Origin of the sequence: Pseudoalteromonas sp. SG44-5, from assembly GCF_014164175.1 — a bacterium.
Lineage (GTDB): Bacteria > Pseudomonadota > Gammaproteobacteria > Enterobacterales > Alteromonadaceae > Pseudoalteromonas > Pseudoalteromonas nigrifaciens.
Genome location: NZ_JACJES010000021.1, coordinates 1 through 54,090 on the forward strand (window position 1 = coordinate 1; position 54,090 = coordinate 54,090).

At 40.4% G+C, this 54,090-nt stretch carries 52 protein-coding genes; 29 read left to right on the forward strand and 23 right to left on the reverse strand.

What is annotated here, in order from left to right:
• Positions 1-577: 577 nt before the first annotated feature.
• Positions 578-1,117 (forward strand): gamma carbonic anhydrase family protein, encoded by a 540-nt coding sequence (locus H5079_RS15300; RefSeq protein ID WP_011326765.1) that lies wholly within the window; start codon positions 578-580, stop codon positions 1,115-1,117.
• 4 nt (positions 1,118-1,121) lie between these two features.
• Here the strand turns inward: H5079_RS15300 and H5079_RS15305 are convergent, their stop codons facing one another.
• Together H5079_RS15305 and aroE are read right to left on the reverse strand one after the other, a co-directional pair.
• Entirely contained in the window at positions 1,122-1,376 is a 255-nt protein-coding gene (locus H5079_RS15305) for a DUF1488 domain-containing protein (RefSeq protein WP_011326764.1), read from the reverse strand.
• Positions 1,373-2,197: a shikimate dehydrogenase gene (aroE, locus tag H5079_RS15310; RefSeq protein WP_011326763.1), complete on the reverse strand. Its 825-nt coding sequence runs from the start codon at positions 2,195-2,197 to the stop codon at positions 1,373-1,375. The genes H5079_RS15305 and aroE overlap by 4 nt, the downstream gene beginning before the upstream one ends.
• Positions 2,198-2,251: 54 nt before the next feature.
• Between aroE and H5079_RS15315 the strand changes: the two genes are divergently transcribed.
• On the forward strand, positions 2,252-2,689 hold the full coding sequence (locus tag H5079_RS15315) for a group II truncated hemoglobin (RefSeq protein WP_011326762.1): 438 nt from the start codon (positions 2,252-2,254) through the stop codon (positions 2,687-2,689).
• A gap of 61 nt (positions 2,690-2,750) precedes the next feature.
• On the opposite strand, the gene hemF is transcribed toward H5079_RS15315, so the two are convergent.
• The 6 genes from hemF to H5079_RS15345 all read right to left on the reverse strand — a co-directional run bounded on the left by hemF (position 2,751) and on the right by H5079_RS15345 (position 8,116).
• Positions 2,751-3,701, reverse strand: coding sequence for an oxygen-dependent coproporphyrinogen oxidase (hemF, locus tag H5079_RS15320; protein ID WP_179807574.1), 951 nt, complete (start codon positions 3,699-3,701; stop codon positions 2,751-2,753).
• A 1-nt stretch (position 3,702) separates the two neighbouring features.
• Positions 3,703-4,266, reverse strand: a complete 564-nt coding sequence (locus H5079_RS15325) for an L-threonylcarbamoyladenylate synthase (RefSeq protein WP_179807559.1) — start codon at positions 4,264-4,266, stop codon at positions 3,703-3,705.
• A gap of 24 nt (positions 4,267-4,290) precedes the next feature.
• A complete protein-coding gene (locus H5079_RS15330; RefSeq protein WP_011326759.1) occupies positions 4,291-4,866 on the reverse strand; it encodes a type I DNA topoisomerase in 576 nt (191 codons plus the stop codon).
• A 248-nt stretch (positions 4,867-5,114) separates the two neighbouring features.
• Positions 5,115-5,588: a DUF494 family protein gene (locus tag H5079_RS15335; protein ID WP_182684421.1), complete on the reverse strand. Its 474-nt coding sequence runs from the start codon at positions 5,586-5,588 to the stop codon at positions 5,115-5,117.
• A 289-nt stretch (positions 5,589-5,877) separates the two neighbouring features.
• Complete coding sequence (dprA, locus tag H5079_RS15340; RefSeq protein WP_089367527.1) at positions 5,878-6,966, reverse strand: DNA-processing protein DprA; 1,089 nt, start codon at positions 6,964-6,966, stop codon at positions 5,878-5,880.
• Positions 6,967-6,994: 28 nt separating this feature from the next.
• The gene (locus H5079_RS15345) at positions 6,995-8,116 is read right to left on the reverse strand and encodes a LysM peptidoglycan-binding domain-containing protein (protein ID WP_011326756.1); all 1,122 of its coding nucleotides are present in this window, start codon (positions 8,114-8,116) and stop codon (positions 6,995-6,997) included.
• A 118-nt stretch (positions 8,117-8,234) separates the two neighbouring features.
• Here H5079_RS15345 and def point away from each other — a divergent pair, with 118 nt between their 5' ends.
• The 4 genes from def to trkA all read left to right on the forward strand — a co-directional run bounded on the left by def (position 8,235) and on the right by trkA (position 12,492).
• A complete protein-coding gene (gene def, locus H5079_RS15350; protein ID WP_011326755.1) occupies positions 8,235-8,738 on the forward strand; it encodes a peptide deformylase in 504 nt (167 codons plus the stop codon).
• 36 nt (positions 8,739-8,774) lie between these two features.
• On the forward strand, positions 8,775-9,740 hold the full coding sequence (fmt, locus tag H5079_RS15355) for a methionyl-tRNA formyltransferase (protein WP_089367526.1): 966 nt from the start codon (positions 8,775-8,777) through the stop codon (positions 9,738-9,740).
• On the forward strand, positions 9,733-11,028 hold the full coding sequence (gene rsmB, locus H5079_RS15360) for a 16S rRNA (cytosine(967)-C(5))-methyltransferase RsmB (RefSeq protein ID WP_011326753.1): 1,296 nt from the start codon (positions 9,733-9,735) through the stop codon (positions 11,026-11,028). Before fmt ends, rsmB begins: the two co-directional genes overlap by 8 nt.
• A gap of 87 nt (positions 11,029-11,115) precedes the next feature.
• Positions 11,116-12,492 carry a Trk system potassium transporter TrkA gene (gene trkA, locus H5079_RS15365; protein WP_011326752.1) on the forward strand — a complete coding sequence of 459 codons (1,377 nt, stop codon included), beginning with the start codon at positions 11,116-11,118 and terminating at the stop codon, positions 12,490-12,492.
• Between the two features lie 75 nt (positions 12,493-12,567).
• On the opposite strand, the gene H5079_RS15370 is transcribed toward trkA, so the two are convergent.
• The 8 genes from H5079_RS15370 to H5079_RS15405 all read right to left on the reverse strand — a co-directional run bounded on the left by H5079_RS15370 (position 12,568) and on the right by H5079_RS15405 (position 20,127).
• On the reverse strand, positions 12,568-12,783 hold the full coding sequence (locus tag H5079_RS15370; RefSeq protein ID WP_086996434.1) for an EF-hand domain-containing protein: 216 nt from the start codon (positions 12,781-12,783) through the stop codon (positions 12,568-12,570).
• 68 nt (positions 12,784-12,851) lie between these two features.
• Entirely contained in the window at positions 12,852-13,064 is a 213-nt protein-coding gene (locus H5079_RS15375; RefSeq protein ID WP_011326750.1) for a calmodulin, read from the reverse strand.
• 149 nt (positions 13,065-13,213) lie between these two features.
• The gene (locus tag H5079_RS15380; RefSeq protein WP_058372236.1) at positions 13,214-13,426 is read right to left on the reverse strand and encodes an EF-hand domain-containing protein; all 213 of its coding nucleotides are present in this window, start codon (positions 13,424-13,426) and stop codon (positions 13,214-13,216) included.
• 468 nt (positions 13,427-13,894) lie between these two features.
• Positions 13,895-14,566 (reverse strand): flagellar brake protein, encoded by a 672-nt coding sequence (locus H5079_RS15385; RefSeq protein WP_089367525.1) that lies wholly within the window; start codon positions 14,564-14,566, stop codon positions 13,895-13,897.
• 39 nt (positions 14,567-14,605) lie between these two features.
• Entirely contained in the window at positions 14,606-16,057 is a 1,452-nt protein-coding gene (locus H5079_RS15390) for a TrkH family potassium uptake protein (RefSeq protein WP_011326747.1), read from the reverse strand.
• 49 nt (positions 16,058-16,106) lie between these two features.
• Entirely contained in the window at positions 16,107-16,721 is a 615-nt protein-coding gene (locus H5079_RS15395; protein WP_041454304.1) for a YigZ family protein, read from the reverse strand.
• A gap of 78 nt (positions 16,722-16,799) precedes the next feature.
• A complete protein-coding gene (gene pepQ / locus H5079_RS15400) occupies positions 16,800-18,122 on the reverse strand; it encodes a Xaa-Pro dipeptidase (RefSeq protein WP_182684422.1) in 1,323 nt (440 codons plus the stop codon).
• Between the two features lie 118 nt (positions 18,123-18,240).
• Entirely contained in the window at positions 18,241-20,127 is a 1,887-nt protein-coding gene (locus tag H5079_RS15405) for a transglycosylase SLT domain-containing protein (RefSeq protein ID WP_011326744.1), read from the reverse strand.
• 192 nt (positions 20,128-20,319) lie between these two features.
• Here H5079_RS15405 and fadB point away from each other — a divergent pair, with 192 nt between their 5' ends.
• The 3 genes from fadB to tusA all read left to right on the forward strand — a co-directional run bounded on the left by fadB (position 20,320) and on the right by tusA (position 24,200).
• Positions 20,320-22,479, forward strand: a complete 2,160-nt coding sequence (fadB, locus tag H5079_RS15410; protein ID WP_182684423.1) for a fatty acid oxidation complex subunit alpha FadB — start codon at positions 20,320-20,322, stop codon at positions 22,477-22,479.
• A gap of 4 nt (positions 22,480-22,483) precedes the next feature.
• Positions 22,484-23,653 carry an acetyl-CoA C-acyltransferase FadA gene (gene fadA, locus H5079_RS15415; RefSeq protein WP_011326742.1) on the forward strand — a complete coding sequence of 390 codons (1,170 nt, stop codon included), beginning with the start codon at positions 22,484-22,486 and terminating at the stop codon, positions 23,651-23,653.
• Positions 23,654-23,960: 307 nt separating this feature from the next.
• A complete protein-coding gene (gene tusA, locus H5079_RS15420) occupies positions 23,961-24,200 on the forward strand; it encodes a sulfurtransferase TusA (RefSeq protein ID WP_086996459.1) in 240 nt (79 codons plus the stop codon).
• Positions 24,201-24,248: 48 nt separating this feature from the next.
• Here the strand turns inward: tusA and H5079_RS15425 are convergent, their stop codons facing one another.
• The 7 genes from H5079_RS15425 to dnaA all read right to left on the reverse strand — a co-directional run bounded on the left by H5079_RS15425 (position 24,249) and on the right by dnaA (position 33,960).
• Positions 24,249-24,701, reverse strand: a complete 453-nt coding sequence (locus tag H5079_RS15425; RefSeq protein ID WP_011326739.1) for a hypothetical protein — start codon at positions 24,699-24,701, stop codon at positions 24,249-24,251.
• Between the two features lie 95 nt (positions 24,702-24,796).
• The gene (gene glyS, locus H5079_RS15430; protein ID WP_011326738.1) at positions 24,797-26,866 is read right to left on the reverse strand and encodes a glycine--tRNA ligase subunit beta; all 2,070 of its coding nucleotides are present in this window, start codon (positions 26,864-26,866) and stop codon (positions 24,797-24,799) included.
• 2 nt (positions 26,867-26,868) lie between these two features.
• On the reverse strand, positions 26,869-27,771 hold the full coding sequence (gene glyQ, locus H5079_RS15435; protein ID WP_011326737.1) for a glycine--tRNA ligase subunit alpha: 903 nt from the start codon (positions 27,769-27,771) through the stop codon (positions 26,869-26,871).
• 140 nt (positions 27,772-27,911) lie between these two features.
• Positions 27,912-30,338, reverse strand: coding sequence for a DNA topoisomerase (ATP-hydrolyzing) subunit B (gyrB, locus tag H5079_RS15440; protein ID WP_182684425.1), 2,427 nt, complete (start codon positions 30,336-30,338; stop codon positions 27,912-27,914).
• Positions 30,339-30,350: 12 nt separating this feature from the next.
• On the reverse strand, positions 30,351-31,445 hold the full coding sequence (recF, locus tag H5079_RS15445) for a DNA replication/repair protein RecF (RefSeq protein WP_011326735.1): 1,095 nt from the start codon (positions 31,443-31,445) through the stop codon (positions 30,351-30,353).
• Positions 31,446-31,460: 15 nt separating this feature from the next.
• On the reverse strand, positions 31,461-32,564 hold the full coding sequence (dnaN, locus tag H5079_RS15450) for a DNA polymerase III subunit beta (RefSeq protein WP_011326734.1): 1,104 nt from the start codon (positions 32,562-32,564) through the stop codon (positions 31,461-31,463).
• A gap of 13 nt (positions 32,565-32,577) precedes the next feature.
• The gene (gene dnaA / locus H5079_RS15455; protein ID WP_041454303.1) at positions 32,578-33,960 is read right to left on the reverse strand and encodes a chromosomal replication initiator protein DnaA; all 1,383 of its coding nucleotides are present in this window, start codon (positions 33,958-33,960) and stop codon (positions 32,578-32,580) included.
• A gap of 517 nt (positions 33,961-34,477) precedes the next feature.
• On the opposite strand from dnaA, the gene rpmH reads away from it, so the two are divergent.
• The 20 genes from rpmH to glmU all read left to right on the forward strand — a co-directional run bounded on the left by rpmH (position 34,478) and on the right by glmU (position 53,512).
• A complete protein-coding gene (rpmH, locus tag H5079_RS15460; RefSeq protein ID WP_004335215.1) occupies positions 34,478-34,612 on the forward strand; it encodes a 50S ribosomal protein L34 in 135 nt (44 codons plus the stop codon).
• 7 nt (positions 34,613-34,619) lie between these two features.
• Positions 34,620-35,042, forward strand: coding sequence for a ribonuclease P protein component (gene rnpA, locus H5079_RS15465; RefSeq protein ID WP_011329643.1), 423 nt, complete (start codon positions 34,620-34,622; stop codon positions 35,040-35,042).
• 128 nt (positions 35,043-35,170) lie between these two features.
• The gene (yidD, locus tag H5079_RS15470; protein ID WP_011329641.1) at positions 35,171-35,446 is read left to right on the forward strand and encodes a membrane protein insertion efficiency factor YidD; all 276 of its coding nucleotides are present in this window, start codon (positions 35,171-35,173) and stop codon (positions 35,444-35,446) included.
• An 8-nt stretch (positions 35,447-35,454) separates the two neighbouring features.
• A complete protein-coding gene (gene yidC, locus H5079_RS15475; RefSeq protein ID WP_011329640.1) occupies positions 35,455-37,089 on the forward strand; it encodes a membrane protein insertase YidC in 1,635 nt (544 codons plus the stop codon).
• Positions 37,090-37,224: 135 nt separating this feature from the next.
• Positions 37,225-38,589, forward strand: a complete 1,365-nt coding sequence (mnmE, locus tag H5079_RS15480; RefSeq protein WP_086996465.1) for a tRNA uridine-5-carboxymethylaminomethyl(34) synthesis GTPase MnmE — start codon at positions 37,225-37,227, stop codon at positions 38,587-38,589.
• 1,035 nt (positions 38,590-39,624) lie between these two features.
• Positions 39,625-40,074 (forward strand): FMN-binding protein MioC, encoded by a 450-nt coding sequence (gene mioC / locus H5079_RS15485; RefSeq protein WP_182684426.1) that lies wholly within the window; start codon positions 39,625-39,627, stop codon positions 40,072-40,074.
• Positions 40,075-40,500: 426 nt separating this feature from the next.
• Positions 40,501-42,390 carry a tRNA uridine-5-carboxymethylaminomethyl(34) synthesis enzyme MnmG gene (mnmG, locus tag H5079_RS15490; protein ID WP_011329637.1) on the forward strand — a complete coding sequence of 630 codons (1,890 nt, stop codon included), beginning with the start codon at positions 40,501-40,503 and terminating at the stop codon, positions 42,388-42,390.
• Positions 42,391-42,405: 15 nt separating this feature from the next.
• Positions 42,406-43,026, forward strand: a complete 621-nt coding sequence (gene rsmG / locus H5079_RS15495) for a 16S rRNA (guanine(527)-N(7))-methyltransferase RsmG (RefSeq protein ID WP_011329636.1) — start codon at positions 42,406-42,408, stop codon at positions 43,024-43,026.
• A 14-nt stretch (positions 43,027-43,040) separates the two neighbouring features.
• Positions 43,041-43,826, forward strand: coding sequence for a ParA family protein (locus tag H5079_RS15500; RefSeq protein ID WP_011329635.1), 786 nt, complete (start codon positions 43,041-43,043; stop codon positions 43,824-43,826).
• A 20-nt stretch (positions 43,827-43,846) separates the two neighbouring features.
• Positions 43,847-44,773, forward strand: coding sequence for a ParB/RepB/Spo0J family partition protein (locus H5079_RS15505; RefSeq protein ID WP_086996472.1), 927 nt, complete (start codon positions 43,847-43,849; stop codon positions 44,771-44,773).
• Positions 44,774-44,915: 142 nt separating this feature from the next.
• The gene (locus H5079_RS15510) at positions 44,916-45,296 is read left to right on the forward strand and encodes an ATP synthase subunit I (protein ID WP_011329633.1); all 381 of its coding nucleotides are present in this window, start codon (positions 44,916-44,918) and stop codon (positions 45,294-45,296) included.
• 14 nt (positions 45,297-45,310) lie between these two features.
• Positions 45,311-46,168, forward strand: a complete 858-nt coding sequence (gene atpB / locus H5079_RS15515; protein ID WP_011329632.1) for a F0F1 ATP synthase subunit A — start codon at positions 45,311-45,313, stop codon at positions 46,166-46,168.
• Between the two features lie 59 nt (positions 46,169-46,227).
• The gene (atpE, locus tag H5079_RS15520; protein WP_011329631.1) at positions 46,228-46,461 is read left to right on the forward strand and encodes a F0F1 ATP synthase subunit C; all 234 of its coding nucleotides are present in this window, start codon (positions 46,228-46,230) and stop codon (positions 46,459-46,461) included.
• A 41-nt stretch (positions 46,462-46,502) separates the two neighbouring features.
• Positions 46,503-46,973, forward strand: coding sequence for a F0F1 ATP synthase subunit B (gene atpF, locus H5079_RS15525; RefSeq protein ID WP_011329630.1), 471 nt, complete (start codon positions 46,503-46,505; stop codon positions 46,971-46,973).
• Positions 46,974-46,989: 16 nt separating this feature from the next.
• Positions 46,990-47,523: a F0F1 ATP synthase subunit delta gene (gene atpH / locus H5079_RS15530; protein ID WP_011329629.1), complete on the forward strand. Its 534-nt coding sequence runs from the start codon at positions 46,990-46,992 to the stop codon at positions 47,521-47,523.
• Between the two features lie 14 nt (positions 47,524-47,537).
• On the forward strand, positions 47,538-49,079 hold the full coding sequence (gene atpA / locus H5079_RS15535) for a F0F1 ATP synthase subunit alpha (RefSeq protein WP_011329628.1): 1,542 nt from the start codon (positions 47,538-47,540) through the stop codon (positions 49,077-49,079).
• A 60-nt stretch (positions 49,080-49,139) separates the two neighbouring features.
• Entirely contained in the window at positions 49,140-50,000 is an 861-nt protein-coding gene (gene atpG, locus H5079_RS15540) for a F0F1 ATP synthase subunit gamma (RefSeq protein WP_011329627.1), read from the forward strand.
• Positions 50,001-50,033: 33 nt separating this feature from the next.
• Entirely contained in the window at positions 50,034-51,419 is a 1,386-nt protein-coding gene (atpD, locus tag H5079_RS15545) for a F0F1 ATP synthase subunit beta (RefSeq protein ID WP_011329626.1), read from the forward strand.
• 14 nt (positions 51,420-51,433) lie between these two features.
• Positions 51,434-51,856: a F0F1 ATP synthase subunit epsilon gene (locus H5079_RS15550; RefSeq protein ID WP_011329625.1), complete on the forward strand. Its 423-nt coding sequence runs from the start codon at positions 51,434-51,436 to the stop codon at positions 51,854-51,856.
• 297 nt (positions 51,857-52,153) lie between these two features.
• Positions 52,154-53,512 carry a bifunctional UDP-N-acetylglucosamine diphosphorylase/glucosamine-1-phosphate N-acetyltransferase GlmU gene (glmU, locus tag H5079_RS15555; RefSeq protein ID WP_086996480.1) on the forward strand — a complete coding sequence of 453 codons (1,359 nt, stop codon included), beginning with the start codon at positions 52,154-52,156 and terminating at the stop codon, positions 53,510-53,512.
• Positions 53,513-54,090: the final 578 nt, after the last annotated feature.

The following is a 54,090-nucleotide window of genomic DNA, read 5'->3' on the forward strand; positions in this document are numbered from 1 at the left end:
TCTTTCGACAGCTCAATGAATTCTGAATTTATTTTAATATCTTTCGATATTGAATTGACTGTGCCGAATAATTACCGAAATAACTATTCTGTTGGTCACTCAGTTTTCAATTGAGACTCTAATTTATTTGCCTTACTTAGCGAACTAAGCTTGGCTGTTAGAACTCAATCTGTACGAGTGCCCACACAGATGATTGCTTTATATTGTTAAAGAACGTCTTGAGTCGCTTTAGCGTCTCAAGGGATGCGTATAATACATCCTTTATTTTTCGAGTCAATACTTTGTTTTAAACTTTCTTTCGACAATTTAAAACCGAAGTTTTATTTAACTCTCTGAGTAGTTCGTGTCTCGCTAGGCGTTGACGTTTCCCGTCTCAGTGGGGTCGCATTATAGGGAGATCCGAAAACAGATCAAGCATTTTTTACTGAAAAACTAAAAAAAAACGACGTTCGCTCAGTAACTGAGCTAAAGCGCCTAAAACTGATAGTTTTATAAACAATTACTGCTTTTGTGGCACTTAAATAAGCTCTGCTGTTACACTCTTAATTTAATATAACTGTTAGTTAAAGGTGCAGATATGACAATCCGTTCTTATAAAGGTGTTATCCCTTCATTTAATGCGTCTGTTTATATAGATGAATCATCGGTATTGGTTGGCGATATTACTTTGGGTGATGATAGCAGCGTGTGGCCGTTAGTTGCTGCCCGTGGTGATGTAAACTATATACGCATTGGTGAGCGTACTAATATACAAGATGGTAGCGTGCTGCATTTATCGCGAGCAACCAAAAGTAACCCCGAAGGTTATCCGCTTATAATTGGTGATGATGTAACGGTTGGGCACAAAGTTATGTTACATGGTTGTCAGTTAGGTAATCGTATATTGGTGGGAATGGGTGCAATTATTATGGACAATGCCATTGTTGAAGATAATGTGATTATTGGCGGGGGTTCATTGGTGCCACCAAATAAGCGTTTAGAGTCTGGTTACTTATATGTAGGCAGTCCAGTTAAGCAAGCTCGAGCGCTTACCGAGCAAGAGCTTACATTTTTAAAAGTATCTGCGGATAACTATGTACTGCTTAAAAATGAGTACTTAAGTGACGACGTTATATAAGCACTTAGCTAATTAAGCTGACTTCTATTTGGCCTGCCGAGTTGTAACTTTCATCTTCGATAAGTTGCTCGGCGCGCTCTTCGTAATCAAAACGATTTTTTTCAAAATAACTTGTTGCATGACTTTCATCGGTCAAACCTAAACTACTTACCGCAATAACACATTCCACCAGCATGCCATTTACTTGTGCAAAAAAGACTAATTGGTGCGCTGGCTCTCTAAATTCTAACCTATCTATAAATTGTATTGCTTGGTTCATGTAAGTGCTCCCTGTTTTAGTGCATTAACGACAGGTAGTATTGCAGGCATTTTATTACGCCATACATAATATGCCTGGGCAGCCTGACCAACTAGCATGCCGCTGCCATCCAACAATTTAGTCTTACTATTATACTGCGCTACCCAATTCATAAAAATGGTATTTTGCAGTGAATAAAACATGTCATACGCTACTTCACAGTTAGTAATATGTTTTTGATCAAGTGCTGGAAGCTCGTCATTCATACTGCTAGAGGTAGAGTTTATGATAAGCGCATAATCGTTTTCTGGTAGATTGTTAAAACCATAACCCGATACATTCCCATGTTGAGCAAACAACTTTGCTAAATTTTGTGCTTTTTCGGCGGTACGATTAACAATAACAACTTCCTGTGGCTGATGATCCAGCAAGGGTAAAACAACCCCCCTTGCAGCCCCGCCTGCGCCTATTATTAAAATACGTTTACCGGTAATACTGACATTATTAGCCAGCAGATCGCTTACAAAGCCGATGCCGTCGGTGTTATCGCCTAGTAACGTGCCGTCTGCTTGCTTTTTTAAGGTATTTACTGCACCGACAATTTTAGCTAATGGTGTGAGCTCATCTGCCATTGCAAAAGCCTGCTCTTTAAAGGGCATAGTTACATTAGCTCCCTTACCGCCTTGAGCAAAAAAATTCGATACTGTTTTTTCAAAGTTATCGATAGGTGCTAAGATTGCGCGATAGTCGATTTGCTCACCTAAAGAGATAGCAAATTGTTTATGTATCGCGGGGGATTTTGAATGTTTTATTGGATTTCCAAAAACCGCATATTTGTCCATTTTAAAGCAACCTCTTTGCAGTAGTAATACTGCCTATTAACGATGATAAATAATATGATTAAACGACTTTTTTCAAAATCTAAGCCCGCCACAATAGAGCAAACACCCACACCTGAAAAAACACCTTATGAAATACTAGGTGGAGAAGCAGGCGCACTTGCTATTGCAAATAGATTCTACGATATTATGGCTACAGATGAATACGCTAAACCATTATATGATATGCATCCTCTGCCATTAGATAGAATTCGCCAAGTGTTTTTTGAATTTTTATCTGGCTGGTTAGGCGGCCCAGACCTATTTGTAGCAAAACATGGCCATCCTATGCTGCGTAAACGCCATATGCCTTTTACCATTGATCAAGACTTGCGCGACCAATGGATGTACTGCATGAATAAAACATTAGACCTTGAAGTAGATAATCCATTACTACGAGAAGGCCTTAAGCAATCGTTTGGACAGCTAGCGAGCCATATGATTAACCAGCATTAACGCATAACGCTAAATACAAAAAAGGCGCTATGTAGCGCCTTTTATATTTACACGAGAAGCCTTAAAGCTGGCACTCTCTAGCAATTAAATCATTTGGTTGTGTACTCAACCATTGCTGAGGGCGTAAGTAATACTGGTATAACTTAGCCTCAGCACTCTCTGCGTCTGGAGTGTAGTTATACTCCCAACGCGCTAACGGTGGCATAGACATTAATATAGATTCGGTGCGACCACCCGTTTGCAAACCAAACAGAGTACCTCTATCCCAGACTAAATTAAACTCTACGTAGCGGCCACGACGATAAAGCTGGAAGTCGCGTTGCTGCGCTGTGTATTCATCTTTTTTACGACGCTCTATAATAGGTAAGTAAGCCTCTAAAAAGCCATTACCTACTGCTTGCGTAAAGGCAAAGCTTTGCTCAAAACCCAGTTCATTTAGGTCGTCAAAAAATAACCCACCTACACCGCGTGTTTCATCGCGATGCTTTAAATAAAAATATTCATCGCACCAGGTTTTGTACTTTGGATACAACTCATCGCCAAATGGTGCACATAAGTCATGTGCTACTTGATGCCAATGTACTACATCATCAAGTACAGGATAAAAAGGGGTTAAGTCAAAGCCACCACCAAACCACCATATTGGTTGTTCGCCTTCTTTTTCGGCAATAAAAAAACGCACATTGGCATGACTGGTTGGTATATGTGGATTTTTTGGATGAATAACCAATGACACACCGCAAGCATGAAAGCTTCGCCCTGCAAGTTCGGGTCTGTGTGCGGTTGCAGATGCGGGCATAGAGGCACCAAATACATGCGAGTAGTTAACACCGCCTTGCTCAATAATATTACCATTAGTGATAACGCGTGTACGTCCGCCGCCGCCTTCGCTACGCTGCCAGTTATCTTCTATAAACTTAGCTTTACCATCGGCTGCTTCAAGGCCTTGGCTAATAGTGTCTTGCAAAGCCATAAAGTAGGCTTTTACTTGCTCTAATAATTTACTTTGCATATTAACCTCTAAATACTTTGCCATTCATGGCATCTTTAATTGTACTTGGTTGCGTATTACCACCGAGTGGCTCATCAACATAATAACCTACCTGCTCAGTAAACTGGCTTTTAGCCTCGGCAATGCTTAATACTGTATTTTGACCGCTTAAATTAGCGCTAGTTGATACCAGTGGCTTACCAAACTCTTGGCATAAGCGCTTTACGGTTGGATGGTTAGTCACCCTAACTGCAATAGTGTCATACTGCCCAGTTAACCACTTTGGGGTGTTTTTAGCTGCGGGCATAACCCAAGTAATCGCATTTGGCCAACTTGAAAAAATGTCGGCACGTTTATCCATTGGGATTTTGGCATCATCTACATATTTTAATAACTGCCCGTAGTTATCGGCAATTAAAATAAGGCCTTTTTCGACCGGGCGCTGTTTAATAGCCAGTAGTCGCTCAACTGCTTGTTGATTATCTGGATCGCAACCTAAGCCATATACAGCTTCTGTAGGGTATAAAATCACTTCGCCTTGCGCTAAACATGTTATAGCAGCAGCTATAGTAGATTGATCTGACAAAATCGTCTCCAGGAGTTTTAAACGTTATTCAGTGGCTGCAAGTTTATGCATACAACTTTTTTGCGGGCATTGTAACACAGTGCTATTAGCCATTTTTCTCTCAATCAGCAGTGGCCAGTTACATTCTGGGCACGATTGCTCAACCGGTTTATTATTCAGCGTATATTTACAGCTTGGGTAGCAATCGCATGAATAAAATATTTTACCAAATTTATTACTACGTGAAACTAAACGGCCTTTTTTACATTTAGGGCAACTAGGTAATGGCTCTTCATTTTGCTTTGCCTCGTTTTCATTGGCAATGTAATGACACTCTGGATACCCTGTACAACCAATAAACATACCGTAGCGGCCATTTTTTACCACCAGCTGCTTACTACATTGTGGACATGCGGAATCTTCTAGCACTTTTATTTCACTGCTATCGTGATGCGCCAACGGGCGAATAAAATCGCACTTGGGGTAGCTGGCACAACCTAAAAATGGGCCTGATTTACTATTGCGGATCACTAACTCTGAACCACATTGTGGGCATATCTCATATTCTTTTTCTAGGGCGTGCTTATTCGCCGAGAAAAGCGAATGGTCGATTTTACTCATGGTGATCCTAAAGGTTGGTGAATTTTCGCCTAATATACCCAAAACACTTAAAGATACAATAGCTATACCCATTACATTAAATTAGCGGCCAATTATAGCGTAAAAAGTACGGTGCAATAATAAGGCAAAGATTATGGCATATACTTGCTATATAAATTACTTTTTCGAAAGTACTTAAGCAATTTAATTTACTCGTATGCTCATATTTTGTATTAAATAGGTATTAATAGGTATCTTGAATTTAGGTATTAGTGAAGTAAGTCGCCGGGCTGGTCAAATATAAGATCTTCCATTTGCTCACAAGCCACTTCTGCTCCGGGTATATTAAATAGCACCATTAACACCACCCACTTTAAATCGTCTAACCCTATAAAAGATTTATCTAGCGCTGCTAAGCGGTCCATTACCATTTCACGGGTAATACCATTAGTAACGCCAATGCGTTCAACAAACATTAAAAAATTACGGCACTGCACATCCAGCATTTTGCATTCGTGGTCGGTAAATATTCTCATTGTTTGTGGCGAGTCAGTGATTAAATATGGTGATGTGTCACTATGCTGTAATTCGGCTAGCTGCTCTAGCCAATCTAGTGCTTTAAATATTTCGGCTTGATTAAAACCAGCTCGTAATAATTCATCGGTCAATTCGTTAGGTTCAATGAAGAGCCCAGCGTCGCTGTGAATATAGTTTTCAAAAAGATACATAAGCACTTCAAACATATCACCACCTCGCATTTAGCTTAAGTACTTAGTTTAGGGTCTGTTAATCTTTCAAGGTTAAATTTGCAGCAGCCTGTTTGGTATTTAGGCAAGGCAGAGCCTATGTGGTGTGGTTATTCCCCATAAATTGGCGATAACGCAGCATTAATGCCAAACAGGCGCTACCCGAAGGGTTCTGCCTAGGGGCAATTAACTCTTTGTTGCTCGGTTTTTACTTAGCCCACTAGGTTACAAACCTCGCGCCGCGATTTAATTGCCTCCAGTTTGAACAAATATTAACCCGCAAAGCTCAACAGACCCTGATGTAACCATCTAAAACTCGCTCTATTTGATCATCTAGCTCCAAGTCCAGCAATCTGGCTTGCACTTTATCAATTGGCCACTGAGCACGGCGAACAATGTCATCAACACTGGTTACCTCAAAGCCAATACTATTTAACACCTCACACTGGGAGTCTTTATTGGTTTGGGTTGACTGCTCTGGAGTTAAAAAACCACTTTGATAAGCAAAGCTCACCTCATCAAGAATATCACTTACATTCTCCACGAGCTTAGCACCTTGCTTAATTAAAAAATGACTCGCTTGGGCAAGTGGGTTTTTAATCGATCCGGGAACAGCAAATACTTCTTTATTTTGCTCCAGCGCATAGCGTACGGTAATGAGCGAACCGCTTTTAATTTCAGCTTCAACAATAAGTACCCCCAGCGACAACCCCGATATAATACGATTACGACGCGGAAAATTATGCGCATTCGCGGCAGTACCAGGTAAAAACTCACTTACAAGCAAGCCCTGCTCTAATACTTGATTTGTAAGTAGCTTATGCTGCTTAGGGTAGTAAATATCAACACCGGTACCCAGCACGGCAATGGTTTTTCCGCTGCCAGCTAAGGCCCCTTTATGCGCAGCTCCGTCTATACCGCGGGCCATGCCTGAAGTAATAGTGATTCCAGCTAAGGTAAGTTGATATGCAAACTCAGCAGCTATTTCCAGCCCGGTGGGAGTGGCGTTACGGCTCCCAACTATGGCTATTTGTGGGCTAGTTAATAACGACACATCGCCTTTGCAAAAAAGCAATAAAGGCGCACTGGCTATTTGTTTTAAATCTTCGGGGTAAGCGGCATCAAAAATACTAATAACCGTTATATTATTGTGTAGGATTAACTGTTCATAATGCGTAATTTGCTGCCAATTAGTGTGCAACAAATTAGTAGCTTGATTAGCACTTAGTCCTAATTGCAGTAATTGCTGATGAGATAAGCCAAACAATGACTCAAGGGAATGGTTTTTAGATAGTGCTAAAAGGGTTTTAATACCCAACCCTTTACACATATAAAAGGCAAGCCAGTGGGCTAGCTTGCCAGATGACTGATCCATGCTCTCTCCTAGAGCACCGACTCGCTACTTAATGAATAACTGCAATATCTCCAACGCGAATTGGGTGCTGATTTTTAGTTATTAGCGCATAACTTACGTTGTCATACACCTTAAATACAATTAACTCACCTACTTTTTCTTTCGGCATTTTCCAAACCGTACTTCCATCATCGGGTTCAGCACCAAAAAACTCGTTAGCATTTGAAATTAACTTCTCAAAGCGACTTGAGTCCTCGGTGTAGCGAGGACCACGAGGACCATCTATAACGCTTGGTGATTGGCGTTCAATATCAAGTACATGACCCACTTCTACTTGCTGCTCTGATCCTAAGTTTAGCACCACTACATCCATAGTGCTAAATTCTCTAGAATCGCTTGGCGAAGCAATAACATAACCCAATACAGCCTGGGTAGGACGATGCATATTAAAATACGCTGGTAGCATTTGCCCTTCCATTGCTGGAAGTAAAAAGTCGCCTTGTTTTATTTCGCGCTTCACCGACTCAACTCTGACCGATGCAGGCTCACCATTAGCGGCATCACCTTTTCTAAAGGCGCGAGCCATACCAACATAAGCAGCACGATTAGCAAGTACCCTTCCAGTTTCTGGGTCTAAATATGGCTTACCTTTATGATAAATTGCATAAGCTTGGTGTAACTTTAAATCGCCTTTAACGTATAAAATATGCCCTAACGTTTGTGTTTTCGTGTTCTCGTTTGCCCCTAAAATATAAGGTTTAGCTTTTATATCGTCGCTATTTATAGCTTGCTCATAAGTTATATAAGGTCTGATCATTTCTAGTGGCAAGGTGGTAATTGCATTTTTGCCTTTAGGGGTAATTCGCCCCTGAGGAGACAGCTTTCGGTACGCTTTATTTATCACTAAACGTGGATTTCCCTGCGCATCGTAGATTAATGCTAAGGCATCGCCGGGATAAATAAGGTGAGGGTTATTAATTTGCGGGTTCAATTGCCACAACTCAGGCCATAGCCAAGGTTCGTTTAAATAAACCCCAGAAATATCCCAAAGTGTATCGCCTTTTTTCACAACATACTGTTTAGGTGCATCTTTTTTTATTTTTAGCACATCAGCATAAGTAGAAAATGCAGCACCTAATGCAACGATAATTGCAATTAATGGAGATTTCATTGGGCTTCCTTGTATTGTTTTTTCATTATTATTGACCAAAACCTGTTAAAGGGGAACGCGAATGGCTAAAATAAGAGCATACAATACCCTAAATTAAGCATAAGTGTAAAAGGTAACTATGGCTACGTTAGAAGTTTTAAGATTCCCAGATGAACGTTTACGTACAATAGCACAAGAAGTTGCACATGTTGACGACCAAGTCCGTGTGATTATAAAAGACATGCTAGAAACTATGTATGATGAAAATGGCATTGGTCTTGCTGCCACACAAGTTAATATTCATCAACGCATTGTAGTGATTGACGTATCAGAAGAGCGCAACGAACCACTGGTATTAATTAATCCACAAATCATTAAAAAAGACGGTACAACCGTAAGCGAAGAAGGCTGCCTTTCTGTGCCTAACTCTTACGCAAAAGTTGATCGCGCAGAAACGGTTACTGTTGCCGCGCTTAACGAGCAAGGCGAAGAATTTGTACTAGATGCAGATGAACTACTGGCTATTTGTATTCAACACGAACTAGATCACCTTCAAGGTAAGCTTTTCATTGATTACTTATCGCCATTAAAGCGCCAACGTATTCGTAAAAAGCTTGAAAAAGAAGCCAAATTTGCAGAATAGTAATAAGCACCGTAACAAGCACCTTAGGAAAACTCAGTGACTCAACCATTACGCATTATATTTGCCGGTACGCCGGACTTTGCCGCACGTCATTTACAAGCGCTGATACAAAGCGAACACCAAATAGTGGGTGTGTATAGCCAGCCAGACCGCCCGGCAGGTCGTGGTAAAAAATTAAAAGCCAGTGAAGTCAAAGAGCTCGCACTTGAGCACAACTTACCGGTTTTTCAGCCACAATCACTAAAAACAGAAGACGCCTTAAATGAGCTTACGAGCCTTAATGCCGACATCATGATTGTAGTGGCTTATGGCTTAATTTTACCTAAAGCCATTTTAGATGCGCCGCGATTAGGCTGTTTAAATGTGCATGGTTCTATTTTACCACGCTGGCGTGGTGCTGCCCCGATTCAACGTGCTATTTGGGCAGGTGATGAACAAACCGGCGTCACCATAATGCAAATGGATGAAGGGCTAGATACTGGCGACATGTTACATATAAGCCGCTGCCCTATTAGTGCCACCGAAACCAGTGCCAGTTTATATACTAAATTAGCTGATCTTGGCCCTGGTGCACTTATTGACACTATTAACAACTTAGCGAATGGTAAAATAACCCCTGAGCCACAAAATGATGCCGCGGCTAATTACGCTAAAAAGCTCTCAAAAGACGAAGCCAATATTGACTGGTCTATGAGCGCGGCGCAAATTGAGCGTAACATTCGCGCGTTTAATCCGTGGCCGGTATGCTTCACCCAAATGGGAGGGCAGCCAGTAAAAATTTATCAAGCACATGTTGTAGAGCAATCAAGCAACCAGCCTGATAATAACGGGCGCGTTCTGTCGAGCGACAAAAATGGCGTTATTGTAGGTTGTGGCGAACATGCTTTATGTATTACGCAATTACAACCGCAAGGTAAAAAACCAATGGCAATTAACGACTTTTTAAATGGTCGTAGTGACTGGGTTACTCCTGGCACAATATTAGGCGAAAATAATGAGTAATGTTCCAAACGTACGAGCGCTTGCCGCTGAAACTTTATATAACGTAGTTGATAAAGGCGCTTCGCTTAATCAAGAACTACCATTTGCCAGCCAAGGCTTGCCACCTAAAGATAAAGCCCTGCTACAACAAATTTGCTATGGCGTTTTACGCTATTTACCAAGCCTTGAAAACTACTGCCAACATTTAGTTGAGGAGCCGTTAAAAGGTAAGCGTAGAATATTTCAGTTTTTATTGTATGTGGGCATTTACCAACTACAACACATGCGTGTTCCACCACATGCGGCAATTTCAGAAACTGTAAATGCACTACAACAATTGCGTGCTTTGGGTTTAAAAGGACTTATTAACGCTATTCTACGTAGTTTTCAGCGCCAACAACTTGAGCTTGAAGAAAAAGCCAAACTTATTCCGGTGTGTTTATACAATCATCCAAACTGGTTTATCAAACAAGTTAAAGAAGCTTATCCTGATAGTTGGGAAGATCTGCTTGCAGAAAACCAACAGCAAGCGCCTATGTGGCTGCGTGTAAATCAAGCGCAATACAGCACGCAAGAATACAGCGATATGCTAACAGCTAACGATATTGAGCATACACTTAACCCTGATTTTATAGATGGGATAAAGTTAGCTAAACCACGAGATGTATTTTCATTACCCGAGTTTGATACCGGTGCTTGTTCTGTACAAGATGCTGCTGCACAGTTAGCTGCGCGCTTTTTAGAGCCTAAAGATGACGACACTATTTTAGATGCCTGCGCCGCGCCGGGTGGCAAAACCTGTCATATTTTAGAATTGGCCGATGCTGAGGTACTTGCCCTTGATAGCGATGCAACTCGCCTAGAGCGTGTTAAGCAAAACTTAACTCGTATAGGCTTAGGTGCCGACCTACAATGTGGTGATGCATCACAACCACACACTTGGTGGGATGAAAAACAGTTTGATCGTATTTTACTCGACGTACCTTGCTCGGCTACCGGTGTTATTCGCCGCCACCCCGATATAAAGTGGTTGCGTCGTGCATCAGACATTGCCGATTTAGCAGCATTACAAGGCGATATACTCGATAGTATTTGGCCGCTTCTAAAGCCAGGTGGCACCTTGGTATACGCTACTTGTTCAGTACTCCCTCAAGAAAACCAACAACAAGTTGCTAAGTTTTTAGCTAATAACAATGATGTTGAGCATATTCCTCTACATGATAAAGACACGCCCACCACACCTGGTTTACAGTTACTTCCTGGTGAAAGCGATGGCTTTTATTACGCTAAACTAGTTAAAAAAATATAACCTATACAGCACACAACAATTAGCTATCTATCTTATTTTAGATAGCTAATACTTCATAGCAATAGGTACTTATAACACTGGTAAATAATGAAAATAATCATACTCGGAGCTGGCCAAGTAGGCGGCACACTAGCTGAAAATTTAGTTGGTGAACAAAACGAAATAACGGTCGTTGATATTGACGGCAACCGCTTACGCGAGCTTCAAGATAAGTATGACCTACAAGGCGTTGCTGGTCACGGCGCTCACCCAGATGTACTTCGCAGAGCCGGTGCGGAAGACGCCGATATGATTATCGCGGTAACCAGTTCAGATGAAGTAAACATGGTTGCCTGCCAAGTTGCGTATAGTATTTTTAATACCCCGACTAAAATAGCCCGAATTCGTTCTGAGCAATATTTAAAGTATCGAGAAAAGCTGTTTCATAACGATGACTTGCCGGTCGATCACTATATTGCTCCTGAGGCATTAGTAACTAAGTACATTCGCCGCTTAATAGACTACCCAGGCGCATTGCAAGTGCTGCAGTTTGCCGATGGCATGCTCTCTTTGGTTGCTGTAAAAGCTTACTATGGCGGTTTATTAGTAGGTTATGCGCTATCTACGCTTAAACAGCATATTCCCAATGTGGAAACTCGTGTAGCCGCTATTTATCGCCAAGGAAAAGCGATAAAACCTCTAGGCACAACAATTATTGAAGCCGATGATGAAGTGTTTTTTATAGCAGCCACTAAACACATCCGCGCCGTTATGAACGAACTCCAAAGGTTAGAGCGTTCATATAAAAACATTATGATTGCTGGTGGCGGTAATATAGGCGCAGGCCTAGCGCGCTCACTGGAAAAAAATCACAGTGTAAAATTAATTGAGCGCAGCAAAGAGCGCGCCGAGCAACTCTCTGAAATGCTCGACAACACGATTGTTTTTTGCGGAGATGCGTCAGACCAAGAGCTATTGTCAGAAGAGCATATAGATCAGGTTGATGTGTTTATTGCTGTAACCAACGATGATGAAGTAAATATAATGTCGGCCATGCTAGCAAAACGTATGGGCGCACAAAAAACCATGGTACTTATTCAACGCAGTGCATACGTTGACTTAGTACAAGGCGGCGATATTGATATTGCAATTTCACCACAAGAAGCCACTATTTCGGCATTACTTACTCATGTTCGCCGCGGCGATATTGTTAACGTATATTCACTACGCAAAGGTGCAGCTGAAGCTATTGAAGCTGTTGCCCATGGTGATGAAAATACATCTAAAGTAGTTGGCCGAACTGTAAGGGATATAAAACTCCCAGCAGGTACTACTATTGGTGCTGTAGTACGTAACGACGACGTGCTTATTGCCCACGACGATACCATTATTATGTCGGGCGACCATGTCATCATGTTCTTAATTGATAAAAAGCACATTAATATTGTAGAAAAACTATTTCAGGTGAGCGCCATATTTTTATAGCAGTACATTGTGGGTATTTTAAACACAAAAAAGCAGCTTAGTTAAGCTGCTTTTTTAATATAGGGTACTAAAGCTTTATTGTACTTTGGCAAACTCTTCTTTAGAAAGTTCGCCATTACCGTCAGTATCTAGCTGATCAAATATTTTTACTAACTGTGTATTTGCCGCAGCTTCTTGCTGAGAAATAACACCATCGCCGTTGGTATCAAAAGAGGCAAAATCCACTGCTGCATAGGCTGCTGCTGAAGACGCTAAAACTAAAATCGCAAGTGATGTATTTAATACTTTCATAATAATCTCCTAAAAATGAGAGGTCCTTCTCAGAAATCCCTGGCTGTGAAAAATAACCGAAAAAGTAATTAGTAGTTAGCAAACTCTGCTTTAGAAAGCTCACCGTTACCATCTGTATCTAACTCTGCAAATTGTGCGATTAAATCGGAATCTACCGACGCTTCACTTTGGCTAATTGCGCCATTACCATCTACATCAAGGGTATCAAAATCACTTGCTGCAAAAGCGGCTGATGACGATGCTAGAGCGATAAGTGCGAGTGCTTTATTTAACTGTTTCATAATTTAATCCTTTACTATGTTATTCAATGCTTTATCAAAAAATTAGATATACTAAGGTTTATACTTTCCTTGTTATTCTTTTTCATAAGCTCCCTTGCTTACTTAGGTTGTCTTTGGCAACACAGAATTTTATCAACCTTGCATTTTGCTTATGCTTTAGAAAATTCTTCTTTTGATAACTCACCGTTTTGGTCAGTATCAAGCTCTGAGAAAATACTCATTAACTCTGCATCAACAGCAGCTTCGCTTTGACTAATTGCGCCATTACCATCTACATCAAGGGTATCAAAATCACTTGCTGCAAAAGCGGCTGATGACGATGCTAGAGCGATAAGTGCTAACGTTTTATTTAATGTTTTCATAATCAATCTTCCTTCAAAGTTTATGTTAACTGCGATTAAGTGCTTCACTTTAAATCACGTTTAATGCAATACAGCTTAACTATTACAACTTCGATGCCAACATTTAAAACATCAATAACTTCAATTAGTTAAAGGTAACATGCACTTAAAGGTGATAATTAACTGTCTATTTTTGTTGCCTTTTTGCAACACACTTTAAGCCCAAACAATAAGTTCGAACAAATTCAATGCCTTACAAAAAGCAAAAAACGCCACAGATTATAAATACACACTGTAAGGAGACTGTTTAGCTGGGGTATTCAACTCGGTTACAGCTGAATAATTTTTGAAATGAAAATAACCAATAGCTTTTATTTTTATAAATAATTGTTTTTTATCGATTATTTTATTTTTATCAATGCAGGTATGCGTTATTTAAAATTAAATTTAATAAATCGCTATTTTGTTGCAAAATAGCGAAATGTACAGTTACTCGGTTTCTGATTGGAGTATTGAAGGGTCAATAAAGTGATCCCCCATAAAGCTTTTCATTTCTTCTTCGCTGGCTAATAGCTTTATTCCACAGTAAGCACCTTGAACGTGTTCTTTCACGCTACAAATTTCTCCCTGAAAGTCTTTAACTTGCTTATTACTGCTATCGAGGATGATTGAGCATTGCATCCCTTTAATGTTTTCGGCCTGGGCTTTGTCTTTAAGATCAAACTTTACGCCCGTTAGCGAAATATCTTTAATTACCCCGTCGAGTATCCTGTCATCACTAAGTTTTAGCTTGGCCGATAATAAGGTAGGTATACGAGTTTGCGAGCGTAAATCGAATAACTGCACTTGCTTTGGGTAATTAATAAAAAGTAAGCGTGCGGGATGAGATGCAACTGACATTATTTGCTGACGAAAAGCGATAACCTGCCCACCACTTCCCTCTATTAGTGCTCTTACTACCACCATTACCCCATCGTGCAGGTAGTCGCTTGCTGTAGGCAGGCGCTTTGAGCTCGGATAGTTTAAAATAATAAATCGATTTTCGAGCAAACCTATAAACTCTGTTTTTACACGCTTGCTGGCTGTTGGTGTTAAAATTTCAAGATCAACCATGGCACCAGACATTATTTGGTGTAACTTTTCTAGGTTAGTTGTTGGCATATCCTTTTCCCTAATACTCTTTATAAACTAACAATTAAATTATCCGCGCCAAAATGTAGGCGTAAACAGCACTAATAAAGTAAATATTTCTAAACGGCCAAATACCATAGCAATGGTAAGCAACCATTTAGCACCATCACTAATAGACCCATAGTGCGATGCAACATCTCCTAAGCCCGGGCCAAGGTTATTTAAACACGCTGCAGTAGCAGAAAATGCTGTAATGTTATCCATACCGGTTCCCATCAGCGCTAGCATAATAATTATAAACACCAATGCGTACGCTGAGAAAAACCCCCATACAGCTTCTACTACTTTGTCTGGCAACGCTTTGCTGCCTAACTTGATAGAATATATAGCCCGAGGATGCACTAGCCTATTAAGCTCTCGCACGCCTTGTAAGTATAGTAAGAATACGCGCACCACTTTCATACCGCCACCGGTAGAGCCCGCACAGCCACCTATAAAGCTCGAAAATATAAGCAGTATTGGTAAAAATAATGGCCAAGCCGAAAAGTTATCGGTGGCAAATCCTGCCGTACTGCTAATTGAAACAGCATGAAATAGCGCTTGGTCGAGTGTTTCATCGCCATTGGCATACACTTCATGAGACGAAAGCACGGTAAAGCAAATAACCACCAGCGCTAACTGAATACATAAAAACACTTTAAACTCAGGGTCGCGAATATAAACACTGATATTTCTACTTGCTACCGCAGCGTAATGCAGTGAAAAGTTAATGGCTGCAATAATTAAAAAGAACACACAAATAAAGTTAATTACTGGGCTATCAAAATGCCCCATAGAGGCATCATAAGTAGAAAACCCACCAATGGCGACCGTTGAGAACGCATGGCTTATTGCGTCAAACCAATCCATACCTGCAATCCAATATGCCAAGGTACACGCAAGCGTAATTGACACATATATATACCAAAGGTGCTTTGCGGTGTCGGCAATTCGCGGGGTCATTTTAGAGTCTTTTACTGGCCCTGGTATTTCGGCGCGATATAGCTGCATACCACCAACCCCTAGCATAGGTAAAATAGCAACCGCCAATACAATGATCCCCATACCGCCAAACCACTGTAGTTGTTGGCGATAAAATAATACCGATTTAGGCAAGTACTCTATACCGGTTAGTACCGTTGCTCCGGTGGTGGTTAACCCCGAAAACGCTTCAAATACCGCATCAGCCAGTGATAGGTTTGGCTCTTGTAAAAATATCAGCGGTAAGGATGCAAACGCGCCAAGTACCAACCAAAACAACACAACAATTAAAAACCCTTCCCGCGCTTTTAAATCGCCATCTTCGTGGCGGTTAGGGTAATAAGCCATTAAGCCAATAGTGACACTAAAAATAAAAGCCAAAACAAAAGGAACACCACCACCGTCTTTATAAATTAAAGACACGATTGCCGGAGGCACCATGGTAATACTAAACAGTGCAACAAGTTGCCCAAGGATTTTTATAATGGTACGAAATTGCATTTAACGTATCGCTTTTATTATTAGTAAGTTTAACGAGTAAGATATTGTCTTACTCTTTAATGGTTAACTCAACCGCGCCGTGGCTTAAATCAAAAATATCTTTAATTGCTTGCGTCGCTTGGCGGCTATCAATAGTAATAACCCATTCAATATTAGCAGTAAATTGCTTATCGATGTTAAGCACTTGATACTTCGTTTTTAATAGTTGCTCAATAACGCCTTGCATACTGTATTCACTACTACCAATTAGCTCAATACTTGGCACTTTATTTATCGTTGATAAGTTAGCTAATGCATTATTTAATGTGCCTCCATAAGCACGTACTAAACCGCCTGTACCTAGCTTTATACCACCAAAATAACGCGTAACCACAGCGGTAACTTCACCAAGCCCTGAGCCCATAAGCACATTTAACATAGGTTTACCGGCGGTGCCATTTGGCTCACCATCATCCGAAAACCCATACACATGGCTTCCTCCTGGTTTACCCGCTACGTGAGCCCAGCAATTATGCCGTGCATCGGCATACTTAGTTTCAATACTTTTTATAAACGCTTTAGCTGAACTTAAATCTGGGGTATGTGCAATATGCACAATAAAGGTGCTTTTTTTAATCTCTTCTTGATGAAAAACATCTGCTGCTGGGTATTTATATTCTGACATTCGTTGATGAACCAAGTTATAAACCAAAAAATGGGGCCAACAGGCCCCTCTTTATAATACAGCTAGTCTAACGCGTGATTAATCTAGCGCTAAATTTCGTGTCATATTCTCAAGGCTATCTTCGTGTACTATGATGTTATCTTCAATACGAATACCACCATAAGGCTTAAACGACTCTACCTTTTGCCAATTAATAAACTGTTTATTATCGGTTTGTGCTAAATCGCCTAGCAAAGAGTCGATAAAGTATAGCCCAGGCTCAATAGTAAACACTTGGTTTTTTTCAATTATGCGAGTACAACGCAAAAATGGATGTCCCTCTGGAGCTGCTTGTTGTGCGCCCATTTCATCAGCCATAAAACCACCCATGTCGTGCACTTGTAAACCTAGGTGATGCCCTAAACCATGTGGGAAGAAGGTAGAGGTAATTTTACGTTCAACTATTTCCTCAGCCGGTAGCTTAACAATATCAAAGTCGCTAAGTATTTGTGCAACGCTATTGTGACACTCAACATGTAAATCACCATAAAGCATGCCGGGTTTTAACCCCGTACCTAACTCTATTTGCGCTGCAGTCATTGCTTGCACTAGCTCTGCAAATTCGCCTTGTTTTTTAAAGTCATACGTACGGGTAATATCTGCCGCATAGCCATTAAAATTAGCGCCTGCATCTATTAAAAATGAGTTGTGTTGCTGCGGTGCTTTTGCCTCAAAGTGCGTGTAGTGCAAAATGGCGCAGTTTTCGTTTAGCGCCACAATGTTGCCATAAGGCATTTCGTTTTCACTTTGGCGAGTTGCCATTAAGTAAGCTTGCTGAATATCAAACTCACTGCCACCATTAAAAAAGGTATCGCGGGCAGCTTTGTGGCCATCTACTGCAATACGGTTGGCGTTGCGTAAACATTCAAGCTCATATTGGGTTTTATAAGCGCGGTGGTAATGAAAGTAATTTAGTACCGGCTCAGGATTCATAACACTAAAGCCTAGTGCTTGTGCTACTTCTAAGTATTCGCCCACATAAGCGTAGTTAGCTTTGTCGTAGGGCAATAGTTTTTCAACCTGATCGGGCTGTAATAACAATTCAATGTCAAAATACTCAGCCCAAAAATCGCGCGGCTCATCTGGCACTTTATGCCAAAAATCAACCGGACGATAAAAAATAAGTTTAGGCTTGTCGCTACCATTTACCACAATCCAGCAATGTGGATTGTCTAGTACTGGTAACCAAGCTTTAAAGTGTGGATTAACTTTAAACGGATAATACATATCATCTAAAAACTGACGCTTAGCTTGGCCCGAGTGAATAACTAATCCCTCTAACCCTTCACGTTCACAAATTGTACGAGTACGTTGTTGCAGTGTTGCAATATGTTCGGCGTATAAAACGGCTAATTTATCCATAATAAACCCATCTGTTGTATTTAACTTGCTTTGAGTCTACCACACACACAATCCATACCCAAAGCGCTCAAAATAAGGGGAACATCTAACCTTATTAGCATCCCCTTACCTTTATTAATTATCCGCCCATTTTCATTTCGAGTAGCGGCGCCAGTATATTTCCCTCGCGGTGTAAACGCGTATGATAAACCTGCCTGTAGGCAAATACGTTTTTAACATAATCGCGAGTTTCTCTATACGGGATCAATTCAATCCATAGCTCTGCTGGAATAGCTTCATCTGGTAACCAGCGTTTAATACGATGATACCCTGCGTTATATGAAGCTGTTGCCAATATTTCATTGCCGTGGTTTTTCTTTTTTAAATACTGCAAATAGCGCGTACCTAATCTTATATTTGTTTGTGGTTGATATAAGCGGCGGCTCGACACACTGCCTTTATTTACGTAATCGGCAGTACTGGGCAATAACTGCATTAACCCTCGCGCATTTGCTGATGAACGTGCATCGGGGGCAAATGAGCTTTCACGGCGCGCAATGGCAATACTCCACGCCACGTCTATTTTACTGCGCTTACTGTAGCGCTCAAATACATCTTGAAACGCAAACGGAAAACGCTGCTCTACGTTATCCCACGCTTTTATTTTTGCCAGTGTAAAAATAGTGCTGTCATGCCAACCCAGCTCTGTGGAGAGTATTGAAGCAGCTAACTTTTCTTCGTCACTCGAGGTGTTTGTTAGGTAATTCCATTCGCGACGTGCCGAGGTAAAGCGCTCAAGCTCATAAAAAGCTTTCGCACGCTTGTAGCCCGGGGCATTTTTTACTTTATTAACAAGCGCCTGATCAACAACTAAAGGTTGGTTATTTAAATCAACCGGTAACCCTAATCGTGCCGCGGCTAAAAAACCATAATAATCGCGATTAGCTGCTACTGTTTTCCAAATAGCGTCTGCTTTTTGTTGCTCACCACGTTTTGCGTAGCTGTACGCTAACCAGTATTGCTGGCCAAGACTTAAGTTATCTTTACCAGTAAAAAAGGCTGCAATACCCTCCCAATCTTGGGTTTTAAGCATATTACCGAGTTGCCACTGAATTAGTTTGCTGTCTTGGCGATCTTTTGGCACTTTGTTTAGCCAAAAGCTTGCTTGTTTATGTCCGCTGGAAGCAAGCGACAGTGCAAAGGTATAATACACATCTGCTTTAGCTGCATCGCTGTAAGTAAATATTTGCTCTAGCTTTTCCCATGCTTTTAAAGCAAGCTCTTTATCGCGCCAAATTAAACGCTTTACACCATAAAGAGCTATTTGCCCTTCTTTAACCGACTTATTTTTGTATCTGTATAATCCGGCTGCAGCACTTGGATCGCGGCGTACTTTTAAGTATAAATCAGCTAAGTAACCTTCATTACTGGGTAGTAATGTTTTTAAATAAGGTAATAGGCTTTGAGTACCGCCTTCTGCCGCCATAGTCACCCGCTGCCAAACAGCTTCTTTACTCATATAGCCTTTTTTACGCCATAACGAAAAAAGCCCATCGCACGCTTTAGGTTGCGACTTGCCTACCGTCCATAAATCAGTTACTTGGTTAAATATCGCTTTTTCTGGCGCACCTAAATCAAGTTGATAATCTAAATATGTACAAGTCAGTTCAGTATCAGAGGTTTTACGGTAATTGCGAATATACGCTGCTTTTTTATTATGCTTTTCTAAATAGCTTAACCATGCTTTACGCACTGGCCACTCTAGCGGCGTATGCTGATAAATAGTGAGGTAATCCTCTATTTCTGCTTGGTGTTTTATATCGGGATGTCGTTGCCAATATACTTTTTCAACATAAGGCTTTAATGGATGATCAAGATTACTTATAGCCATTTTAAAGTCTTGGTAATCACCATAGCGAACTTTTTTTTCAGCGTCTAAAAATGCATCGTTATCGATGTTTGCCTCAACGCAGTGAAGAGGGAAAATAAAAACCGCTGCCATAGCATTTAATAAATATTTTTTCATAATGCCTTCATAATAAAATTAAAATAATAAGCAAAAACTTTTGTTCCACCATAGCACCAAACAAGCTATATTTTAACCAACTGTTTTGTAACCAAGTTAAATTTTTCGTTGCATTTTTAATTCAAAGCAAGCACACTGATTAAATCGCAACTCATCGTACCAGTCTTAGTTCGTCAACTAGGGAGAATAATAATGTTATATAAAAGCGATTCCTTTGAAGTTAGCTTCATAAAGGAAAACATCGCCGAGTTTAAGTTTTGTGCTACAGCTTCTGTAAACACACTATCTCAGCAAACCCTTTCAGATTGCGCAACAGCATTAAAACAATTAGCTGCAAATACTGATATAAAAGGCATGATTTTTACCAGTGATAAAGAACACTTTATTATTGGTGCCGACGTATTCGAATTTTTACCTATATTTACTAGATCTGAAGCAGAACTAGTAACTTGGATAAAAGAAGCCACTGACGTTTTTGACGCTATCGAAGACTTACCATTCCCAACTCTAAGCGCTGTAAATGGCTTAGCACTTGGCGGTGGCTGTGAGTGGGTACTTGCTACCGATTATCGTGTAGCAAGCGAAACTGCACAAATGGGTCTTCCAGAAGTAACCCTTGGCATAATGCCTGGTTTTGGTGGCACAGTACGCTTACCGCGCATTATTGGTGCCGATAACGCCATGATGTGGATTACCTCAGGTTCTACTAACCGCGCAGCAGATGCCCTTAAAGTAGGTGCTTTTGACGCAGTAGTTAGTGCTGACAAACTTATAGAGTCAAGTGTATCAACACTTGAATTAGCAATTGCTGGCAAGCTCGATTGGCAAGCAAAACGCAATGTAAAGCTACAACCACTTAAATTAAATCGTGTTGAGCAAGGCATGAGCTTTGCAATGGCTGAAGGCATGGTAATGGCTAAAACTAAAGGCCACTATCCTGCACCTGTAATGGCTTTAAAAACCATTAAAGCAGCTGCTAACTGTACTCGTGATGAAGCAATGGCAATCGAAAATGCCAACTTTGCTAAATTAGCAGGCACGCCAGAAGTTGCCGCGCAAATTGGTATATTTCTAGCCGACCAGTACATTAAAGGTAAATCACGTAAACTTGCTAAACAAAGCGATGTAGAAATTAAACAAGCTGCAGTGTTAGGTGCTGGCATTATGGGCGGCGGTATTGCATACCAGTCTGCTTATAAAGGTACACCTATTATAATGAAAGACATCCAACAGGATGCACTTGACTTAGGTATGGGCGAAGCCTCTAAGTTACTTGGCCAAAAAGTTAAACGTGGCCATATGTCGATGGAAAAAATGCTTGGTACGCTAAGCAAAATTAAACCGACCCTTAATGATTCTGATCTACAAAGTGCCGATATTATTGTTGAAGCCGTAGTAGAGAACCCTAAAGTTAAGCAAGCAGTACTTGCAGAGCTTGAGAAAACCATGCCAGAGGGCACGGTACTTACCTCAAACACTTCAACTATTTGTATTGATTTACTTGCAGAAGCGTTAGATAAACCAGAAAACTTCTGTGGTATGCACTTTTTTAACCCAGTACCAAAAATGCCGTTAGTAGAAATTATCCGTGGTGCAAAAACCTCTGATAAAACCATTAACGCCGTAGTTGATTACGCGCTTAAATTAGGCAAGTCTCCTATTGTTGTTAACGATTGCCCTGGCTTTTTTGTAAACCGTGTTTTATTCCCTTACTTTGCAGGTTTTAGCAAATTAGTAGTTGAAGGTGCTAACTTTGCAAAAGTAGATAAAGTAATGGAAAACGTATTTGGCTGGCCTATGGGTCCGGCTTACTTACTTGATGTTGTAGGTATTGATACCGCTTTTCATTGTACTGGCGTAATGGCCGATGGTTTCCCTGAGCGCATGGCGCGTGCAGATAAAGACCCAGTGACTATTTTTGCTAACGAAAAGCGTTTTGGCCAAAAGAACAAAGCTGGTTTTTATAAGTACGAAACAGATCGTCGCGGTCGTCTTAAAAAATCGCATGACGAAACTGCAATTGAGCTGCTTAAGCCAATTACTGAAGCAGAAAAAGCATTCGATAAACAAGAAATCATTGACCGTTGTATGATCCCAATGCTTAACGAAGTACTACTTTGTTTACAAGAAGGCATTGTTGCATCACCACAAGAAGCTGATATGGCACTTGTTTACGGTGTTGGTTTCCCTCCATTTAGAGGCGGCGCGTTCCGTTACTTAGATCAAACAGGTTTAGCTAACTTTGTGGCAACTGCCGACAAATATGCTCACTTAGGTGCGATTTATCAAGTATCAGAGCAAACTCGTCAATGGGCCGAAGAAGGTCGTGTTTTCTATAAGGTGGAAGGTTAATATCATGAATAATCCAGTAATTGTAGATTGTATCCGCACACCTATGGGTCGTTCTAAAGGTGGCGTATTCAAAAATAAACGTGCCGAAGACTTAAGCGCACATTTAATGAAAGGCTTACTCGATCGCAACCCAGCAGTTGATCCAGCATCAATTGACGATATTTATTGGGGTTGTGTACAGCAAACATTAGAGCAAGGCTTTAACGTTGCACGTAACGCTGCATTACTTGCCGGTATTCCGCATAGCGTACCAGCAGTAACAGTTAACCGTTTATGTGGCTCGTCAATGCAAGCATTGCATGACGCAGCACGCGCAATAATGACTGGCGCTGGCGACACTTACCTAATTGGTGGTGTTGAGCACATGGGCCACGTACCTATGACTCACGGTAACGACTTTCACCCAGGTTTAGCAACAAGCATTGCACAAGCTGCTGGCTCTATGGGCTTAACAGCTGAATACCTAGCAACACTGCATGGCATTAGCCGTGAGCAGCAAGATGAATTTGCGTACCGCTCACATCAACGTGCTCAAGCTGCAACTGTTGAGGGACGTTTTCGCCGCGAAATTTTAGCAATGGAAGGTCACGCAGCAGATGGTTCTCTTATCTTAGTTGAAGACGACGAAGTAATTCGTCCAGAAACAACGGTAGAAGGCCTATCAAAGCTGCGCCCAGTGTTTAATCCTGCATCGGGTACGGTAACAGCCGGAACTTCTTCTGCACTTTCTGACGGCGCATCTGCAATGTTAGTAATGAGCGAAGCAAAAGCAAAAGAACTTGGCTTACCAATTCGCGCACGCATTAAAGCAATGGCAGTAGCGGGTTGCGATCCATCAATCATGGGTTACGGCCCAGTACCAGCAAGCAAAAAAGCACTTGCACAAGCCGGTATTACAATTGATGACTTAGGCGTAGTTGAGCTTAACGAAGCCTTTGCAGCACAATCATTACCTGTAATGAAAGATTTAGGGTTAATGGATGTAGTTGACGAAAAAGTGAATTTAAACGGCGGCGCAATCGCACTTGGACACCCACTAGGCTGTTCGGGTTCGCGTATTAGCACCTCGCTTATTCACTTAATGGAAGACAAAAATGTACGATACGGTTTAGCAACTATGTGTATTGGTTTAGGCCAAGGCATTGCCACTGTATTTGAACGTGTTCAAGACTAATTAGTTTAAACATGTAAAACCATCTTGGTGATTAAAAAGGCGAACTGATTTTATGCAGTTCGCCTTTTTTATTGGTTTATTTTTAGTTGTTTTATATGGTTATATTGAAAAACTGGAATACTGTGATCGGGTGTATTATTTGTTATTGCCAAGCTCTATTGATTAAGTCCTTTAATTAAATAAGGTGTGTAATTTAGATATGAGTAAAATAGTTAAATAACGCTTTAAATTGCGCTAAACTCTACAACTTATAAAATGTAAAACCCTAATGTGCAGCAATCGCTTTAACTAAACAGGCAAATTTATTATGAGCTTTAATAACCCCGATCACCAATTAGATGCCATAGGCCTTCGCTGCCCAGAGCCAGTGATGATGGTACGCGCTGCTATTCGTAAAATGAATGATGGTGAAACGTTATTAATAACCGCTGATGACCCATCAACAACTCGCGACATTCCGAGCTTTTGTACGTTTATGGATCACACGCTGGTGGCTAAAGATGCAGAAGCAGCACCGTATAGATATGTAGTTAAGAAAGGGCTTTGAACTGGCGTAGGTTGGGTTTCGTTTCACTCAACCCAACCTACAGAAAATCTACTTCTTCGTTATCGTCACTTGTGGCTTGTCGTAATTACTGTAATCAATACTTACTATGTAGGTGCCTTTTATTGCGGGCGTATAGCTAAAGTAATTATAAATAGTATTACAGTCGGCAACTGCAGGTTGGCCTAGTGTTAGTTTTTGCCCTGCTGGCTGAGTATCGCTGTAGCCACAGTTGTAACCTTCACTAAAGTCGGCATCGGCAATTTTAAATTCGTATACTTTACCAGGCGTTGAAAATTTAACTTCTGCTTGATACAGCGATCGCGCTACTTGGGTAAATTGGTACTGTGGCTCTGCATCCCATAAGGTAAAGTCGCCCCTTAAATACACGGTACGATCTAATTTTTGTTGTGGTAATACATCATCAAGCGTTATTTGCGTAGAACAAGCAGTTAAAAAACTAACAAGTGCTAAGGTTAAAATACGTTTTATTGGGCTTTTCATTCGAGATCCTTACTTTATATATGCAGGTTAATAATACACCAAAATTAAAACTAAAAAGCCAGCAAAACGCTGGCTTTTTACATTATCGAATAATGTTATTTTTGTAGTACAGAAATGTCTGCAATACCTAAAAACAATCCGCTTAACTGACTTAAAAGCGCCAGACGATTTTGCTTAACTGCTTCGTCGTCGGCCATAACCATCACGTTATCAAAAAAGCTATCAACACTTTGACGAATACCAGCCAATTGGCTTAATGCTTCTTGGTAATTACCACTGGCGTAAAGTGGTGCAAGTTCAGTAGCAAATTTTGCTACTTGTGCCGCAAGTACTTTTTCAGCGTCGTCGGTTAGTAAACTTTCATCTACATTACCTTCGCTGGTAATGTCATTTTTAGCAAGTATATTACTTACGCGCTTATTAGCGGCTGCAAGCGCTTCTGCTGCGTCTAATGTGCGAAAATGGCTTACGGCTTTAACACGGCGATCAAAATCAACAGGTTTAGTCGGACGACGTGCAAGCACAGCTTGAATCACATCTACTTCTATTCCTTCGTCTTGATACCAAGCACGGAAACGCCCTAGCATAAACTCAAACACATCGGTTGATACATTAAGATTAGTTAGCTTATCGCCAAACAAGGTTTGCGATTTAGCAACTAGGTCTAAAATATCAAGCGGTAGCTCTTTTTCTACCATGATGCGCAATGCGCCAATAGCAGCACGGCGTAAAGCAAATGGGTCTTTGTCGCCTTTTGGCGCTTGGCCTATGCCAAAGATACCCACTAAGGTATCAAACTTATCGGCAATCGCTACTGCGCAACTAATTAAGTTGGTAGGTAAGCTGTCGCCTGCAAAGCGTGGCATATATTGCTCATTCTGCGCTAGTGCTACATCTTCAGCTTCGCCGTCAAAACGTGCGTAATGCATTCCCATAACACCTTGGATGTCGGTAAATTCCATCACCATTTCGGTCATTAAGTCAGTTTTACTCAATAAACCAGCACGTTGTGCTAGCTCTTTATCTGCACCAAGTTGCTGGGCAATATAACCGGCAAGCTCGCTAATACGCGCAGACTTGTCTTTAAGTGTACCTAACTGTTTTTGGAACAATACGCTATCGAGAGATTCTAAACGGCTTTCTAGTGTTTTCTTTTTATCGCTTTCAAAAAAGAATTGCGCATCGGCTAATCGAGGACGCACTACTTTTTCGTTACCCGAAATCACTACGCTAGGATCTTTACTTTCTATGTTAGACACAAACAAAAACTTATTTAAAAGTTTGCCGTTTTGATCTAAAAGCGGAAAGTATTTTTGATCATCTTTCATCGTGTAAATAAGCGCTTCGGCCGGTACTGCCAAAAACTCTTCTTCAAATGTAGCCGTTAATGTTACTGGCCATTCTACCAGTGATGTTACTTCTTCAAGTAAATCTTCATCCATGGCTACAACCGCATTTATTGCTTTTGCTGCAGCTTCTATTTGCGCTCGAATTTGCGCTTTACGCTGCTCGTAATCGGCAATAACGTAGGCTGATTTTAAAACATCAAAAATATCATCAGCATGGTTAATGGTAATTTTTTCAGGATGATGAAAGCGATGTCCTTGAAGCTGGTTACTTACCTGCTTACCCAGCACTTCACCTGTTACTAACTCATCACCCAATAAAATAGTTACCGTATGCACTGGACGAATAAATTGTGTTTTATTCGCGCCCCAACGCATTGGCTTAGGAATAGGTAATTTAGCCAGCGCTTTATTAATAACGTCAACCATCAGCGTTTTAGTTTCTTGCCCTGCTACTTTAGCAAGGTGCAGCAACCACGCGCCTTTGTCGGTTTCAAGTGTTTGCGCATCTTTTACTTCAATACCACAACCACGTGCCCAACCCATTGCAGCTTTAGTAGGATTGCCATCTGCATCAAACGCTGCCTTAATTGCTGGGCCGCGTTTTTCTACTTCTTTATCTTGTTGTTTTGCATCAAGCGCTATTACGCGAAGGCCTAAACGACGTGGTGATGCATACCAGCTTACGCCTTGATGCGCTAATTCTAATGTCTCTAGTTCTGCAGTTAAGTTTGCAGCAAATGCTTCTGCTAATTTACGCAGCGCTTTTGGTGGCAACTCTTCGGTGCCAATTTCTACTAATAAGTTTTGTGCTGACATGCCTACTTATCCTTACACAGCGGGAAACCAAGCGCTTCACGTTTATCATAATAACTTTGTGCACACGCTTTTGATAAAGCACGAACGCGTAGTATGTAACGTTGGCGTTCGGTTACCGAAATTGCGTGGCGCGCGTCTAATAAGTTAAATGCATGCGATGCCTTCATTACTTGCTCATAAGCCGGTAACGGTAAATTTGCTTCAATTAACTTTTGGCTCTCTGCTTCACATTTATCAAACTGAGCAAATAGATCTTCTACGTTGGCGTGCTCAAAGTTATAAGTAGATTGTTCTACTTCATTTTGATGAAACACATCGCCGTAAGTTACTCGCCCAAGCGGGCCATCAGCCCAAACTAGGTCGTAAATACTGTCTACGCCCTGAATATACATGGCTAAACGCTCTAGGCCGTAAGTGATTTCGCCAGTTACCGGTGAGCACTCAATGCCGCCCACTTGTTGAAAGTAGGTAAACTGGGTTACTTCCATGCCGTTTAACCAAATTTCCCAACCTAGGCCCCACGCACCTAAGGTAGGTGATTCCCAGTTGTCTTCAACAAAGCGCACTTCGTCTGTTAAGGTATCTATGCCTACGGCCGCTAAAGAGCCTAAATAAAGCTCTTGAATATTATCTGGCGAAGGCTTTAGCACAACCTGAAACTGGTAATAATGCTGTAAGCGGTTTGGGTTTTCGCCGTAACGGCCATCGGTAGGTCGTCGACACGGTTGTACGTATGCACTCGACATTGGCTCTGGGCCAATCGATTTTAAAAATGTTTGCGGGTGGAATGTCCCAGCGCCCACTTCCATATCAAGTGGTTGAATAATAACGCAGCCTTGCTGCGCCCAATAATCCTGTAAAGCCAGGATCAAACCTTGAAAGGTTTTAACGTCATATTTTTGCATATTTGGCTTTTTACTATCTGAGAAGTAGCGTGAAAATTACCCTCAGTATACCTTGTGCACACGCAGGTTTTAAGCAGTTTGTGCAATTGAAAAAATAAAAAAGGAGCCATTGGCTCCTTTTTTGTGAGTAGTATTACTAATTATACGTCTAGGTTAACTACGCGTAGCGCGTTCTGTTCTATAAACTCGCGACGAGGTTCTACTTGGTCACCCATTAGCGTTGCAAATAACTGATCAGCAGCTACTGCATCTTCAACGGTTACTTGTAGCATACGACGTGCATCGGGATCCATTGTAGTTTCCCACAGCTGACTTGGGTTCATTTCGCCCAACCCTTTATAGCGCTGTATATAGAGGCCACGCTTAGATTCAGCAATTAGCCAGTCTAAAGCATCCACAAAGTTATCAACAGGTTGTGTTTTCTCACCGCGTTGAATATAAGCGCCTTCAGTAATGATATTTGCAATGTTTACACCAGTAACAGCAATGCGCTGATAATCGCGTGAAGCTATAAAATCATAATGAAGTACGTGCGCTTTATCTACACCGTGCTGACGAATTTTCACTACTGGGTAGTATAAATTGCGCTCAGTATCGTGCTCTGTTGCAGCTTGGAAAATAGTAGCATCTTCATCACGATCAATTAAGTCATCAACTAATTCTTTAGTCCATGCTATTACTTTAGCTTCATCTGAAAGATCTTCTTTTTTCAGTTCACTTTGGTAAATAAGACGGTTCATTACAGTATTAGGAAACTTACGTTTTAGACGCTCAATTACCTTAACGGTATTTTGATAATCGTGAACAATTTTTTCTAGTGCTTCGCCTTCAATACCGCTTGCATCTGTACTGGTGTACAAAGTTGCATTATTTAAAGCAAGTGTTGTTAGGTATTCAACTAGTGCTGGATCATCTTTAATATAACGCTCTTGCTTACCTTTTTTCACTTTATAAAGTGGTGGTTGTGCAATATAAATATATCCGCGCTCAACAATTTCAGGCATTTGGCGATAAAAGAACGTAAGTAATAAGGTACGAATGTGCGAACCATCCACGTCAGCATCCGTCATGATAATGATACGGTGATAGCGCAGTTTTTCAGGATTATATTCATCACGACCAATACCACAACCTAATGCCGTAATGAGTGTTGCTACTTCTTGTGATGAAAGCATTTTATCAAAACGTGCTTTTTCTACGTTTAATATTTTACCTTTAAGCGGAAGAATAGCTTGGTTTTTACGGTTACGTCCCTGCTTGGCTGATCCGCCAGCAGAGTCTCCTTCCACTATGTATAGTTCTGATTGTGCTGGATCTTTTTCTTGGCAATCGGCTAACTTACCAGGTAAACCGGCTAAGTCCATTGCACCTTTACGACGTGTCATTTCACGTGCTTTACGTGCAGCTTCACGCGCACGTGACGCATCTATTATCTTACCTACAACAATTTTGGCATCTGTTGGGTGTTCTAATAAAAACTCAGTGAATTTTTCAGCCATTGCTTGTTCAACCGCAGACTTAACTTCGCTCGAAACTAGCTTGTCTTTAGTTTGTGATGAAAACTTAGGATCTGGTACTTTAACACTTACAACAGCAGTTAAGCCTTCACGAGCGTCATCACCCGTTGCATTACTGGTTGTTTTAGCTTTTTTGTTAAAGCCTTCTTTTTCCATATAGTTGTTAAGTGTACGTGTTAGCGCAGATCTAAAACCGGCTAAGTGAGTACCACCATCGCGTTGTGGGATGTTATTTGTAAAACAGTATATGTTTTCTTGATAAGCATCATTCCACTGCATTGACACTTCAACAACAATACCATCTTCTTCACGCGTATGTGTAAAGTGAAATACACCTTTATGTATAGGTGTTTTATTACGGTTTAAATACTCTACAAACGCTCTGATACCGCCTTCGTATTTAAAGTGATCACTTTTATTCTCTTCACGCTCATCATTTAAAATAATGCTTACGCCAGAGTTTAAAAATGAAAGCTCGCGTAAGCGCTTAGCTAAAATGTCGTAATGAAAATCTAAGTTAGTAAATGTTTGATCACTTGGCCAAAAACGTAACTCTGTACCAGTTGTGTCTGCGTCGCCAATTACGGCTAATGGCGCATCTGGTACACCATGAGAGTATGTTTGCTCATGAAGTTTACCTTCACGGCGAATTGTTAATTTAAGCTTTTCTGATAATGCGTTAACAACCGATACACCAACACCGTGTAAGCCACCTGAAACTTTATAAGAGTTATCATCAAACTTACCACCGGCATGCAGTACCGTCATGATTACTTCGGCTGCAGATACACCTTCTTCTTCATGAATTGAAGTTGGGATACCACGGCCGTTATCTCGTACAGATACCGAACCATCTAAGTGAATCGTTACAAAAATATCATCACAATGACCTGCTAAGGCTTCATCTATAGAGTTATCGACGACCTCAAACACCATATGGTGTAAGCCCGTGCCATCATCGGTGTCCCCTATATACATTCCAGGACGCTTTCTTACTGCGTCTAATCCTTTAAGTACTTTTATACTCGACGAGTCATAATTCTCAGACATGGTTAATCCCACTTATCTTGTTATTAGGTTGCCATGTTTCACGTGGAACATTTGCAGTTCTCGTTGCATGGGTTCCACCACAGCAGAAATACTTTCAGACAAAATTGAAGATATAAAAATTTGAGAACTGCAGTGAGCTAATAGTTGCCCCACTTTCTCTTTTGTATCTTCGCTTAATTCTGAAGGTAAATCATCTATTAGCAATATAGATTGCTTATCTGTCTCTGACTCAATTAAACTATTTTGCGTTACTTTTAACGCATAAAGTAATAGCTTTAATTGTCCACGAGAGAAAATATTCTCAACGCTACTGCCAGCGACACTAAAACTAAAATCAGCCTTATGAGGCCCTTTACTAGTAAAACCTTGGCGAGCATCTCGCTCAAAGTTTAACTCTAATGCATCGCTAAGAGATTCGCTCTCTTTCCAGCCGGCATTAAAGCTTATTTCTAAATCGCGTATTAGCGTTAATTCTGCACACATTTTATCAAAAAACTGCTGCTTAAACCTACTTATATACGCCATTCTTAATTTATTTATTTGCTCAGCCAGTCTAACAAATTCTTTGTCCCAAAACTTAATTTGGTCAAAATAATTCTTTGGCTTACTTTTTAGTAGCGCATTTCGTTGTTTTAACACTTTATTGAACGATTGCCATAAAAAGAAAAACTCATGTTCCACGTGGAACAAACCTAAATCTAAAAACTTTCTGCGCTCTTTAGGCCCACCAAAAAATAACGAGTAACTCTCTGGAGTAATTATTTGTACCGGCATAAGCTGTGCAAGTTCTGATATTTTTCGGCTCGCCTTACCTTGAATTTTTAAATTCGTTTCGCCCGCTTGGGTTTTACTAATACCAATAGGAATAGATAAGTCGTGTATAGCTTTGCGGCCATGGATTACAAACTGCTCTTGCTGATGCGCAATAATACTTTTATGCTTTGATGTTCTAAAAGATTTGCCGTGTGAAAGGTAATAAATAGCTTCTAAAAGGCTGGTTTTTCCGCTGCCGTTTTCACCATAAATTATATTAACGCCGTTAACTGGTTCTAGCGTCAGCGCCTCAATATTACGAAAATATTTGAGGCTCAAATGACTTAAGCTCATTGGGTACTTATAGTCTTATAAACGCATAGGCATAACTACGTACATTGCTTCTTCATCGCCTGCACCTTCAATTAGTGCGCTGCTGTTTGAATCGGCCAATGTAAACAGTACATCTTCTGTTTTTAATGTGTTTAATACATCAAGTACATAAGAAACGTTAAAGCCTATTTCTAGGTCGGCGCCTTCGTAACCAACCTCTACTACTTCCTCAGCTTGTTCTTGCTCAGGGTTATTAGCAGTGATTTTTAACAAACCATTGGATAAGTTTAAACGCACACCTCTAAACTTTTCGTTAGATAAAATAGAGACTCGCTGAAACGCACTACGTAACCATTCGCGATTAGCAGTAATGACTTTATCGCCACCACGAGGTAACACACGGCGGTAATCAGGAAAGCGTCCATCAACTAACTTACTAGTAAAGGTAAACTCTATATCGATAATACGAATATGATTAGCACCAAACTGAATAGTGACTAGTTCTTCGTCGGCTACCATAAGGCGCATAATTTCTTGCACCCCTTTACGAGGTATAATTAGCTGACGCTGCGTATTAAGCGATTGCTTTAATTGCTTTTGTGCAATAGCTAAGCGATGTCCATCAGTGGCCACTGTTTTAATGTCAGTATTGTCTACTTCAAACGACATACCATTTAAATAGTAACGTACGTCTTGATTCGCCATCGAAAAATGCGTGCTTTCTAGTAATTTTCGCAGCTCTAAACGCGTTAGTTGAAACTCAACTTCGCCATCCCACTGTTCTAAATTAGGAAAGTCTTCGGCGGCTAAGGTCGTTAACGAAAAACGACTTTTACCGCTGGTTAGTAATAACTGATGCTCTTGTAAGCTTAACGTTAGGTCTGAACCATCTGGTAGGCTTTTACAAATATCGAGTAATTTTTTAGCCGGTAATGTTAACTTAGTATCGGCAATATCATCACCTACAAACACGCTTGCAACGAGTTCAATTTCAAGGTCGGTACCTGTCATTGAAAGTTGCCCGTTTTCTACTGCTAACAATACGTTAGATAAAATTGGCAATGTATGCTTACGCTCAATAGCGCCCGATACTTGCACTAATGGCTTTAAAAACTGTTGTCTTGATATTGTTATTTGCATAATAAAGTCAGCCTTAAGATGACAATGTTCTTATTAAATTTTGGTAATCTTCTTTAATTTCGTGGCTTTCATCACGTAGTGATTTAACCTTACGACACGCATGCAATACAGTTGTATGATCGCGGCCACCAAAGGCGTCTCCAATCTCAGGTAAACTGTGATTGGTTAACTCTTTAGATAATGCCATAGCAACTTGCCGAGGCCTTGCTATAGAGCGACTACGGCGTTTAGACAGCAGATCAGAAATACGAATTCTGTAATACTCTGCCACAGTGCGCTGTATGTTATCTATGGTAACTAGCTTATCTTGTAAGGCAAGTAAATCGCGTAGCGCTTCTTTTACAAAGTCGATAGATATAGGACGACCGGTAAAGTTAGCATTGGCAATAACACGATTAAGCGCACCTTCTAGTTCGCGTACATTAGATCGTAATTTTTTAGCAATAAAAAAGGCGACTTCGTGCGGTAAATTAATTTTACTCTGCTGCGCTTTTTTCATCAATATAGCAACGCGTGTTTCAAGCTCAGGAGGCTCAATTGCAATAGTTAAACCCCAACCAAAACGCGATTTAAGTCTGTCTTCAACGCCTTCTATCTCTTTTGGATAACGGTCAGAGGTTAAAATTATTTGCTGATTGCCTTCTAATAACGCATTAAAGGTATGAAAAAACTCTTCTTGTGAGCGCTCTTTGTTAGCAAAAAATTGAATGTCATCAATCATTAGCGCATCAACACTACGATAGTAACGCTTAAATTCTTCAATCGCGTTATTTTGCAGTGCTTTTACCATATCTTGTACAAAGCGCTCTGAATGCATATAAACTATTTTTGCATCTGGCTTATTAGCCAAAATACCATTACCTACAGCATGCAATAAATGCGTTTTACCTAAACCTGTACCACCGTATATAAATACAGGGTTAAAAGCGGCACCTGGATTATCTGCAACTTGTGTTGCTGCTGCTTTTGCTAACTGGTTTGATTTACCTTCAACAAAACTGTCAAAGGTATAATTTTCTTTTATATTCGATTTATATTCAGATTTTGGCGCTGGCTCTACAACAGGTTTTGGTTGTCGTGATTGTTGTTTGGCTTGTGTAGTTGGCGCCGATTGCGTTCCAGCAACAGATACAGGCTGTGCATTTAATAAAGGCTTACTGCCTACATCAAAACGTAGCTCTGGAGCTTCAACACCACAAATCTCTACTAATAATTCATTAATTCTATTTAGGTATTTTTCTCTTACCCAATCTAGTACAAAGCGATTAGGTGCATAAATCGTCAAGGTATCTTCGGTACTTTCTGCTTGTAGTGGTCGCACCCACATACTGAACTGCTGCGAAGGCAATTCATCTTGCAATACATATAAACAACTTTGCCAAACCGACAGATACACAGTCAAACTCCCAGAGATATAATTTTTATTCCCGCACATCATTAATGATTAAAAATCACCTCTGTAATGCGTTTAAATGGCCCAATAAGCGACCCAAGACCGGCTATTATGAAGACACTTTATCCACAAGTAAAAGACTGATTTTTATAAAATTGTTGATATCACGGTATAAAACACTTAACACAATGATTTAATACAAGTTTAATTTTAAAGCCTGAGCATAGATCATAACAAAATTAGCTCTGGATCGCGAAACAAATCTGCGATCTAATTTAGTTTTCCCCTGCTTTTATTCACTTTTTATACAGGGGCTGTGGAAAACTTCTTATTAATGATGATCCTAATAGATCACTCTTTATGATCTACATTAAATAGCTGGTATACTCTAAGGGTAGTGCGTAATTATGATTGACTTTAATACACTTCATCTATAATATCTCGCGCTCGCAATGGCACCTGTGCCAGGATCGCGACCTGCATAGGATGTTTTAACTTTAACCGATCGGAAGAGATTGTTATGAAAAGAACTTTTCAACCAAGCGTTTTAAAACGCAAACGTGCTCACGGTTTCCGTGCTCGCATGGCAACTGTAAATGGCCGTAAAGTATTAGCTCGTCGCCGCGCTAAAGGCCGTAAAGTTCTTTCTGCTTAATTTATAAGTGGAAGACTTTAACTTTGGCAGGGAGTTACGTCTGTTAACTCCCTCGCATTACTCTCGCATATTTAATGAACCCGCCCGGGCTGCAACTCCTTTCTTTACTCTTTTAGCTAAACCTAATGACCAAGATCAACCTCGGTTAGGACTTACTGTTGCTAAAAAACGAGTTAAAAAGGCATGTCAACGTAACCGTATTAAACGTTTAGCTCGCGAATGCTTTCGTTTAAATAAACACAACATCGACAATATAGATATTGTGCTTATGGTTAAAAGTGGTATTGATGAGCAGTCTAATGAAGAATTAACCAAACAACTGACCAAGTTGTGGCGTAAAATTAATGAGCGCTGCAAACCGGGTGCGCCCAAACCACCACCTTTTAAAAAGCGCCCTAATAAATCAGTTAAATCAAATAAACAGACCTAATAGCAATAGAATTACAGGGTTAATTAAGGTATCTTTAGCTCACCTTTTAATCATGCATTTGAAATCTCATATTGAGTCTTTAAATACATGGTATCTATTTACTAAACTTACGTAGGAGCATATATATCATGAGGTTACTTAAACCACTTGTTGCTTTGCCAACGTATTGTTTAGTTTTATTTATCCGCGGTTATCAAAAGTGGATTAGCCCGCTATTAGGTCCGCATTGTCGTTTTAATCCAACGTGCTCTAGTTACGCTATTCAAGCAATTAATTTGCATGGATCAGTAAAAGGCAGTTGGTTAGCAGTTAAACGCATATTAAAATGCCATCCTTTACATTCAGGTGGGAACGACCCCGTTCCTGAAAAATTAACCCATATTAACCACCAACACGAGAAATAAGAGCTGTTATGGAATCGCAACGCACGTTTTTATTCATTGGCCTGATGCTGGTGTCGTTTTTATTATTTCAAGAATGGAATACTGATTACAACACGCCAAAAGCCGATCCGAGTGCCACCACACAAACATTAAACCCAACATCATCAGAATCAGAAGATTATGTACCAACTTCATCTGACTCTGCGTTACCTGCCTCAGCAACTTTAGCAAAACGCTCTGTAATTGAAATTACAACAGATGTTTTCAAAGTTAAAATTGATACCCGAGGCGGTGATATTGTTGAAACTTACTTACTTCAATATGAAGAAACTAAAGGCAGTGAAACACCTTATATGCTGCTTGGTGAGTTTGATGGTAAACAATACTTTTCACAAAGTGGTTTAATTGGCTTAAATGGTCCTGATGCTTCTGCACAAGGTCGCCCAACTTACCACGTAGAGCAAAAGTCATACACTTTAACGGGTGATGAGCTTAGAGTGCCGCTACAGTTTACTGATAGTAATGGTGTTAACTTTACAAAAACCTATGTATTCAAAAAAGGTCAATATGATGTTGCTTTAGAATACACAATTAACAACACCACTAGCACGCCACTTCAAGTACAGCTTTACACACAAGTTAAGCGCACTGTACAAGACAAAGGCAGCATGGTTGATCAAAACTATTTAGGTGCAGCATACGGTACTGATGATGACCCGTACGAAAAGTACAGTTTTTCAGATATGGCTGACAAAAACCTAAATAAAATTACACTTGGTGGCTATGTTGCGTTTATTCAACATTACTTTGTAAGTGCTTGGGTTCCAATGCAGGATCAGTCAAATACACTTTATAGTTTAATTACTAAGAGTAATGCTGCCATCATTGGTGTTAAAGACGAAGCGGTTAATATTCAAGCTGGTAGTGAGCAAACACTTACTGCGACTTATTATATGGGCCCTAAAGAGTCTGATGTACTTGAAGCTATTCACCCAGATTTAGATTTAACCGTAGATTACGGTTGGTTATGGTTTATCTCACAACCTTTATTTGTATTGTTAAAGTGGTTACACAGTATTTTAGGTAACTGGGGTGTGGCTATTATTGCCATTACTATTATCGTTAAGTCGTTAATGTACCCACTGACTAAAGCGCAATATACTTCAATGGCTAAAATGCGTGCCCTTCAGCCTAAAATGGCAGCGCTTAAAGAAAAATTTGGTGACGACCGTCAAAAATTCGGCCAAGCCACAATGGAAATGTACAAAAAAGAAAAAGTGAACCCTATGGGTGGCTGTTTCCCTATTTTGCTACAAATGCCTATTTTCTTAGCCTTGTTCTACGTGTTCTTAGAATCAACAGAACTTCGCCACGCTGAATTTATTTTTTGGCTAACTGACCTTTCTGCGAAAGACCCATACTACGTGTTACCAATCTTATTTGGCGCCAGTATGTTTATTACGCAAAAATTACAGCCTATGACGGTTACCGATCCAATGCAGCAAAAAATGATGACCTTTATGCCGGTTATCTTCTCTGTGTTCTTCTTATGGTTCCCATCTGGTTTAGTTCTTTACTGGTTAGTGTCTAACCTTATTTCTATTGTCCAGATGCTCATCATCTACCGCGGCATGGAAAAGAAAGGTATTAAAGTAAGAGGCTAATTAAGCTCCTACTTATATAAAGGCGACTTCGGTCGCCTTTTTTATTACCTGTTTTTCACCACAGCTATTCGCTACAAATAAATCCATAGGTTACAATACCGCCATAAAGTTACTCATTGTTGGCAAATTAATAGCATGATCAATCAAGACACAATTGCAGCACAAGCAACAGCCCCCGGACGTGGTGGTGTTGGTATTATTCGCGTTTCAGGCAGCCTTGCTAAAAGTGTTGCCGAAAAAGTAGTAGGTAAAATACCTAAAGTTCGCTACGCCGATTATGTGCCATTTAAAAGCCTTGCTGGCGAGCAACTTGATCAAGGTATTGCCATTTACTTTGCCGGCCCTAACTCATTCACTGGTGAAGATGTACTTGAACTACAAGGCCACGGCGGTCCTGTAGTACTGGATATGTTACTTAAAGAAATTAGTAAAATAGAGGGCGTTCGTTTAGCAAAGCCTGGGGAGTTTTCTGAACGTGCATTTATGAATGACAAGCTTGATTTAACACAAGCAGAAGCCATCGCCGATTTAATTAATGCAACCTCAGAGCAAGCCGCTAAAAGTGCCCTACAGTCTCTTCAAGGTGAATTTTCTAAGCACATAGAAACACTTGTAGAAAAAGTAATTCACTTGCGTATGTACGTAGAAGCCGCAATTGATTTTCCCGATGAAGAAATCGATTTTTTATCTGACGGTAAAGTTTCTGGCGATTTAGATGCCATTATTGCCCAGCTCAATACGGTAACCGATCAAGCTAAGCAAGGCAGCATAATGCGCGAAGGTATGCGGGTTGTTATTGCCGGTCGCCCTAATGCGGGTAAATCAAGCTTATTAAATGCCCTTGCTGGGCGCGAAGCCGCTATTGTAACCGAAATTGCCGGCACTACACGTGACGTACTACGTGAACATATACATATAGATGGCATGCCACTGCATATTATAGACACAGCAGGTCTGCGTGAAAGCCCTGATTTAGTAGAACAAATAGGTATTGAGCGCGCATGGGATGAAATAAACCAAGCTGACCGAGTGCTGTTTATGCTTGATGGAACCGACACTATTGATACTGATCCCCATAAAATTTGGCCAGAATTTATGGCTAAATTACCCGTTGGATTAGGGGTTACAGTGATTAGAAATAAAGCCGATTTATCGGGCGATGTTGTTGGTATGGAGCAAAATCAGCAATACCCGGTCATCAGTTTAAGTGCTAAAAATGCCGATGGTATTGAGCTGGTTCGCGAGCATTTAAAAGCCTGTATTGGTTTTGATGGTGCAACAGAAGGCGGCTTTATGGCACGTCGCCGCCACCTTGATGCGCTTGAGCATGCAGCGTACCACTTAGATACAGGTAAAGCTCAGTTAGAAATGCATATAGCGGGCGAAATACTCGCCGAAGAATTGCGTTTAACCCAGCAATATCTAAACGAAATTACCGGTGAATTCACCTCAGATGACCTACTTGGAAAAATATTTAGCTCGTTTTGTATTGGTAAATAAGTTGCCAAATATATTTTAAAGAGCCCTAGAGGCTCTTTTTTATTGTCAAAATCCCCTGCTTTCACTACATACTTCCTCCCTAAAAACAGCTTTATTGCGCTAATATTAATGCCTGATAAGAGCTGGCCAGTCTTTATTTGTTAGAGTAATGTCGTTATTAACTAAAAATAATGCCACTTTAATAGCTATAAAACGGCTAATTTATAGCATTAATGCAGTCTGTTTTTTACAAAACAGACTGCTATTTTAACTGCAGTGGATCAATTTTACGGTGGCTATTATGGTAATACTTCCTATTAAAATAGCCTTAATTAAGCTTAAGAGCTGCAATATATGTTTATAATTCATTCAATATAGGAGCCTATTTTAGGCTTTTATTGACTCTAAATTACGCATATTTATAAAATTGAGTAGAGCAACACAACACCAAGTAAGCGTGAATTATATTTTTGGTCGGCCAAGTTAGCTAAAATTAATGATGATCTGCGCTGAAAAAATAAATAATCTCAGATCAGTTATCCACAATTAGCCTTTATTACCTTTTATAGAGACTTAAATTTCCGTATTTAACTAAGTAAATATCCTAGATCCGCCATTAAAACTAACTATTTACTGTTAATTGACTCATTTAATAAAAAGATCAGCTTTATTTGATCTCATTTAAATTTATTTTATGATCTAAATAGCACTTATCAACAGGCATTCTATCCACATTATGATCAGGGTATATATTATTGCTTAATAAGCTCTATTTAAGCATTTTCATATTCTTTAAATCAATAACTTAGCGATCAATCATAAATAAAAAAGTGGCTTTAAACAGAGCTTCCCCCACTGTTATCAACAACTTTATCAGAAGATTACATTTAAAGATTATTTGTTAAACCCTATTTAATCAACAACTTGAGTCGTTATAAGTAACCAAGGCTAAAATTACAGCTAAAATAGTTATACAAAAAAGCACTCTTAACTTTACTGTTATACAAACTCAGTTATTATGAGCGGTAATTAAAAGCTATGTGATCACAAAAATTAATGAGTGCAGTAAATATTATTATTGGCAGCCAAATGGGATCCGCTGAATATGTTGCAGAACAATTAGCTGATCAACTTAATGCTCAAGGTATTAGTACGCAACTACATGAACAACCTGTATTTAACGATATAGATCAGCAAAATACTATTTGGTTAATATGTACATCCACTTATGGTGCAGGGGATTACCCTGAAAATCTGATTAGCTTTATTGACGATTTAATACAAGCTGATGATTTATCTAATATAAAATACTCAGTCATTGGTTTAGGCGATACCAGTTACGATACTTATAACCTTGCTGGGCGCAATATAGATGAGTTATTAGCACAAAAAGGTGCACTTAGAGTAGCCGAACGCTTAGAGCTTAATATTCTTGATGAAGCGCTACCAGAGGATACTGCACTGGCCTGGCTTGACTCTTGGCTAGCTAAAACAGGCTTAAATTAATAGATCAAGCTAAAAAACAAAATTAAAGTTACCCACAATTTACTAATAATTTAATAGTTTTTGTGGATAAACACTGATTAAACTGCATTTATAGCTATGCTTATCCATTGGATAAGATCCGGTTGATATTGCCCTGTGCATAAAGTGCCTTTTTGATCAGAGCTTATTCGCTGGATGATCCGATCATGTTCACAACTTTAGATCTGATCTAATCGCATGTTTTAAATAAAGATCTAAACCTTATCAACAGAAAAGTGCTTCAGTAGTAGTAATAGTAATAAAAGATCTCTTTAAAAGATCCTTTATATTATTAGAGATCACACACTTAGATCTTGACCGCTGTTAATCATTTATCTTCTGCTAAATTCTAGGTAGAATACGCTCCCTTTTGAAGTTTACTGGTTTGATTTAAGTAGGATCCCATTAATGATTTTTCACGAAAATTTTGACGTTATCGTAGTAGGTGGTGGACATGCTGGCACTGAAGCCGCATTGGCAGCCGCACGTATGGGGATGAATACCCTGCTGCTAACTCACAATATGGATACCCTTGGTCAAATGTCATGTAACCCAGCAATTGGTGGCATTGGCAAAGGTCACTTAGTTAAAGAAATTGACGCTCTAGGTGGTGCAATGGCACAGGCCATTGACAAAGGCGGGATCCAATTTCGCACACTTAATTCTTCAAAAGGCCCAGCCGTTCGTGCAACCCGAGCACAGGCTGATCGCGCTTTGTACAAAGCGGCAATTCAAACAACATTGCAAAACCAAGATAACTTAAAGATTTTTCAACAATCGTGTGATGATCTTATTGTTGAAAACGATCGTGTTACTGGTGTGGTTACCCAAATGGGTTTACGTTTTAGTGCTCCAAGTGTTGTGCTAACCGTAGGTACTTTTTTAGGTGGCCAAATACATATAGGTTTAGAAAACTTTAAAGGTGGTCGTGCAGGCGATCCTCCTTCAATTGCATTGGCTGATCGTTTACGTGAATTACCTTTTAGAGTGGATCGTTTAAAAACCGGTACTCCACCACGTATTGATGCCCGTACTGTTGATTTTAGTAAAATGCAAGAACAAGCAGGTGATACGCCTATACCGGTATTTTCATTTATGGGTAAACCAAGTGATCACCCACAACAAATACCGTGTTACATCACCTTTACTAATGAAAAGACCCATGATGTTATTCGTAAAAACTTACATCGCTCGCCAATGTATGGTGGTGTTATTGAAGGCATAGGCCCGCGCTACTGCCCTTCTATTGAAGATAAAATTGTTCGTTTTGCTGATAAAGATAAACATCAAATTTTTGTTGAGCCAGAAGGTTTAACATCATATGAGTTATACCCAAATGGTATTTCGACCAGTTTACCGTTTGATGTGCAAATTGAAATTGTGCAATCTATTACTGGCTTTGAAAATGCTCATATTTGTCGTCCTGGTTATGCTATTGAATATGACTTTTTTGATCCGCGCGATTTAAAACGTTCATTAGAAACTAAATTTATTGATGGCTTATTTTTTGCGGGCCAAATAAATGGTACTACCGGTTATGAAGAAGCAGGTGCTCAAGGTTTAATTGCAGGTATGAATGCTGCTTTAAAAGTTCAGGGTAAAGAGTCTTGGACTCCACGTCGTGACGAAGCTTATGTGGGTGTACTTATTGACGACTTAACTACTTTGGGAACGAAAGAACCTTATCGTATGTTTACTAGCCGTGCTGAATACCGTTTATTATTACGTGAAGATAATGCCGATATTCGTTTAACTGAAAAAGGCCGCGAATTAGGCTTAGTGAATGATGAGCGTTGGCAGGCATATAACGAAAAAATGGAAGTGATCGCTAAAGAGAAACAGCGTATTAAAGATACCTGGATCCACAAAGATCATACAATGATAGATCAAGTTAATGCATTGCTAAAAACGCCATTAACGCGTGAAGCTAGTTTAGAGGAATTATTACGTCGTCCTGAAATTCGTTATAACGATCTAATGGCAATTGACGGCTTAGGATCTGAATTTACTAATCAAGCCGCGCTTGAACAAGTTGAGATCCATACAAAGTACGCAGGTTATATTGTGCGCCAGCAAGATGAGATCAATAAACAGTTACGCCATGAGCAAACAATTTTACCAAAAGAGTTTGATTATAAAACCGTATCGGGTTTATCAAATGAGGTTGTTGCTAAGCTGATTGATGCTCGTCCAGACACTATTGGTCAAGCTTCGCGTATTTCTGGTATCACCCCAGCGGCGATTTCGTTATTATTGGTGTATCTGAAGAAGCAAGGCTTGTTACGCAAATCTGCATAACGGCGAGGGTACCTAGTGTTACAGCAACAATTAACTACATTGTTAGCGCAAACTAATATTGCGCTAACCGAAAAACAACAGCAACAGCTGGTTCGTTACGTTGAGTTATTAACTAAGTGGAACAAAGCTTATAATTTAACCTCAGTACGCTTACCTGAAGAAATGATGGTTAAGCACATAATGGACAGCTTAGTTGTTGCACCTCATTTACCCGGTCATCATTATATTGATGTAGGAACTGGCCCTGGCTTACCTGGTATTGTATTAGCAATTGCATTACCTAACACTCATTTTGTGTTACTTGATAGTTTAGGTAAACGTGTACGTTTTTTAATGCATGTTAAACATGAGCTAGGACTTGATAACGTCACTCCGGTGCAGTCAAGAGTTGAAGAATATCAGCCAAGTGTTAAATTAGATGGTGTACTCAGTCGCGCATTTGCTTCATTGCAAGATATGGTTGACTGGTGTGGACACTTAATTGATCATTCAGGAAAATTTATTGCCCTTAAAGGTGTGTTCCCTAGCGAAGAGCTAGAGTCATTACCGACTGGCGTTAAGTTTGAGCAAAAAATTGCATTAGAAGTACCTAATTTAGATGCACAACGACATTTAATTATTCTTTCTAAAGACTAGGGATCAGAGACACTGTGGCAAAAGTCATCGCATTAGCAAATCAAAAAGGTGGTGTAGGTAAAACTACAACCGCTGTTAACCTCGCTGCATCTATGGCTGCAACAAAACGAAAAGTGTTGTTAATTGATCTCGATCCGCAAGGTAATGCCACTATGGGGAGTGGCGTAGATAAGTATGGCGACGTGCCAACTATTTACGATTTGCTGATAGAAAACAAGCCAATTGAAGAGGTTATAATTAAAGAAACCTCTGGTGAATATCATATGATTGCTGCAAATGGTGATGTAACCGCTGCAGAAGTAAAATTAATGGAATTATTTGCCCGCGAAGTACGTTTGCGTAATGCGCTGGAAAAAATTCAAGACCAATATGAATTCATTTTTATCGACTGCCCTCCTTCTTTAAATATGTTAACAGTAAATGCCATGGCTGCAGCCGACTCTATTTTAGTCCCTATGCAATGTGAATATTATGCGTTAGAAGGTTTAACCGCATTAATGGACACCATTACGCAACTTGCCAAGTTAGTTAATCCTAAGCTACAAATTGAAGGCATACTTCGTACTATGTACGATCCGCGTAATCGATTAGCTAATGATGTATCAGAACAATTAAAACAACATTTTGGCGATAAAGTTTACCGCACAGTGATCCCGCGTAATGTTCGCTTAGCCGAGGCACCAAGTTTTGGTGCACCAGCGATGTATTATGACCGGGCATCAAGTGGTGCTAAAGCATATTTAGCACTGGCTGGTGAAATGTTACGCAGAAAAGAAAAAACAACGCCAGTTGTCGCCTAACTTTGAGGTAAAAAAATAATATGTCTGCTAAAAAAAGAGGTTTAGGCCGAGGACTCGATGCGCTGTTAAGTTCATCAAAACCTGCACCAACAAGTAGCAATGAGCAAAATTCGTCAAATACAACTGACATTATGCACAATGTAACGCAATCTCAACAAAGCGAATTACAAAAATTACCGATCGAATTTTTACACTCGGGTAAATATCAACCGCGTAAAGATATGTCGGAAGAAGCATTAGAAGAGTTAGCTAGTTCAATTCGTGCGCAAGGCATTATTCAGCCAATTGTAGTGCGCCCTATTGCTCAAAATAGCTATGAAATTATTGCCGGTGAACGTCGTTGGCGTGCAGCGCAAATTGCTAAGCTTGATACTGTACCTTGTATTATTAAAGATGTACCCGATGAAGCTGCGGTTGCTATTGCTTTAATAGAAAATATTCAGCGTGAAGATTTAAATGCCATGGAAGAAGCGGTTGCTTTAAACCGTTTACTAAATGAGTTTGAATTAACGCATCAACAAGTAGCCGATGCCGTTGGTAAATCTCGTACTACAGTGACTAATTTATTGCGTTTAAATAATTTAAATAATGACGTAAAAACATTGTTAGAACACGGCGATATTGAAATGGGCCACGCTCGTTGTTTATTAGCGCTTGAGGGAGATACGCAATCTGATGCGGCGCGTTTAGCTGTGGCTAAAGCACTTACAGTGCGAGAAACCGAAAAGCTTGTACGTTCAATTTTAGAGCCTGTAGCCGCTAAAGAAGCAACAGAAAAAGATCCAGATGTTAAACAGTTAGAGCAACAACTCGCTGAAAACATAGGTGCCAAAGTAGAAATAAACTATAACAAAAAAGGCAAAGGTAAGTTGGTTATTTCTTACACAAACCTTGATGAATTAGATGGCATTTTAAACCGTATCAACCAAGACTATTCCCAGCATTAATAAATAACATGTCTAAAATGAGACAATTGTCGTTATTTTACACCACAATACAGCTACTCAAGTTGCAAAACTGGCAGGATTAAGTATAATTTCGCCAGTTTTCATACCCTGACAATTAGAACGCCATTAAGGTTAACTAAACGTGACGAATAAGTTAGCAAGACCGTATAGGCTTGCCGCATTGAAATTAATTCTTCTGCAGGGAGTAGTAGCGTTAGTTACTACAGTAATTATTTTTTTAGGTTGGGGAATAAATGCCGGGCTATCAGCATTTGCTGGAGGCACCGTAGCAGTACTCCCCCACTTAGTATTTGCCCTCTACGCATTCAGATATATGGGTGCGAGTAAAGCAAATCAAGCGTATGCCTCGTTAAAACGCGGCAACGGACTAAAATTTATGCTAACAATCATATTGTTCGCGCTAATACTAAAGCTTTACCCGGTAGTGTTACTGCCTTTTTTTAGTGCTTATGTGTTGGTGTTGTTTACTGGATTGTTTGCACCCGTTTTTTTTAAACATTAACTTTGGGATATAACATGGCTGCAGAAGAAGTTACTCTATCTAGCCATATTCAGCACCACTTGACCAATGCGAAGATGTGTTCGACCGATGCCGGTTTAGCCTTCAATAAAGCATGTGCGGATAGTGGATTCTGGACATGGCATGTGGATACCCTCGCATGGTCTATCGGATTAGGTCTAATATTTTTATGGATCTTCCGTAGTGCCGCAAAAAAATCAACACTTGGTGTACCAGGAAAATTTCAGTGTTTTATTGAAATTATCGTTGAGTTCGTTGGCGACAACGTACGCGATACCTTCCACGGTAAAAGTAAGCTTATTGCGCCATTAGCCCTAACGATATTCGTTTGGGTGTTCTTAATGAACTTAATGGACTTAATCCCGGTTGACTTTTTACCATCATTTGCAGGTTTCGTTGGTGAAACAGCATTCGGTATGGACTCACACGACGTGTACATGAAAATTGTACCGACTACCGATATTAATATGACCTCTGCACTTGCGCTGGGTGTATTTATTTTAATGGTTGGTTTTGCAATAAAAATCAAAGGCATTGGCGGCTTTATTAAAGAACTAACGCTTCACCCGTTTAGCTCTAATAACGTGTTTGTGCAAATTTTATTGATTCCTTTCAACTTGTTACTTGAGCTTATCGCATTGGTTTCTAAGCCATTTTCGTTAGCACTACGTTTATTTGGTAACTTGTATGCAGGTGAATTGATTTTCATCTTGATTGGCGCAATTGGTTTTATGCAGTTACCACTGCACTTTGTATGGGCAGTATTCCATATCTTAGTTATTACACTGCAAGCATTCTTATTTATGATGCTGACCATTGTTTACCTAAGCATGGCAAGTTCAGATAATCACTAATTTATAATCTTTACCTTTAATATTTAACTTTAATTACAATTGAAACTTTGGAGAAAAAAATGGAACTAGTATTAGGTCTTAAGTACATCGCAGTAGCTTTACTAATTGGCTTCGGTGCAATCGGTACAGCAGTTGGTTTTGGTAACATGGGCGGTAAATTCCTTGAAGCATGTGCGCGTCAACCTGAGCTTGCACCTTCGCTACAAGTTAAAATGTTTATCCTTGCTGGTCTAATCGATGCTGTAGCAATGATTGGTGTTGGTATCGCTATGGTATTGTTGTTCGTACTTTAATTTTATTTTTTGAACAGCTTACTATTTAAGGAGGAGCGGTTGTGAATTTAAACGCCACTCTTATCGGTGAATTGATTGCGTTTACGGTGTTCGTACTTTTTTGTATGAAGTTCGTATGGCCACCACTAAACGGTGCAATTGAAGCTCGCCAGAAAAAAATCGAAGATGGTTTAGCTGCCTCTGATAGAGCCGAAAAAGACTTAGAACTAGCGCAAAAGAAAGCTGCAGAACAGCTTAAAGATGCCAAAGTTCAAGCGGCTGATATCATAGACCAAGCTAAAAAGCGTGCTGTGCTAATTGTTGACGAAGAGACAGTTCGTGGTCAACAAGAGCGTGAAAAAATCATTGCTCAAGGGCACTCTGAAATTGAATCAGAGCGTAACCGTGTGACAGAAGAGCTACGTAAGCAAGTAGCAACTCTGGCAGTGGTTGGCGCACAGAGAATTTTAGAGCGTGAAATTAATCAAGCTGCACATAGTGACATCGTTGAAAAACTTGTCGCTGAGCTGTAACTAGGAGGGTATGAGCATGTCTGAATTGACTACTATCGCTCGCCCATACGCTAAAGCGGCTTTTGAACTTGCCGTTGAAAAAGGCACTATTGAAAGTTGGAACGAGATGTTATTTTTTGCTGGCCACGTTGCTAGCAATGAAAAAGCATCTGCGCTTCTAGCGGGTATGCCTACTGCTACTACACAAGCTGAATTATTTATTCAAATTTGTGCTGAGCAGCTCAACGAACAAGGTCAGAACCTAGTTAAGGTGATGGCTGAAAATGGACGTTTGATCGCACTACCAGCAGTTGCACAGTTATTTGCTAAATTTAAAGCAGAATACGACAAAGAAATCGACGTTGATGTGATTTCGGCAACCCCTCTTGTTGCAGCGCAACAAGAGTCATTGGTAGCGGCACTTGAAAAACGTTTCGCACGCAAAGTTAAGCTGAATTGTAGTGAAGACGCAGCAGTAGTTGGAGGCCTTATTATTAAGGCGGGTGACACTGTAATCGACGGCTCTATTCGCGGTAAATTAAACCGCTTAGCCACAACACTACAATCGTAATTGGGAAAAAGAGCATGCAACTTAATTCCACTGAAATTTCAGATCTGATCAAACAACGTATTGAGCAGTTCGAAGTTGTAAGTGAAGCTCGTAACGAAGGTACTATTGTATCTGTTACAGACGGTATCATCCGCATCCACGGTCTAGCTGACTGTATGCAAGGTGAGATGATTGAGCTTCCAGGCAACCGTTATGCTATCGCACTAAACCTTGAGCGCGACTCAATTGGTGCAGTAGTAATGGGTCCGTACGCGGATCTTACTGAAGGCGTAAAAGTATATACAACTGGTCGTATTTTAGAAGTGCCTGTTGGTCCTGGTCTACTTGGTCGTGTTGTTAACACACTAGGTGCTCCGATCGATGGTAAAGGCGCGCTAGATAATGACGGGTTTGAACCTGTAGAAAAAATTGCACCAGGTGTAATCGAGCGTAAATCTGTAGATGAGCCAGTACAAACTGGTTATAAATCTATCGATGCGATGATTCCAGTTGGTCGTGGTCAACGTGAACTTATCATTGGTGACCGCCAAACAGGTAAAACTGCACTAGCAATCGATGCAATCATCAATCAAAAAGGCACAGGCGTTAAGTGTGTGTACGTTGCGATTGGTCAAAAAGCATCTACTATTGCTAACGTAGTTCGCAAATTAGAAGAGCACGGTGCATTAGCAAATACTATCGTAGTTGTTGCATCTGCTTCTGAATCAGCGGCACTTCAGTACTTAGCACCGTTCGCGGGCTGTACTATGGGTGAATACTTCCGTGACCGCGGTGAAAACGCTTTAATCGTATATGATGATTTGTCTAAGCAAGCAGTTGCTTATCGTCAAATTTCATTACTACTTAAGCGCCCACCAGGTCGTGAAGCATACCCAGGTGACGTATTCTATCTTCACTCTCGTCTTTTAGAACGTGCTTCGCGTGTAAACGCTGAATACGTTGAAAAGTTCACTAATGGTGAAGTGAAAGGTACAACTGGTTCATTGACGGCATTGCCAATCATTGAAACTCAAGGCGGCGACGTTTCTGCGTTCGTACCGACTAACGTTATCTCTATCACCGATGGTCAAATCTTCTTAGAAACTGACCTATTCAACTCAGGTATCCGTCCGGCAGTAAACGCTGGTATTTCGGTATCGCGTGTTGGTGGTGCTGCACAAACTAAAATCGTTAAGAAACTAGGTGGCGGTATTCGTCTAGCCCTAGCTCAGTACCGTGAATTAGCTGCGTTCTCGCAGTTCGCGTCTGACCTTGATGATGCAACTCGTGCTCAACTTGAGCATGGTGAGCGTGTAACAGAGCTAATGAAGCAGAAACAGTACGCGCCAATGTCTGTTGCTGAAATGTCTTTGTCGTTATTTGCTGCTGAAAAAGGTTTCCTTCAAGATATCGAGATCGCTAAGATCATGGATTTTGAAGCGGCTTTACTTTCGTATGCAAATAGCACATACGCAGAGCTTGTGGCTCAAATCAATGAAACTGGTAACTACAACGCCGAGATCGAAGCGCAACTTAAAGAACTTCTAACGAAGTTCAAGTCTACGCAAACTTGGTAATATAGTTATTAATGGTGCGCTTTAGGAAACTAAAGCACACCTTGATTCGGAGAGAGAGTCATGGCCAGCGGAAAAGAGATTAAAAGCAAGATCGGTAGTATTAAAAATACTCAAAAGATCACTAGCGCAATGGAAATGGTTGCTGCGTCTAAAATGAAAAGGGCGCAAGAACGCGTTGCTACAAGCCGTCCATACGCTGCAAAATTACGCACAGTGATTGGTCGTGTTGCTCAGGCAAATCTTGATTTTACCCACCCTTTTTTAGAAGAGCGTGAAGTAAAACGAGTTGGTTATATTGTTATCTCTACAGACCGTGGTCTGTGTGGCGGTTTAAACTCAAATGAGTTTAAAAAAGTTGCACTAGATATTAAAGCATGGAAAGAAAAAGGTGTAAGCGCAGAGTTTGCAACTTTAGGCAGTAAAGCTGCTGGTTTCTTCCAACGCTTTGGTGGTCAAGTCCTTGCTAAAAAAGCAGGCTTAGGAGATAAACCTTCAATTCAGGATATAATTGGTCCTGTAAAAGTAATGCTTGATGCATTCTCTGAAGGTAAAATTGACCGTTTATTCTTGGTATACAACAAGTTTGTAAATACCATGAAGCAAGAGCCAACAGTAGATCAGTTACTCCCTTTGCCAAAAGCTGAAGAAGAAGTATCTGCCCACACATGGGATTACTTGTATGAGCCAAACCCAGACGCTATTTTAGAAGCGTTGTTAGTACGGTTTGTTGAGTCTCAAGTATACCAAGGTGTAGTTGAAAATGCTGCATCTGAGCAGGCTGCCCGCATGGTTGCAATGAAAGCTGCAACAGACAATGCCGGCGACCTTATGGATGAGTTACAGCTTATTTATAACAAAGCTCGCCAAGCAGCAATCACACAAGAAATTAGTGAGATTTGTTCTGGTTCAGCAGCAGTTTAATGCTTCAGGCAAAGATTAACGAGAGGAATAGACATGAGTTTAGGTAAGGTCGTCCAAATTATCGGTGCCGTTGTGGATATTGAATTTCCACAAAACAACGTGCCAGCCGTATATGACGCGCTAAGAGTAACAGATGGCGATTTAACTGGGTTGACTCTAGAAGTTCAACAACAGTTAGGTGGCGGTGTGGTACGTACTATCGCTATGGGTACTACAGACGGTTTGCGTCGTGGTGCTTCGGTAATGAATACAGGTGAGTCGATTCAAGTTCCAGTTGGTAAAGCAACACTTGGTCGTATCATGAACGTACTTGGTGAGCCAATCGATGAAGCTGGCCCAATCGGCGAAGAAGACCGTATGTCTATTCACCGTGCAGCGCCTACTTACGAAGAGCAATCAAGTTCAGTTGAGCTTTTAGAAACTGGTATCAAGGTTATCGACCTTGTATGTCCATTCGCTAAAGGTGGTAAAGTTGGTTTATTCGGTGGTGCCGGTGTTGGTAAAACCGTAAACATGATGGAACTTATCCGTAACATCGCAATCGAGCACAGCGGCTACTCAGTATTCGCCGGTGTTGGTGAGCGTACACGTGAAGGTAACGATTTCTACCATGAGATGAACGATTCAAACGTACTTGATAAAGTATCGCTTGTATACGGTCAGATGAACGAGCCTCCAGGTAACCGTTTACGCGTAGCGTTAACAGGTCTTACTATGGCTGAAAAGTTCCGTGACGAAGGTCGCGATGTACTTTTCTTCGTAGATAACATCTACCGTTACACACTTGCTGGTACAGAAGTATCTGCACTTCTTGGTCGTATGCCATCAGCGGTAGGCTACCAGCCTACACTTGCTGAAGAAATGGGTGTATTACAAGAGCGTATTGCTTCTACTAAGACGGGTTCAATCACTTCAATCCAAGCGGTATACGTACCTGCGGATGATTTAACGGATCCATCTCCAGCAACTACCTTTGCTCACTTAGACGCAACTGTAGTACTTTCGCGTGATATCGCGTCACTTGGTATCTACCCAGCGGTAGACCCACTTGATTCATCTTCACGTCAACTTGACCCACAAGTAATTGGTCAAGAGCACTACGATACAGCACGTGGCGTTCAAACAGTTCTTCAGCGTTATAAAGAACTTAAAGACATCATTGCAATCCTAGGTATGGACGAGCTTTCTGACGAAGATAAGCAACTTGTATCTCGTGCACGTAAAATCCAACGTTTCCTATCTCAGCCATTCTTCGTGGCAGAGGTGTTTACAGGCGCGTCTGGTAAATACGTATCACTAAAAGATACAATTTCTGGCTTTAAAGGCATCTTAAACGGTGAATTTGATGACATGCCAGAGCAAGCGTTCTACATGGTTGGCTCTATCGAAGAAGCTCAAGAAAAAGCCAAAAGCATGTAACTTAGGAGGGGAGTATGGCAGCTATGACTGTACATCTTGATGTAGTAAGCGCAGAGCAGAGTTTGTTCTCTGGCCGTGTTGAATCGATTCAAGTTACTGGTAGTGAAGGTGAGTTAGGCGTTAATGCTGGTCACGCTCCACTACTTACTGCCCTTAAACCTGGTATGGTACGTTTAGTTAAGCAATTTGGTGAAGAAGAGTTCATCTACATTGCTGGCGGTACATTAGAAGTACAACCTAATCTAGTGACTGTTCTTGCTGATACAGCTGTTCGTGGTGAAGACCTTGACGAGCAAGCTGCAGAAGCTGCTAAACGTGACGCTGAAGCTCAAATGGCGAAAGGTGCATCTGCTGAACTTGATTATAATCAAGCCGCAGTGCAACTAGCTGAAGCAATTGCTCAGCTACGCATTATTCAGCAATTACGTAAAAAGTAAGCCTATCTGGTTTTTAAAAGCCCACATAACGTGGGCTTTTTTGTGCCTGTAATATAAATCAGCAATGTTATAAAAATTATAAATTTACTTTTTGTGCTCACTATTTATCCCTTGTTACTTATATCCATCACTAATCCCCGTTACAATAACGCCATTGAAGTGTCTGAGTGTTTCAGCCAAGATTCAGTAGTCAGTAATTAAGCTACTGAGTATTTGCACATGATGTGATTTACATAATCTACTGTGCACCAGTACGCGCTTATTTAGCTAAAACAACGAAAAAAGGAAATTGTTTTAATGTCTCTAACAACGGTTATTCTTGCAGCGGGTAAAGGTACTCGCATGCGCTCAGCGCTACCTAAAGTTCTTCATAAAGTGGCTGGCAAACCTATGGTGCAGCACGTTATTGATAACGCAAAAGCACTAGGTGCAACTACTACTAACTTAGTTTACGGTCATGGTGGCGAACTATTACAACAACAACTGGCCAACAACAACGTAAATTGGGTACTCCAAGCTGAGCAGTTAGGTACGGGTCATGCAGTAGCGCAAGCCAACTCTCATGTTAATGACGATGATACAGTGCTGATTTTATACGGTGACGTGCCTTTAACTAAGCAATCAACGCTTGAACGTTTATTAGCTGCGACACCTAAACATGGTTTAGCGGTATTAACCGTAAATTTAGCCAATCCAAATGGTTACGGACGTATGCTACGTGTTGATGGCAAGTTAGTGGGTATTGTTGAGCAAAAAGATGCCAGCCCAGAGCAATTACTTATTAGCGAAGTAAATACCGGTATTATGGCCGTTAATGGTCGATTGCTAAAAAGCTGGTTAGGCAACTTATCTAACAATAATGCACAAGGCGAATATTACCTAACCGACATAGTGGCAATGGCGCATAGCGAAGGTGTCGAAATTACATCAGCTCAGCCAGATCACCCAATGGAAGTAGAAGGCGCTAATAATCGTATACAACTAGCTGGTCTTGAACGTGCGTACCAAGCATGGCAAGCACAAGAATTAATGCTTAATGGGGCAACACTTGCCGATCCTGCCCGTATAGATGTTCGCGGAACAGTCACCACCGGTGAAGATGTACTAATAGATATAAACGTGATTTTTGAAGGCAAAGTGACTATAGGTCATAACGTGGAAATTGGACCAAACTGTGTGCTCAAAAACTGCAGCATTGGCGATAACGTTATAATAAAAGCTAATACACTCATAGAAGATGCAACAGTTGCTGCTAAATGTACGCTTGGTCCCTATGCCCGCCTTCGTCCAGGTGCCATTATGGAAGAAGACTCACATGTTGGTAACTTCGTCGAAATGAAAAAAACCCGTTTAGGTAAAGGCTCTAAAGCTAATCACTTAAGTTACCTAGGTGATGCTGAAATTGGCGAAAAGGTTAATATTGGCGCGGGTACTATTACCTGTAACTATGACGGCGTTAATAAAGCAAAAACCATTATTGGCAACAATGCCTTTATTGGTTCTAACTCATCGCTTGTTGCACCCGTAAATATTGGTGCAATGGCAACAATTGGTGCAGGCTCTGTTATTACGAATACAGTAGCAGATGAGCAACTAGCTATTGCTCGAGGCAAACAGCGTAATTTAGATGGCTGGAAACGCCCAGTTAAAAAATAACGACTTATATTTAGTTAAAAAGTATAAGTAGATAGAAGCGAGTTATTAACTCGCTTTTTTATTGTCTGAACGATATGAGCCCCCTACTCTACATCAGATATTTAACTGAGTATTTTGCTAAACCTTAAAAGGTGCAAAGTACCGGCTCTTAATTTATTTAGAGCTACTCAGTAAAGTACTATAACTAAGCCGCATTTAATTATTTAAACATAACATTTAAACTAAACAACCTACCTTCTACCTAGCGTAACTATAACTTCCCTATTACTGCCATTTATTTGGTGCTTTTTTAAGCTTAAACTTCATTGCAAGCCTTTGTTTGTATGCCTTTTATACAATATTCATTTAATTGTCATAAAGCGGAAATAAAGTGTTGACCCTCACTCGTTTATCCCTATAATGCGACCCCACTGAGAAGGGAAACGCCGATGCATAGCAAGGCAGCAACTACTCAGAGAGTTAAATAAAACTTCGGTTTTAAATTGTCGAAAGAAAGTTTAAAACTAAGTGTTGACTCGAAAAATAAAGGATGTATTATACGCATCCCTTGAGACGCTAAAGCGACTCAAAACGTTCTT

Bases quoted from the DNA above. Each gene is read 5' to 3' on its own strand.
- H5079_RS15300 (WP_011326765.1), top strand. From the start codon at position 578: ATGACAATCCGTTCTTATAAAGGTGTTATCCCTTCATTTAATGCGTCT.
- H5079_RS15305 (WP_011326764.1), bottom strand. From the start codon at position 1,376: ATGAACCAAGCAATACAATTTATAGATAGGTTAGAATTTAGAGAGCCA.
- aroE (WP_011326763.1), bottom strand. From the start codon at position 2,197: ATGGACAAATATGCGGTTTTTGGAAATCCAATAAAACATTCAAAATCC.
- H5079_RS15315 (WP_011326762.1), top strand. From the start codon at position 2,252: ATGATTAAACGACTTTTTTCAAAATCTAAGCCCGCCACAATAGAGCAA.
- hemF (WP_179807574.1), bottom strand. From the start codon at position 3,701: ATGCAAAGTAAATTATTAGAGCAAGTAAAAGCCTACTTTATGGCTTTG.
- H5079_RS15330 (WP_011326759.1), bottom strand. From the start codon at position 4,866: ATGAGTAAAATCGACCATTCGCTTTTCTCGGCGAATAAGCACGCCCTA.
- H5079_RS15335 (WP_182684421.1), bottom strand. From the start codon at position 5,588: ATGTTTGAAGTGCTTATGTATCTTTTTGAAAACTATATTCACAGCGAC.
- dprA (WP_089367527.1), bottom strand. From the start codon at position 6,966: ATGGATCAGTCATCTGGCAAGCTAGCCCACTGGCTTGCCTTTTATATG.
- H5079_RS15345 (WP_011326756.1), bottom strand. From the start codon at position 8,116: ATGAAATCTCCATTAATTGCAATTATCGTTGCATTAGGTGCTGCATTT.
- def (WP_011326755.1), top strand. From the start codon at position 8,235: ATGGCTACGTTAGAAGTTTTAAGATTCCCAGATGAACGTTTACGTACA.
- rsmB (WP_011326753.1), top strand. From the start codon at position 9,733: ATGAGTAATGTTCCAAACGTACGAGCGCTTGCCGCTGAAACTTTATAT.
- trkA (WP_011326752.1), top strand. From the start codon at position 11,116: ATGAAAATAATCATACTCGGAGCTGGCCAAGTAGGCGGCACACTAGCT.
- H5079_RS15370 (WP_086996434.1), bottom strand. From the start codon at position 12,783: ATGAAAGTATTAAATACATCACTTGCGATTTTAGTTTTAGCGTCTTCA.
- H5079_RS15375 (WP_011326750.1), bottom strand. From the start codon at position 13,064: ATGAAACAGTTAAATAAAGCACTCGCACTTATCGCTCTAGCATCGTCA.
- H5079_RS15380 (WP_058372236.1), bottom strand. From the start codon at position 13,426: ATGAAAACATTAAATAAAACGTTAGCACTTATCGCTCTAGCATCGTCA.
- H5079_RS15385 (WP_089367525.1), bottom strand. From the start codon at position 14,566: ATGCCAACAACTAACCTAGAAAAGTTACACCAAATAATGTCTGGTGCC.
- H5079_RS15390 (WP_011326747.1), bottom strand. From the start codon at position 16,057: ATGCAATTTCGTACCATTATAAAAATCCTTGGGCAACTTGTTGCACTG.
- H5079_RS15395 (WP_041454304.1), bottom strand. From the start codon at position 16,721: ATGTCAGAATATAAATACCCAGCAGCAGATGTTTTTCATCAAGAAGAG.
- pepQ (WP_182684422.1), bottom strand. From the start codon at position 18,122: ATGGATAAATTAGCCGTTTTATACGCCGAACATATTGCAACACTGCAA.
- H5079_RS15405 (WP_011326744.1), bottom strand. From the start codon at position 20,127: ATGAAAAAATATTTATTAAATGCTATGGCAGCGGTTTTTATTTTCCCT.
- fadB (WP_182684423.1), top strand. From the start codon at position 20,320: ATGTTATATAAAAGCGATTCCTTTGAAGTTAGCTTCATAAAGGAAAAC.
- fadA (WP_011326742.1), top strand. From the start codon at position 22,484: ATGAATAATCCAGTAATTGTAGATTGTATCCGCACACCTATGGGTCGT.
- tusA (WP_086996459.1), top strand. From the start codon at position 23,961: ATGAGCTTTAATAACCCCGATCACCAATTAGATGCCATAGGCCTTCGC.
- H5079_RS15425 (WP_011326739.1), bottom strand. From the start codon at position 24,701: ATGAAAAGCCCAATAAAACGTATTTTAACCTTAGCACTTGTTAGTTTT.
- glyS (WP_011326738.1), bottom strand. From the start codon at position 26,866: ATGTCAGCACAAAACTTATTAGTAGAAATTGGCACCGAAGAGTTGCCA.
- glyQ (WP_011326737.1), bottom strand. From the start codon at position 27,771: ATGCAAAAATATGACGTTAAAACCTTTCAAGGTTTGATCCTGGCTTTA.
- gyrB (WP_182684425.1), bottom strand. From the start codon at position 30,338: ATGTCTGAGAATTATGACTCGTCGAGTATAAAAGTACTTAAAGGATTA.
- recF (WP_011326735.1), bottom strand. From the start codon at position 31,445: ATGAGCTTAAGTCATTTGAGCCTCAAATATTTTCGTAATATTGAGGCG.
- dnaN (WP_011326734.1), bottom strand. From the start codon at position 32,564: ATGCAAATAACAATATCAAGACAACAGTTTTTAAAGCCATTAGTGCAA.
- rpmH (WP_004335215.1), top strand. From the start codon at position 34,478: ATGAAAAGAACTTTTCAACCAAGCGTTTTAAAACGCAAACGTGCTCAC.
- yidD (WP_011329641.1), top strand. From the start codon at position 35,171: ATGAGGTTACTTAAACCACTTGTTGCTTTGCCAACGTATTGTTTAGTT.
- yidC (WP_011329640.1), top strand. From the start codon at position 35,455: ATGGAATCGCAACGCACGTTTTTATTCATTGGCCTGATGCTGGTGTCG.
- mnmE (WP_086996465.1), top strand. From the start codon at position 37,225: ATGATCAATCAAGACACAATTGCAGCACAAGCAACAGCCCCCGGACGT.
- mioC (WP_182684426.1), top strand. From the start codon at position 39,625: ATGAGTGCAGTAAATATTATTATTGGCAGCCAAATGGGATCCGCTGAA.
- mnmG (WP_011329637.1), top strand. From the start codon at position 40,501: ATGATTTTTCACGAAAATTTTGACGTTATCGTAGTAGGTGGTGGACAT.
- H5079_RS15505 (WP_086996472.1), top strand. From the start codon at position 43,847: ATGTCTGCTAAAAAAAGAGGTTTAGGCCGAGGACTCGATGCGCTGTTA.
- atpB (WP_011329632.1), top strand. From the start codon at position 45,311: ATGGCTGCAGAAGAAGTTACTCTATCTAGCCATATTCAGCACCACTTG.
- atpE (WP_011329631.1), top strand. From the start codon at position 46,228: ATGGAACTAGTATTAGGTCTTAAGTACATCGCAGTAGCTTTACTAATT.
- atpH (WP_011329629.1), top strand. From the start codon at position 46,990: ATGTCTGAATTGACTACTATCGCTCGCCCATACGCTAAAGCGGCTTTT.
- atpA (WP_011329628.1), top strand. From the start codon at position 47,538: ATGCAACTTAATTCCACTGAAATTTCAGATCTGATCAAACAACGTATT.
- atpG (WP_011329627.1), top strand. From the start codon at position 49,140: ATGGCCAGCGGAAAAGAGATTAAAAGCAAGATCGGTAGTATTAAAAAT.
- atpD (WP_011329626.1), top strand. From the start codon at position 50,034: ATGAGTTTAGGTAAGGTCGTCCAAATTATCGGTGCCGTTGTGGATATT.
- H5079_RS15550 (WP_011329625.1), top strand. From the start codon at position 51,434: ATGGCAGCTATGACTGTACATCTTGATGTAGTAAGCGCAGAGCAGAGT.
- glmU (WP_086996480.1), top strand. From the start codon at position 52,154: ATGTCTCTAACAACGGTTATTCTTGCAGCGGGTAAAGGTACTCGCATG.